The sequence below is a fragment of the Marinomonas algae genome (assembly GCF_047525555.1).
Classification (GTDB): domain Bacteria; phylum Pseudomonadota; class Gammaproteobacteria; order Pseudomonadales; family Marinomonadaceae; genus Marinomonas.
This window is the reverse complement of record NZ_JBLIXK010000004.1, coordinates 57,672-114,190: the sequence shown is the minus strand read 5'-3', so window position 1 is coordinate 114,190 and position 56,519 is coordinate 57,672. Positions and strand designations below refer to the sequence as shown.

56 protein-coding genes (1 of these 56 only partly in view) are annotated in these 56,519 nt (G+C 43.0%); 31 read left to right on the top strand and 25 right to left on the bottom strand.

Annotation, left to right across the window (positions count from 1 at the left end; genetic code table 11):
- The 4 genes from trkA to def all read right to left on the bottom strand — a co-directional run.
- On the bottom strand, nucleotides 1-61 hold the 5' portion of the coding sequence (trkA, locus tag ACMUMQ_RS08485; RefSeq protein ID WP_317005584.1) for a Trk system potassium transporter TrkA. It extends 1,313 nt beyond the left edge of the window; only the first 61 of its 1,374 coding nucleotides appear in the window; its start codon is at nucleotides 59-61; the stop codon falls past the left edge of the window.
- Nucleotides 62-449: 388 nt separating this feature from the next.
- Complete coding sequence (rsmB, locus tag ACMUMQ_RS08480; RefSeq protein WP_414681557.1) at nucleotides 450-1,799, bottom strand: 16S rRNA (cytosine(967)-C(5))-methyltransferase RsmB; 1,350 nt, start codon at nucleotides 1,797-1,799, stop codon at nucleotides 450-452.
- Nucleotides 1,799-2,794, bottom strand: coding sequence for a methionyl-tRNA formyltransferase (gene fmt / locus ACMUMQ_RS08475; protein ID WP_414681556.1), 996 nt, complete (start codon nucleotides 2,792-2,794; stop codon nucleotides 1,799-1,801). Before fmt ends, rsmB begins: the two co-directional genes overlap by 1 nt.
- 71 nt (nucleotides 2,795-2,865) lie before the next feature.
- Entirely contained in the window at nucleotides 2,866-3,384 is a 519-nt protein-coding gene (def, locus tag ACMUMQ_RS08470; RefSeq protein ID WP_317005587.1) for a peptide deformylase, read from the bottom strand.
- Between the two features lie 223 nt (nucleotides 3,385-3,607).
- Here def and dprA point away from each other — a divergent pair, with 223 nt between their 5' ends.
- Entirely contained in the window at nucleotides 3,608-4,879 is a 1,272-nt protein-coding gene (gene dprA / locus ACMUMQ_RS08465; protein WP_414681555.1) for a DNA-processing protein DprA, read from the top strand.
- A gap of 63 nt (nucleotides 4,880-4,942) precedes the next feature.
- Here the strand turns inward: dprA and hslR are convergent, their stop codons facing one another.
- A complete protein-coding gene (hslR, locus tag ACMUMQ_RS08460; RefSeq protein ID WP_414681553.1) occupies nucleotides 4,943-5,362 on the bottom strand; it encodes an Hsp15 family ribosome-associated heat shock protein in 420 nt (139 codons plus the stop codon).
- A 55-nt stretch (nucleotides 5,363-5,417) separates the two neighbouring features.
- Between hslR and cysQ the strand changes: the two genes are divergently transcribed.
- Entirely contained in the window at nucleotides 5,418-6,263 is an 846-nt protein-coding gene (gene cysQ, locus ACMUMQ_RS08455) for a 3'(2'),5'-bisphosphate nucleotidase CysQ (protein WP_414681552.1), read from the top strand.
- 130 nt (nucleotides 6,264-6,393) lie between these two features.
- On the opposite strand, the gene ACMUMQ_RS08450 is transcribed toward cysQ, so the two are convergent.
- Nucleotides 6,394-6,984, bottom strand: coding sequence for a TetR/AcrR family transcriptional regulator (locus ACMUMQ_RS08450; RefSeq protein WP_414681551.1), 591 nt, complete (start codon nucleotides 6,982-6,984; stop codon nucleotides 6,394-6,396).
- A 91-nt stretch (nucleotides 6,985-7,075) separates the two neighbouring features.
- On the opposite strand from ACMUMQ_RS08450, the gene fabF reads away from it, so the two are divergent.
- A complete protein-coding gene (gene fabF / locus ACMUMQ_RS08445) occupies nucleotides 7,076-8,353 on the top strand; it encodes a beta-ketoacyl-ACP synthase II (protein WP_414681550.1) in 1,278 nt (425 codons plus the stop codon).
- Between the two features lie 36 nt (nucleotides 8,354-8,389).
- Here the strand turns inward: fabF and ACMUMQ_RS08440 are convergent, their stop codons facing one another.
- Nucleotides 8,390-9,295 (bottom strand): LysR substrate-binding domain-containing protein, encoded by a 906-nt coding sequence (locus tag ACMUMQ_RS08440; RefSeq protein ID WP_414681549.1) that lies wholly within the window; start codon nucleotides 9,293-9,295, stop codon nucleotides 8,390-8,392.
- Between the two features lie 118 nt (nucleotides 9,296-9,413).
- Between ACMUMQ_RS08440 and ACMUMQ_RS08435 the strand changes: the two genes are divergently transcribed.
- Nucleotides 9,414-9,611, top strand: a complete 198-nt coding sequence (locus tag ACMUMQ_RS08435) for a hypothetical protein (RefSeq protein WP_414681548.1) — start codon at nucleotides 9,414-9,416, stop codon at nucleotides 9,609-9,611.
- Between the two features lie 178 nt (nucleotides 9,612-9,789).
- Here ACMUMQ_RS08435 and lpdA read toward each other — a convergent pair whose 3' ends face one another.
- A complete protein-coding gene (lpdA, locus tag ACMUMQ_RS08430; RefSeq protein ID WP_414681547.1) occupies nucleotides 9,790-11,196 on the bottom strand; it encodes a dihydrolipoyl dehydrogenase in 1,407 nt (468 codons plus the stop codon).
- Nucleotides 11,197-11,332: 136 nt separating this feature from the next.
- Here lpdA and ACMUMQ_RS08425 point away from each other — a divergent pair, with 136 nt between their 5' ends.
- From ACMUMQ_RS08425 to ACMUMQ_RS08405, 5 genes are all read left to right on the top strand, one after another.
- Entirely contained in the window at nucleotides 11,333-11,896 is a 564-nt protein-coding gene (locus ACMUMQ_RS08425; RefSeq protein WP_414681545.1) for a TetR/AcrR family transcriptional regulator, read from the top strand.
- A gap of 123 nt (nucleotides 11,897-12,019) precedes the next feature.
- On the top strand, nucleotides 12,020-12,979 hold the full coding sequence (gene lpxM, locus ACMUMQ_RS08420) for a lauroyl-Kdo(2)-lipid IV(A) myristoyltransferase (RefSeq protein WP_414681544.1): 960 nt from the start codon (nucleotides 12,020-12,022) through the stop codon (nucleotides 12,977-12,979).
- 31 nt (nucleotides 12,980-13,010) lie between these two features.
- Complete coding sequence (gene hemF / locus ACMUMQ_RS08415; RefSeq protein ID WP_414681543.1) at nucleotides 13,011-13,940, top strand: oxygen-dependent coproporphyrinogen oxidase; 930 nt, start codon at nucleotides 13,011-13,013, stop codon at nucleotides 13,938-13,940.
- A 51-nt stretch (nucleotides 13,941-13,991) separates the two neighbouring features.
- Entirely contained in the window at nucleotides 13,992-14,804 is an 813-nt protein-coding gene (aroE, locus tag ACMUMQ_RS08410; protein WP_414681542.1) for a shikimate dehydrogenase, read from the top strand.
- A 14-nt stretch (nucleotides 14,805-14,818) separates the two neighbouring features.
- A complete protein-coding gene (locus tag ACMUMQ_RS08405; protein ID WP_414681541.1) occupies nucleotides 14,819-15,979 on the top strand; it encodes a GNAT family N-acetyltransferase in 1,161 nt (386 codons plus the stop codon).
- Here the strand turns inward: ACMUMQ_RS08405 and hmpA are convergent.
- On the bottom strand, nucleotides 15,976-17,166 hold the full coding sequence (gene hmpA / locus ACMUMQ_RS08400) for an NO-inducible flavohemoprotein (RefSeq protein ID WP_414681540.1): 1,191 nt from the start codon (nucleotides 17,164-17,166) through the stop codon (nucleotides 15,976-15,978). The two genes, ACMUMQ_RS08405 and hmpA, sit on opposite strands and share 4 nt — an antisense overlap.
- A 218-nt stretch (nucleotides 17,167-17,384) precedes the next feature.
- Here hmpA and norR point away from each other — a divergent pair, with 218 nt between their 5' ends.
- A complete protein-coding gene (norR, locus tag ACMUMQ_RS08395; protein WP_414681539.1) occupies nucleotides 17,385-18,974 on the top strand; it encodes a nitric oxide reductase transcriptional regulator NorR in 1,590 nt (529 codons plus the stop codon).
- Here the strand turns inward: norR and ACMUMQ_RS08390 are convergent.
- Genes ACMUMQ_RS08390 through ACMUMQ_RS08380 form a run of 3 tightly spaced genes read right to left on the bottom strand, consistent with a single transcriptional unit; the run spans nucleotide 18,971 to nucleotide 20,564 of the window.
- Entirely contained in the window at nucleotides 18,971-19,858 is an 888-nt protein-coding gene (locus ACMUMQ_RS08390; RefSeq protein ID WP_414681538.1) for a DMT family transporter, read from the bottom strand. The genes norR and ACMUMQ_RS08390 overlap by 4 nt on opposite strands.
- A 45-nt stretch (nucleotides 19,859-19,903) precedes the next feature.
- A complete protein-coding gene (locus ACMUMQ_RS08385; protein ID WP_414681537.1) occupies nucleotides 19,904-20,347 on the bottom strand; it encodes a group II truncated hemoglobin in 444 nt (147 codons plus the stop codon).
- A 1-nt stretch (nucleotide 20,348) separates the two neighbouring features.
- Entirely contained in the window at nucleotides 20,349-20,564 is a 216-nt protein-coding gene (locus tag ACMUMQ_RS08380) for a hypothetical protein (RefSeq protein WP_347983704.1), read from the bottom strand.
- 404 nt (nucleotides 20,565-20,968) lie between these two features.
- Here ACMUMQ_RS08380 and ACMUMQ_RS08375 point away from each other — a divergent pair, with 404 nt between their 5' ends.
- Nucleotides 20,969-22,258, top strand: a complete 1,290-nt coding sequence (locus ACMUMQ_RS08375) for an MATE family efflux transporter (protein WP_414681622.1) — start codon at nucleotides 20,969-20,971, stop codon at nucleotides 22,256-22,258.
- A gap of 258 nt (nucleotides 22,259-22,516) precedes the next feature.
- Here ACMUMQ_RS08375 and ACMUMQ_RS08370 read toward each other — a convergent pair whose 3' ends face one another.
- Nucleotides 22,517-23,320, bottom strand: a complete 804-nt coding sequence (locus tag ACMUMQ_RS08370) for a TSUP family transporter (protein ID WP_414681536.1) — start codon at nucleotides 23,318-23,320, stop codon at nucleotides 22,517-22,519.
- Nucleotides 23,321-23,518: 198 nt separating this feature from the next.
- On the opposite strand from ACMUMQ_RS08370, the gene ACMUMQ_RS08365 reads away from it, so the two are divergent.
- Nucleotides 23,519-23,734 (top strand): DUF2798 domain-containing protein, encoded by a 216-nt coding sequence (locus tag ACMUMQ_RS08365; protein ID WP_414681535.1) that lies wholly within the window; start codon nucleotides 23,519-23,521, stop codon nucleotides 23,732-23,734.
- A gap of 120 nt (nucleotides 23,735-23,854) precedes the next feature.
- On the opposite strand, the gene ACMUMQ_RS08360 is transcribed toward ACMUMQ_RS08365, so the two are convergent.
- Together ACMUMQ_RS08360 and ACMUMQ_RS08355 are read right to left on the bottom strand one after the other, a co-directional pair.
- On the bottom strand, nucleotides 23,855-25,261 hold the full coding sequence (locus ACMUMQ_RS08360; protein ID WP_414681534.1) for an alanine/glycine:cation symporter family protein: 1,407 nt from the start codon (nucleotides 25,259-25,261) through the stop codon (nucleotides 23,855-23,857).
- A gap of 278 nt (nucleotides 25,262-25,539) precedes the next feature.
- Nucleotides 25,540-26,187: a pyridoxamine 5'-phosphate oxidase family protein gene (locus ACMUMQ_RS08355; protein WP_414681532.1), complete on the bottom strand. Its 648-nt coding sequence runs from the start codon at nucleotides 26,185-26,187 to the stop codon at nucleotides 25,540-25,542.
- A 104-nt stretch (nucleotides 26,188-26,291) separates the two neighbouring features.
- Here ACMUMQ_RS08355 and pdxR point away from each other — a divergent pair, with 104 nt between their 5' ends.
- The 9 genes from pdxR to ACMUMQ_RS08310 all read left to right on the top strand — a co-directional run bounded on the left by pdxR (nucleotide 26,292) and on the right by ACMUMQ_RS08310 (nucleotide 34,725).
- Nucleotides 26,292-27,779: a MocR-like pyridoxine biosynthesis transcription factor PdxR gene (gene pdxR, locus ACMUMQ_RS08350; protein WP_414681531.1), complete on the top strand. Its 1,488-nt coding sequence runs from the start codon at nucleotides 26,292-26,294 to the stop codon at nucleotides 27,777-27,779.
- 442 nt (nucleotides 27,780-28,221) lie between these two features.
- On the top strand, nucleotides 28,222-29,073 hold the full coding sequence (cyoA, locus tag ACMUMQ_RS08345) for a ubiquinol oxidase subunit II (RefSeq protein ID WP_414681530.1): 852 nt from the start codon (nucleotides 28,222-28,224) through the stop codon (nucleotides 29,071-29,073).
- Entirely contained in the window at nucleotides 29,060-31,156 is a 2,097-nt protein-coding gene (locus ACMUMQ_RS08340) for a cbb3-type cytochrome c oxidase subunit I (protein WP_414681529.1), read from the top strand. The genes cyoA and ACMUMQ_RS08340 overlap by 14 nt, the downstream gene beginning before the upstream one ends.
- Nucleotides 31,157-31,231: 75 nt before the next feature.
- Nucleotides 31,232-31,852 (top strand): cytochrome o ubiquinol oxidase subunit III, encoded by a 621-nt coding sequence (gene cyoC / locus ACMUMQ_RS08335; RefSeq protein ID WP_414681528.1) that lies wholly within the window; start codon nucleotides 31,232-31,234, stop codon nucleotides 31,850-31,852.
- The gene (gene cyoD / locus ACMUMQ_RS08330) at nucleotides 31,852-32,187 is read left to right on the top strand and encodes a cytochrome o ubiquinol oxidase subunit IV (protein WP_414681527.1); all 336 of its coding nucleotides are present in this window, start codon (nucleotides 31,852-31,854) and stop codon (nucleotides 32,185-32,187) included. The genes cyoC and cyoD overlap by 1 nt, the downstream gene beginning before the upstream one ends.
- A gap of 16 nt (nucleotides 32,188-32,203) precedes the next feature.
- Entirely contained in the window at nucleotides 32,204-33,112 is a 909-nt protein-coding gene (gene cyoE, locus ACMUMQ_RS08325) for a heme o synthase (RefSeq protein ID WP_414681526.1), read from the top strand.
- The gene (locus ACMUMQ_RS08320) at nucleotides 33,109-33,732 is read left to right on the top strand and encodes an SCO family protein (RefSeq protein WP_414681525.1); all 624 of its coding nucleotides are present in this window, start codon (nucleotides 33,109-33,111) and stop codon (nucleotides 33,730-33,732) included. Before cyoE ends, ACMUMQ_RS08320 begins: the two co-directional genes overlap by 4 nt.
- Nucleotides 33,733-33,771: 39 nt before the next feature.
- A complete protein-coding gene (locus ACMUMQ_RS08315; RefSeq protein ID WP_414681524.1) occupies nucleotides 33,772-34,281 on the top strand; it encodes a hypothetical protein in 510 nt (169 codons plus the stop codon).
- Nucleotides 34,282-34,293: 12 nt separating this feature from the next.
- Nucleotides 34,294-34,725 (top strand): copper chaperone PCu(A)C, encoded by a 432-nt coding sequence (locus ACMUMQ_RS08310; RefSeq protein WP_414681523.1) that lies wholly within the window; start codon nucleotides 34,294-34,296, stop codon nucleotides 34,723-34,725.
- 19 nt (nucleotides 34,726-34,744) lie between these two features.
- Here ACMUMQ_RS08310 and ACMUMQ_RS08305 read toward each other — a convergent pair whose 3' ends face one another.
- A complete protein-coding gene (locus ACMUMQ_RS08305) occupies nucleotides 34,745-35,227 on the bottom strand; it encodes a TlpA family protein disulfide reductase (RefSeq protein ID WP_414681522.1) in 483 nt (160 codons plus the stop codon).
- A gap of 255 nt (nucleotides 35,228-35,482) precedes the next feature.
- Here ACMUMQ_RS08305 and ACMUMQ_RS08300 point away from each other — a divergent pair, with 255 nt between their 5' ends.
- The 4 genes from ACMUMQ_RS08300 to ACMUMQ_RS08285 all read left to right on the top strand — a co-directional run bounded on the left by ACMUMQ_RS08300 (nucleotide 35,483) and on the right by ACMUMQ_RS08285 (nucleotide 39,564).
- Nucleotides 35,483-37,147, top strand: coding sequence for a tannase/feruloyl esterase family alpha/beta hydrolase (locus ACMUMQ_RS08300; protein WP_414681521.1), 1,665 nt, complete (start codon nucleotides 35,483-35,485; stop codon nucleotides 37,145-37,147).
- 110 nt (nucleotides 37,148-37,257) lie between these two features.
- The gene (locus ACMUMQ_RS08295) at nucleotides 37,258-37,866 is read left to right on the top strand and encodes a gamma-glutamylcyclotransferase family protein (protein ID WP_414681520.1); all 609 of its coding nucleotides are present in this window, start codon (nucleotides 37,258-37,260) and stop codon (nucleotides 37,864-37,866) included.
- The gene (locus tag ACMUMQ_RS08290; RefSeq protein WP_414681519.1) at nucleotides 37,856-38,917 is read left to right on the top strand and encodes a class I SAM-dependent methyltransferase; all 1,062 of its coding nucleotides are present in this window, start codon (nucleotides 37,856-37,858) and stop codon (nucleotides 38,915-38,917) included. The genes ACMUMQ_RS08295 and ACMUMQ_RS08290 overlap by 11 nt, the downstream gene beginning before the upstream one ends.
- A 188-nt stretch (nucleotides 38,918-39,105) precedes the next feature.
- Entirely contained in the window at nucleotides 39,106-39,564 is a 459-nt protein-coding gene (locus ACMUMQ_RS08285; protein WP_317005627.1) for a YehS family protein, read from the top strand.
- 68 nt (nucleotides 39,565-39,632) lie between these two features.
- On the opposite strand, the gene ACMUMQ_RS08280 is transcribed toward ACMUMQ_RS08285, so the two are convergent.
- The 4 genes from ACMUMQ_RS08280 to ACMUMQ_RS08265 form a co-directional block, all read right to left on the bottom strand.
- Entirely contained in the window at nucleotides 39,633-40,703 is a 1,071-nt protein-coding gene (locus ACMUMQ_RS08280) for a TRAP transporter substrate-binding protein (RefSeq protein ID WP_414681518.1), read from the bottom strand.
- Between the two features lie 39 nt (nucleotides 40,704-40,742).
- Nucleotides 40,743-42,035, bottom strand: a complete 1,293-nt coding sequence (locus ACMUMQ_RS08275; protein ID WP_414681517.1) for a TRAP transporter large permease — start codon at nucleotides 42,033-42,035, stop codon at nucleotides 40,743-40,745.
- A 75-nt stretch (nucleotides 42,036-42,110) separates the two neighbouring features.
- Nucleotides 42,111-42,665 (bottom strand): TRAP transporter small permease, encoded by a 555-nt coding sequence (locus ACMUMQ_RS08270; RefSeq protein ID WP_414681516.1) that lies wholly within the window; start codon nucleotides 42,663-42,665, stop codon nucleotides 42,111-42,113.
- 56 nt (nucleotides 42,666-42,721) lie between these two features.
- Nucleotides 42,722-43,624 (bottom strand): aldo/keto reductase, encoded by a 903-nt coding sequence (locus ACMUMQ_RS08265; protein ID WP_414681515.1) that lies wholly within the window; start codon nucleotides 43,622-43,624, stop codon nucleotides 42,722-42,724.
- A gap of 263 nt (nucleotides 43,625-43,887) precedes the next feature.
- On the opposite strand from ACMUMQ_RS08265, the gene ACMUMQ_RS08260 reads away from it, so the two are divergent.
- The 6 genes from ACMUMQ_RS08260 to ACMUMQ_RS08235 all read left to right on the top strand — a co-directional run bounded on the left by ACMUMQ_RS08260 (nucleotide 43,888) and on the right by ACMUMQ_RS08235 (nucleotide 50,355).
- Nucleotides 43,888-44,619, top strand: a complete 732-nt coding sequence (locus tag ACMUMQ_RS08260; protein WP_414681514.1) for a GntR family transcriptional regulator — start codon at nucleotides 43,888-43,890, stop codon at nucleotides 44,617-44,619.
- A gap of 52 nt (nucleotides 44,620-44,671) precedes the next feature.
- Nucleotides 44,672-45,799, top strand: a complete 1,128-nt coding sequence (locus tag ACMUMQ_RS08255; protein WP_414681513.1) for a Gfo/Idh/MocA family protein — start codon at nucleotides 44,672-44,674, stop codon at nucleotides 45,797-45,799.
- Nucleotides 45,800-45,991: 192 nt separating this feature from the next.
- Entirely contained in the window at nucleotides 45,992-46,975 is a 984-nt protein-coding gene (locus ACMUMQ_RS08250; RefSeq protein WP_414681512.1) for a TauD/TfdA family dioxygenase, read from the top strand.
- Nucleotides 46,976-47,413: 438 nt separating this feature from the next.
- Entirely contained in the window at nucleotides 47,414-48,343 is a 930-nt protein-coding gene (locus ACMUMQ_RS08245) for a tripartite tricarboxylate transporter substrate binding protein (protein ID WP_414681511.1), read from the top strand.
- 67 nt (nucleotides 48,344-48,410) lie between these two features.
- Complete coding sequence (locus ACMUMQ_RS08240) at nucleotides 48,411-48,872, top strand: tripartite tricarboxylate transporter TctB family protein (protein WP_414681510.1); 462 nt, start codon at nucleotides 48,411-48,413, stop codon at nucleotides 48,870-48,872.
- Nucleotides 48,865-50,355, top strand: coding sequence for a tripartite tricarboxylate transporter permease (locus tag ACMUMQ_RS08235; protein ID WP_414681509.1), 1,491 nt, complete (start codon nucleotides 48,865-48,867; stop codon nucleotides 50,353-50,355). The genes ACMUMQ_RS08240 and ACMUMQ_RS08235 overlap by 8 nt, the downstream gene beginning before the upstream one ends.
- A 159-nt stretch (nucleotides 50,356-50,514) precedes the next feature.
- Here ACMUMQ_RS08235 and ACMUMQ_RS08230 read toward each other — a convergent pair whose 3' ends face one another.
- The 5 genes from ACMUMQ_RS08230 to ACMUMQ_RS08210 all read right to left on the bottom strand — a co-directional run bounded on the left by ACMUMQ_RS08230 (nucleotide 50,515) and on the right by ACMUMQ_RS08210 (nucleotide 56,214).
- Complete coding sequence (locus ACMUMQ_RS08230) at nucleotides 50,515-51,543, bottom strand: peptide ABC transporter ATP-binding protein (protein ID WP_414681508.1); 1,029 nt, start codon at nucleotides 51,541-51,543, stop codon at nucleotides 50,515-50,517.
- Nucleotides 51,540-52,508 carry a dipeptide ABC transporter ATP-binding protein gene (gene dppD / locus ACMUMQ_RS08225; protein WP_414681507.1) on the bottom strand — a complete coding sequence of 323 codons (969 nt, stop codon included), beginning with the start codon at nucleotides 52,506-52,508 and terminating at the stop codon, nucleotides 51,540-51,542. The genes ACMUMQ_RS08230 and dppD overlap by 4 nt, the downstream gene beginning before the upstream one ends.
- Nucleotides 52,509-52,519: 11 nt before the next feature.
- On the bottom strand, nucleotides 52,520-53,434 hold the full coding sequence (gene dppC / locus ACMUMQ_RS08220; RefSeq protein WP_414681506.1) for a dipeptide ABC transporter permease DppC: 915 nt from the start codon (nucleotides 53,432-53,434) through the stop codon (nucleotides 52,520-52,522).
- Nucleotides 53,435-53,444: 10 nt separating this feature from the next.
- A complete protein-coding gene (locus ACMUMQ_RS08215) occupies nucleotides 53,445-54,455 on the bottom strand; it encodes an ABC transporter permease subunit (RefSeq protein ID WP_414681505.1) in 1,011 nt (336 codons plus the stop codon).
- Between the two features lie 166 nt (nucleotides 54,456-54,621).
- Complete coding sequence (locus ACMUMQ_RS08210) at nucleotides 54,622-56,214, bottom strand: ABC transporter substrate-binding protein (protein WP_414681504.1); 1,593 nt, start codon at nucleotides 56,212-56,214, stop codon at nucleotides 54,622-54,624.
- Nucleotides 56,215-56,519 lie beyond the last annotated feature (305 nt).

Below are 56,519 nucleotides of genomic sequence, written 5' to 3'. Positions count from 1 at the left end.
TTGCTAGGTTTTCTGCAAGCGTGGCACCAACCTGCCCCGCGCCTATAATAATGATTTTCATATTCTGCCTTAGAGCCGGATGTGTTTTGAGACTCTGCGTTTGGTGTTCTAGTTTGTTGTTTATCTAGGCTCTTGCGATCAATGGAATCACACCACAAGGCTTTTCATTAAGGTAGGTTAAGTTTAACCACTTAAGCAGAAATATTTAACTTGATCTTGGAAAATACTCGTAATTATTTTGGCTTATTCTCTATGGCCTTCGATTCTTAACATTTATTCTTGTTAAGCGTTTTTGGTCGGTATGGAAAGTGTTTGGTTTGAAGCTTTTTTAGCTGTTATAAGCAGATAAAAAAATACCCGGCCAACTGTGTTCCATGTGAAACAGTTAGCCGGGTTATGTTTTAAAAGAAACGATTTATCAATGATTTGTCTGTACCTACCGAGAGGTCTTACTTATCTATTTTTTGCAGTAAGCAATAATAGAAACCATCATGGCCTTCTAAACTTGGGAATAGTTGGCGACCGTGACTAACAGGAGTCCCCCATTCTAATTCAAAACCTTGATTAAGCGTATTGAGCGGAACCTCTTTAGCATCGTGATTTTCTTCTAGAAACTGATGTACTTGCTGTTCATTTTCTTCTGGCATCAGTGAGCAAGTTGCATAAAGCATAAAGCCATTCGGTTTAAGTGTTTTCCAGACTTGGCTTACTATCTCTTTTTGTATTTCAACAAGTTCAGTGATGTCTGCAGGCTTGCGATTAATTTTAATATCTGGGTTTCTACGAATCACTCCTGTAGCAGAACAAGGAACATCCAATAGAATTTTGTCGAATTGTTCTCCGTCCCACCAAGCATCTAGATCGCCAGCGTCTGCACAAATCAAATGAGCAGAATAGCCCAAACGCTCAAGGTTGGATTCTATTTTCTCCATTCGCCAAGGCTCTAGTTCAACAGCGGTTAATTCAATGCCCGTTGCTTTTTCTAAAAGGTGCCCTGTTTTTCCTCCAGGTGCCGCACAAGCATCAAGCACTTTTTCTCCAGATGTAGGAGAAAGAATATGTGCAGATAGTTGAGCCGCTTCATCTTGTACGCTAGAGAAACCTTCTTCAAAGTTTGGTAGCTCAGTCACTTTCACTGCCTTTTTTAGGTACAAAGCAGATGCAGAAAAGAGGCCTGTATCTGATTTTATGCCTAACTCTAGTAACTGTGCTTGGTATGTTTCACGTGAAACTGAACTTTCATTTACTCGAATACACATAGGTGGATGCGTATTACTCGCTTCTATTATTTGCTCAAGATAGTCTGGCCAATGCTTATTAAAACGTTTTACTAACCATTTTGGGTGGTTATATTCAACAGATGGCATAGATTCCAAGTTTGCTGTTATTTCATCCCCTTCCCTTTGGTAACGACGTAAAACAGCATTCATTAGTTTTGTCGCCCAGTCTTTCTTAAGTATCCGACAAGCTTCTACTGATTCATTCACTGCCGCGTGATCAGGAGTATTCATATAGCTAAGTTGGTATAGGCCCAAAAGCAAGGTCGCGTATAAATCTGTATCCTTTTCTTCAAAAGGATGTGAAAGCAAACTTAATGCAATGCTGTTCAGCTTTGGGTACTGACGACAAACACCAAAACAGAGTTCTTTCAATAAAGGGATATGTTCACTCGCCACGCTAGTTTGATGGCGAGCGAGTTGCGTACTTAAAGAGCCTTGTTGAAGAAGAATATTAGCAATGATCTCTATGGCAACTTGTCGAGCGCTGTGCTGAATTGATGTTGTATCAGATGCTTTCATTATAATGTTTGCTCACCTTTGTTCATGCCTAAGCATTGGCCGATTTCCAAAGCCGATTTATGTTTACCATTTAGTGCATCTTGAACCTTCATTCGCTTCCCGCCTGCAAACTGTATTTCAGTAATCAATAAACTTCCTTTACCGGTTACAACCGTAATTCCCTGTTTATTAGACTCTAGAATCTCACCTGGTTTTTTAGCATTTTGATTATTACTTTCTGCCATTTTAGCGCTGTGTATTTTCATCACGCCTTCACAGCTTGTTGTATAAGCAGAAGGCCAAGGCGATAGACCGCGAATTTGGCGCTCGATCAAGTCAGCAGACTCAGACCAAACAATATCCCCTTCTTGCTTTGTCAACTTCGATGCGTAACAGGTTTGGCTTTCATCCTGCTGTTCTGGAATGAGCTCGTCCTCTTTGAGCTTTTCTAAGGCGGAAATCAGAGCTTCTCCACCCAAAGGCGCAAGACGTTCATGAAGTGAAGCGTAAGTGTCTGTTGGGATAATGTCGCAATAGGCTTTGAGTAACATGTCACCTGTGTCTAATCCCACATCCATTTGCATTATGGTGATGCCTGTTTGCTTGTCATCTGCGATCAAGGCGCGATGGATAGGAGCCGCCCCACGCCAACGAGGCAAGATAGAAGCATGCACATTGATGCAACCTAGTTTAGGTGTGTCTAAAACCGCTTTAGGTAAGATGATGCCGTAAGCCGCTACAATCATGATGTCCGCGTTTAGGTTTGTTAGAACTTGTTTATCTTCATCCAGTTTAAAGTTAATAGGTTGCAAAACCTCAATGTTGTGTTCAACAGCCAATTGTTTTACTGGGCTTTGTACTAGCTTCTTACCACGACCTGCAGGACGATCTGGCTGAGTATAAACGCCGACTAATTCATAGTGATTAGCCTCTTGATGATCAAGCAATGCTTGTAAGCTTGCTGCTGCGAATTCAGGTGTTCCAGCAAAAACAATGCGAAGTTTTGTTTGTGACATAGATTGTTCCTTAATAAAAAAATCAGGCCAAGGCCTGATTTTTAAAACAGATAAGAGGAGTGGAAGTCTGTTTAGCCCCTACTTTTAAGAGCCTGCTTTTGAGCTTTTTCAAGTTTGCTCTTAATGCGATTTCTCTTCAGAGGTGATAAGTAATCCACCATAAGTTTTCCATCAAGGTGATCGACTTCATGCTGCACACACACCGCCATCAGTTCATCCACTTCCAATTCAAATGGTTTGCCATGACGATCCAATGCTTTCACCTTTACTTTGGCGGCACGATAGATATGTTCATAAAAACCAGGTACAGATAAACAGCCTTCTTGGAATTCATTTGCGGCTTCATCAAGAATTTCAAATTCTGGATTGATGAAGACAATCGGCTCATTACGTTCTTCTGAGAAATCCATCACAACCAAACGATAGTGGTAGTCGACTTGAGTTGCAGCTAAACCGAGTCCATTTTCGTCATACATGGTATCAAGCATGTCATCGATTTGAGTTTGTAGCTCATCAGTAAATTCAGTAATGGGTTGCGCGACTTTGCGCAAACGTTTGTCTGGGTATTCTAGTACGGGTAAAACGGCCATGATCTTTTTCCAACAATATCTTTGTTCGTGAGCGAAGACGATCTCTCCTGCTCTTTTAATGGGGCTATTGTAACGCAACTCTTTCCATTGATCAGTCTTCTCATGGCGGTTTTTTGGTCAATATGATTGAATGGGTTTATAGTCAAAGTTAATTTGCACTTAGTGAGATTATTTTAGGCAAGGAATGCCTATGTATTTTAGTGGATCGCAAGGAAGCCGTCTTATGGAAAATTCTCGTTTAACGGGTTTAACAAAAACCGATTGGCTGTGCTTCAGCTTCTTAGAAGGTATTGGCCCCGCACGTTTATCTCGTCTTTATACTTACCTGAATCAACTTCAAAAGCACTCTTCAGATCAAGAGCTCATGACTCAACTGTTATTTGAAGACGATCAAGAATCTGGAAGAGTTTTATCTTATGAATTATTAAGGGCTTTAAAGTGGCCCGAAATTACGGCTCGGCAAGCGATGGATTATCTTTCAAGTGGAATTCTCTCAAATGAGCAAAAGCAAAAACGCGACGATACGCTCGCTTGGCTCGAGGCAGAGAATCACCATTTGATTCTGCAAGAAGACAATGATTACCCTGAAGAGTTAAAAGAGATTAATGTTGCTCCTGCATTTTTTTATCTTGAAGGAAATAGAGAGGCTCTAACACATCCTAAAATTGGCATTGTTGGTGCTCGAAAATGTACTCGCTATGGTCGTGATGTGACTTTCCAGTTTGCAAAAAAGTTATCCGATTATGGGGTTTGCGTCGTAAGTGGAGGCGCTATGGGAATTGATACAGCTGCTCACCAAGGTGCATTAGAGAGTCAAAAAACACCTACTATTGTGGTTGCAGGGACAGGGTTGTTACATAGATATCCGAATCGTAACCTGCCTCTCTTTGAGCAAGTGTTAAAACAAGGCGGCGCAATAATAAGTGAATACCCACTAACAACTTCTCCTAGGCCTCACCTATTTCCGCCTCGTAATCGAATTATCAGTGGTTTGAGCATGGGGGTTCTTGTTGCGGAAGCTTCAATAAAAAGTGGCTCTTTGATTAGTGCCAGCTACGCAGTTCAGCAAAATCGTGAAGTGTTCGCTTTGCCCGGTCGTTTGCCTGATCCACAATCAGAAGGTTGCCACCAATTATTACGACAGGGAGCGACCTTAGTGCGTTCTGTAGAAGATATTTTAGATGAGTGCTCCCCTATTCGCCTTGTAACTTCTTCTACCAGCAGAAAGGAAAGTAACAAAGGTAGCGAAATACTTGAGACCAAAAAAGAGCATACACTCGCGTTGGTTATCCCCTCTTTAAAACCTTTATCGGATAAGGTGTCTGATGAAGCAAGGCTTGTGGCTGCGCTATTGGAAAAGGAAGCTGAGGCTATGGATTTTGATATGCTCATACGACAAACAAAGCTAAATGCTGGAGTCATGATGCAGGTGCTGATGGAGCTTGAACTGTTAGGCTGTATTGATAACCGTGAAGGTTTGTATAGCCGATGTTAGATTGATAATCCCTTTGCACGATTGAGAGGTCTTTTACATCGTGCAAGGGAATGACAAGATAGCTTAATCTCTGTCGCTGAAAATATCTTTCTTGAGCTGCTTGATATCACGACGTTCTTTTTTGTTTGGCTTATGGTCTGCCATGATACGACCACCATAAGATTTATTTTCCAAAGCGCGACGTTCTCGCTTCTCAATAGACTCTTTGGTTTCTTCATAAAGTAGTTGTGCTTCAGGTGCGCCACGTCGCTGTCCACTGATTGCTTTAATCTCAACGACCTTTTCATCCCAACCTACTCGAATACCGATTAAGGCGCCCACTTCAACATTGCGACTCGCTTTACCTTTGCTGCCATTGTAAGTCACCTTTCCTCCATCAATAGCATCCTTGCAAAGAGAGCGTGTTTTGTAAAATCGTGCGGCCCAAAGCCACTTATCTAAACGAACAGCTTGTGGTGTAGACTGCTTTTCTGCTTTACTCATAAGTCTGTTTTACTCATAAAATATGTTGACCGTATTTGTTGTCATAGAGGCTGTCATGAAGGACGTTAGTTCACACCCTATTTTTCAAGCTCTTCAAAAAATAATACACGATGCCGCTGATGTGATCATGGATATTTATCAACGTGCAGATTTAGGTGTAGAGCAAAAATCGGATGATAGTCCTGTGACAGCGGCTGACCTAGCTGCCCATAATGTCATATTAGCTGGATTGAAAACACTCACACCTGATATCCCTGTTTTATCCGAAGAAAGTAGGGGTGCTGCGGTGACGTTTGAAGAGCGATCTAAATGGTCGATATTGTGGGTTGTTGATCCATTAGACGGAACGAAAGAGTTTATAAAGCGAAACGGCGAATTTAGTATCAACATCGCGCTTGTTGAAAACGGCGAACCTATTGTTGGAATGGTGTATTTACCAACGACAACAGAAGGCTACTTTGGTGTTACTCGATCATGGAAAGATTTGCCAACAGGAGCGATAAAGTGGCAAGGAAACGAATACGAAAGTATTAATGTTCGTGAACCGCGAGAACCAATCATTGCCATGACCAGTCGCAGTCATGGCCCAGCTCTACCGAAAGACCTGAAAGAAACCTTAAAGCTAACTTACGAGCAAGTGAGAGAGCTACCCAAAGGAAGCTCGATAAAAGGCTGTCGTATTGCCGAAGGCATTGCGGATTTACATCTGCGCCGAGGCCCGACAAGTGAATGGGACACGGCCGCTCAACAAGCCATCATAGAAGCTGCAGGTGGTATGCTAGTGACGCCTACAGGAAAACCTTTTAGGTATAATCAACGTGAGACACTTCTTAATGGCCACTTCTTTGTTTCTGGCCCTGAAATAGCACCGAGCATCATTGATTGGTATAAGAAAGATTAAAAAGCCTTGGCCCTATCTGTAACCATTTCAAAAACCACAAAGCCTGCAAAATGTTTCACGTGAAATAAGTCGGTAGGAATTTATAAACAAAACAATCAAATAGTCTTTTTCACTGGTCAAAAAAGAAGGATTAACCTGTCACCTTAAGGCTATTGTTAAGACGATGAAATATGCGTGCTTGAGCTCTATTTAAAAAGTCTTTTTGTAATGACTGAGTGAAAGAGCGTGCAATGGCGACGGTTCCCACAAGAGAGACGACTGTTTCTTCAGCCAATTCTTCTGCTTCCTGACTTCCTTGCTTTTTTAAAATCCCTGCAAGTCGTTCAACTAGGTTATCAAAACAAACCTGATATGCCTGGCGAACTTTCTCATCTTTATGGGCGGCATCTGTTACTAAAAATTCTAAAGGTGAAGGATGTTCTTTATCCGTCCGACCCCAACTTAAATAGCGCGATACTAAAGCTTTTAAGTGGGTTTCTTTTTCTTCTGTATTTTTATGATCTCTTGCCCAAAAAGCATGAGAGCTAGCAAAAGCCATAGCGGCTTCATACAAACTGCTCTTACCTGAAAAGTGAGCATAAAAAGCGCCATGAGTCATGTTTGCTTTTTTCATGATTTGTGTGAGTGTGACACGATCAAAACCATGGGAGCAAAACAGCTTTGCAGCCGCTTGTAAAATGCGTTGACGAGTTTGTTCTTTGTGCTCTGGCGTGTACGGCATATTTAGTCTCCTAAATATTATCTTGATCATATAAAGACTCACTCTAGCATGGGGGTTTTCGTTATGTCGAATTCTAGTTTGGAGTGTTCTTATGTTATCGAAACAACGTATTGTTATTACAGGAATGGGATTGGTGTCTCCCTTAGGTTTGGGGGTTGAATCTGTTTGGCAGCGTTTAATTCGAGGCGAGTCTGGTATTAGCCAACTGCCTACTGATTTATCGGATGGATTAAATACGCTTATTGCTGGACAAGTGCCTAGTCACACAGAACAAGAAAATGGTTTGAATGAATCTGATTACCTGTCACCTAAAGAAAGAAAACGAGTAGATCTGTTTACTCTTTTTGCACTGGCTTCAGCAGACGAAGCCTTAACTCAGGCTAATTGGTTCCCTGAAGACAAAACAGACAAAGAGGCAACAGCGACCATTATCGCAACAGGTATTGGCGGCTTACCAACTATTACGCACGCACAGTCTGTTTTAACTGAGCAAGGCGCACGACGTTTATCACCTTTCACTGTTCCTGCTTTTTTAGCCAACCTTGCTGCAGGGAATGTCTCCATCAAATATGGATTCCAAGGACCAATTGGTACACCTGTTACGGCTTGTGCAGCTGGTGTGCAAGCCATTGGTGATGCCATGAGAATGTTGCGCACAGGTGAAGCAAAAGTTGCCTTAGCTGGTGGTACAGAGGCTTGTATTGATCCTCTTTCTCTCGCCGGTTTTGGTGCTTTAAAAGCATTATCAACAAACAATGCAGAGCCTGAAAAAGCGTCCAGACCTTTTGATAAAGACAGGGAAGGTTTTGTAATGGGAGAAGGTGCCGGTTTAGTTGTGTTGGAAACTCTTGAACATGCCTTGGCTCGAGGTGCGACGCCTTTAGTCGAAATTGCTGGGTATGGCACCAGTGGTGATGCTCATCATCTTACATCTGGGCCAGAAAGTGGCGAAGGGGCTGCTCGTGCTATGTCGGCGGCGCTGGCTATGGCCAATGTGCCTGCTGATAAAATTGGTTATGTGAATGCGCACGCGACTTCCACTCCTGTTGGTGATCGAGGAGAGATCAATGCGCTTCGTAGCCTTTTTGGAAGCACTATATCTAATGTTCCTATTTCTTCTACTAAGTCTGCAACAGGACATCTTCTTGGTGCTGCAGGTGGCGTAGAAACTATTTTCAGTGCTCAGTCATTAATCAGTGGTGTTCTACCGCCTACGCTGAATCTAGAGCAACCAGAAGAAACTATGGCGGATTTGGATTTGATTCCAAAAACGGCCCGAAATAAACAAGTGGATTATGTTCTATGTAACGGTTTCGGCTTTGGTGGTGTGAATGCTGCTATTATTTTGAAGCGCTACGTTAAAAGCTAAGATGAATTTCTGTGCGTGATTTGGAAAGGGCTAAGCCTAAGCTCTTTTCTGTCCGTTATGTTTTGCTTCATCCATTAGCCAATTCACAAAGGCTTCGATTCTTTCTTTTCTGGAAGAGTTCTTGGCGTAGTTTACGTAAAACTCTATGTGGTTCTTTAACCGATTTGGAAAGACTTGTAAGAGAGTGCCTTGCTCCAGTTCCTCTTGCACCATAAATCTAGGGCACAAGAAAACACCGTGCCCTGCTTTTACGGCATTGATTCCCATATACCAGGAGCTTACCTCAGCGCATAAAATGTCGTTATCTAAGGTGGGGATTTTTTGCTCTTCGAACCAAGTGTTCCAACGATAAATAGAAGTGTCCACTTGTATTAACCAACATTGAAATAAATCCGAAGGAAATTCAAGTCGCCTTCTGGCGGCCAATTCTGGTGAACAAACAGGAATCACTTCAGAAGATAAAAGTAAGCGTTGTACCGTATTGTCTTGCTGGTTTACTTTGTTGTCGATGGTTACATCGACTGAACCAGAGTGAATGTCTTCTCTTTCATCCGATGAAAAAAGCTTAATGCTTACCTCTTGGTGTAGATCGGAAAAACGCCACAGTTTCGGCATGAGCCAGAGTGACACAAAACTTTGCAGTCCAGAGACTTGGAGCGTTCCTCCAATTGGCTCAAGTTTGACGCTTTCCAACCCTCTTTCTATGTGATCAAACGCCAGTGATAAATGCTCGGATAGTGCTTGTCCTTGGCTTGTTAGTCGCATTTCTCTACCAGAACGATAAAAAAGCGCTACACCTAGATACTCTTCTAATAGGCGAATTTGCTGACTGACTGCGGCTTGTGAAACATGCAGTTGTTCTGCTGCTTTGGTATAGCTCAACGTTTTGCATGCGACAGAGAAATAATGAGTGGCTTTTAAGTGGGTGACGCGAGTACTCATAATGCTTTCCTAACAAATGACAATCCATAAGGTTTTCTAATTTTATCTGTTAGAAAACATCATTCGTTTTTACCCCTTTTGGACGACAAAATAAAGTTCTTATGAAGCGGAGGTGGTTATGTGGACTTTATTGGTTTGGGTGAATGACAAGGTTATTAGCGGCTATCAGTCTTTAGAAAAACGCTATTTAGAACATAAAAAGAAAAAGAAACACGGCCAACAAATGATGCGCTCTCGTCAGCTTCCTGAGTACTTACGCCGAGATATGGGGCTGCCTCCTTACAATACGCAATCGCAAGAAGAGAAGAATACCTAAGAGCTTAATAAGGGTTATCTGACAAATTACAGAAGGTATCCCGTTGGCAAGGCATATTCTTGCTCAATACCACTGTGAGAGCACAGTGGTATTTTCTTTAATGTAAAATATGCTATTAGATAATCTTAATTTATAAGTAAAAGTCTTGTGACCAATATTAGACTCAAAAGCCGTGATGTTATCGCTTCACGGCTTTTTTGTTTGGCAAATCGGTAATGGTTCCTGCACCCAGCTCTGCGGCCAGACCAACGCTTTCATGTAAGCTTGGGTGAGCGTGAATAGTTAGGGCGATGTCCTCGAGTGTTGAACCGAATTCAATGGCTAGAGTCAATTCTCCTAATAATTCGCCAGCGTGGGAACCTACAATACCGGCACCCAAGACTCGCTCTGTTGCCTCGTCATAAATAAGTTTGGTTTTGCCTTGTGTCACGCCAGAAGCAATCGCTCGACCGCTGGCGCTCCATGGAAAAACGGCGGTTTTAACAGGCAGTTTTTGTTTCTTCGCTTCGGTTTCTGTTAACCCAACCCACGCCACTTCTGGGAAGGTGTAAGCGATGGATGGAATCGCCAAAGGTTGGAAGGCGACATTATGTCCAGCAACGACTTCAGCGGCTATGTGACCTTCGTGAGCTGCTTTATGGGCAAGCATTGGACCATGAGTGACATCGCCAATGGCAAAGATATTAGGTACAGATGTTTTGCATTGATCATCTGTCAGTACAAAGCCTCTTTCATCTATCTCAACGCCTATTTCTGGAATACCGGCGTTGCGTCCATTTGGAGAGCGGCCAACCGCCACCAATACCGAGTCAACCGCAAGGTTTCGTTCACCGTCTTTGTCTTTCAGCGTGATGTTTAACGCTTCTGGTGTGGCTTGAATGTCTGTGACTTGGGTTTGTGTCAGAAACGTCATGCGATCTTTATTGGCTTGCTCGAAAACACGCACAAGGTCTTTATCGGCGCCTGTCATAATCTGGTCGCCCAATTCCGCCACGGTGATTTTTGCCCCTAGCGCTTGATACACAGTCGCCATTTCTAAGCCAATGATGCCGCCACCAAGGATCAATAAATGCTCAGGAATACGCTCAAGTTGCAATGCACTGGTAGCATCGAGAATGCGTGGGTCGTCGTAAGGAACGAAAGGTAATTTAATGGCACGAGAGCCAACGGCGATAATGGCTTGTTTAAACGAGAGTGTTTGAACGTCATTGCCTTTCGTGACGGTTAGAGAAGTCGTTGACTCAAAATGCCCTTCACCTTGTAACACATCTACTTTTCGACCTTTTGCCATGAGAGCAAGATTGCTGGTTAAGGTGTCGACAGTAGATTGACGGTGATGACGAATAGCGTCTAGGTCAATGGTTGGCTTGGCATATTGAACGCCGTGGGCGGCTTCGTCTGCCATGAGTATTTTACCTGCCACATGCAACAGCGCTTTAGAGGGTATGCAACCAACGTTTAAGCAAACACCACCAATGGTTGGATGGCGTTCTACCATAGCGACTTTTAAGCCTAAATCTGCTGCTCGAAAAGCGGCCGCATAACCACCTGGCCCACTACCCAATACCAAAAGATCGTATGTCATTTTCAAATTCTCCGATGACGTGTTTTAGAGTCTATCTATCACTTGATAGGTGAAATATAGCTTGTAGATAAAAGCGAAGTCAATAAAATATCTATCACTAGATAGATAGTCATATAGGTAGAGAGCTGATGACGTTATGAAAGACACAAAGGTAGATACTAAATCTAAAATCATGGATGTAGCCGAAGAGTTTATTTCTCAAGGAGGTTATGGTGCTTTTAGTTTCCGAGACATAGCAGAATCAGTAGGCATAAAGAGTGCAAGTGTTCACTATCACTTTCCAACTAAAGGTGACTTGGTCGCTGCTGTAATGGCTCGATACACCCATGCATTTTCCCAAATGTTACCAGACCCTTGTGATGCAGAGTTTAGTACTAAAGACCTGATACATGGATTCATTGATGGTTTCAAAGCCAAAGTGGTAGATCAAATGAACATGAGTTTATGTACCATGCTGACGTCTGATAAATCGTCTTTGCCGGACGCTGTATGTCAGGAGCTGGCTATTTTTTATAAGTTAAAACTAGATTGGCTGACGCAAGTCTTTATGCGTATAGAGCAAACTGATGAGGAAGAAGCCTTAACAAAAGCAAGTCAACTTCTCGCCTGTTTACACGGTGCTTCTATTTTAGTTCAAGGTGCAAATGATCCCTCCTTTTTTGATCGTGCTTTGTCTCATTGGCGAACGGCGTATAATTAACTTCCTGAATATTCAAAATCAGAAGCACTAACTCGCATTATTACTTCATTGAAGTTGCTTCATTAAGGTAAAGTTAGCACTCTTGATATTAGATTCACCTATTAAATAAACGAAATAACATCTATGACCTCAACAGATAAAAACTTACACAACCCTACTTTCAAGTGGTCTTTTTTAGCTCCACGCTTTTGGGGGTCTTGGTTGTTAATCCTTCTAGTGCTCGCTTTGGCTTATGTTCCTTTTCGTATACGAGATAATTTGGCGAAAAAACTTGTTCCTTTAATGATGAAGAAAAAAACGGGCGCACTAAAACGTGCACGTATTAACCTTCAATATTGTTTCCCTGAAAAGTCGTTTGAAGAGCGGGAAACCATGTTACGACACAGTTTGGAAACCGCTGCTCAATTCTGCTTGGCTTATGGAGAGTTGTTTGTCCGCAGTGAGAAATACAAAAAGAGCCGTAACGAAATCATAGGTGGAGAACACCTCTTTCCTCTTCTCGATAAAGGTGAAAATGTCATTACCCTTGTTCCGCACTGTTGGGCGATTGATTACACAGGCTCACTGATTGCTTCTTTAGGTTATACCCTGACAACCATAATGAACCCAAGCAAGAATCCTGTAATGGATTGGATAATGCATGTTCAGCGCAATCAGTATGGTAATGGCGTTGTGTATCCAAGAAGCGTTGGTGTGAAGCCGTTCTTACAATCTGTAAGAAAAGGCTGTGTTGGTTATTACCTACCAGATGAAGATTTGGGCCTGAAGCATTCAGAGTTCGTCCCTTTTTTCGGCACTGAAAAAGCGACTATTAAAGGGTTGGGGAAATTAGCGAAACTGTCAAAAGCGCACATCGTTCCTATGTTCCAAGCGTACAACGCGAATTCAGGAAAGTATGAATTACATATATTTCCTGCATTAGAAAACTTCCCTACTGGCAATGATAGAGAAGATGCGATCATCATGAACAAAGCATTGGAAGCGATGATTGAACCGAATACGGAACAATATATGTGGATATTGAGCTTGTTACGTAGTCGACGACCTGATGGTAGTAAAGCGTATCAAGGTAAAGTAAGTTAATTCCACTAGCTATTTATAAGGCTTTTTAATTATGTCTAACACTTCCGCATTGCCAGACATTCAAGCTGTTAAAGCGTATTTATTGTCACTGCAAGATCATATTTGCACATCATTGGAAACCTTGGAGCCAACGACTCGTTTCACAGAAAACGCGTGGGATAGACCTAATGGTGGCGGTGGCCGAACTCGTGTTATCGCAGGTGGTGAGGTGATAGAAAAAGGTGGTGTGAACTTTTCACACGTAATGGGCGATAGTCTTCCTCCTTCTGCTACGGTAGATCGTCCAGAATTAGCCGGTGGCCGTTTTGAAGCCATGGGCGTTTCTTTGGTGATTCACCCTAATAATCCGATTGCTCCAACGTCCCATGCTAACGTGCGTTTGTTTGTTGTTTATAAAGACGGCATGGAACCTGTTTGGTGGTTTGGGGGCGGTTTTGATCTGACGCCTTATTATGGCTTTGAAGAAGACTGTATCCATTGGCATGAAACGGCTCGTGACGCAGTGGCACCTTTTGGAGACGACTATTACAGCCGCTTTAAGAAATGGTGCGATGAATACTTCTACCTGAAGCATCGAGGTGAGCCTCGTGGAATCGGTGGCTTATTTTATGATGACTTCAATGAAGGGTCATTTGAGCATTGTTTTGGCATGATGCAATCCGTAGGTGATGCGTTTACCAAAGCTTATATACCAATTTTAGAGCGTCGAAAAGATTCGCCTTTCACTGAAAAGCAACGTGATTTTCAATTGCATCGTCGTGGTCGTTATGTGGAATTCAATTTGGTTTTCGATCGAGGCACACACTTTGGCTTACAAAGTGGCTTAGGCCGCACAGAATCGATTTTGATGTCATTACCACCCGAAGTTCGTTGGACCTATGAATACCAAATAGAGCCAAACAGTGAAGAAGCGAAATTGACAGATTACTACCTCACATCAAAAGATTGGTTAACGGTTTAACTGTCTTGTTTTTGGTGCAAAGAATAACGAATTAAGAAGAGAGAAAACGTCTTGGATAAGTACGCTGTATTTGGAAACCCTATTGCTCACAGTAAATCGCCTGACATTCACATGCATTTTGCCGACCAAACGCAACAAGATATCAGCTATACGCGTATTTTAGGCGACGATGTTGAATTTGAGAATCAGGTTAAAGACTTTTTCAAACAAGGTGGACACGGCTTAAACGTCACCTCTCCTTTTAAGGATCGTGCTTACGCCATGTGTGATGTATTGAGTCAGCGTGCGCAAAAAGCCGGTGCTGTGAATACCTTGATGATGGGCAAGAACGGCGAATTGTTTGGCGATACAACCGATGGCGTTGGCATGGTTCGGGACATTGTTGAGTGTCATGGCAAAGCGATCAAAGGCAAACGCGTTCTGATTATTGGCGCGGGTGGCGCGGTGCAAGGCATTCTTGATAACGTACTCGCCGAGCAACCAGAATCTGTGACCATTGCCAATCGTACGGTAGAGAAAGCACAAGCACTTGCTGAGAAGTTTGGTTGTCTTGCTTCGTCTTTTGAGGCACTAGAAGGCACATTCGATATTATCATTAATGGTACTTCTGCCAGTCGTAGTAGCAGTTTGCCTCCACTTAAAGATGAGTTAGTTAATACTCACTCTTGGTGTTACGACATGACTTACGGCAAAGGCACAACGGTGTTTTTACAATGGGCGATCGATCATGGCGCAAGCGGTGTCGATGGCTTAGGCATGTTAATTGGTCAGGCAGCAGAGTCTTTTTATATCTGGCGACAAGTTCGACCAGATATGGCGAGTTTAGTCACTTCGATGCGCCAAGAAATGGAAGCGGCTAATTAAACGAGGACGGCGAAATGAAGGCGCAATGGTTTAATTCGGTGGATCAAATAGGCGAAGCCAAGTGGCAAGCGGCGATTGGTGACACTCAATACCCTTTTGCGCAATACGCTTTCCATAAAGCATTAGAGCAAAGTAACAGCGTTGGCGATAGCACAGGCTGGTATCCTGAATACCTGTTCGTCATGGACGATGATGACGAACCATTGGCGATCGCCCCAACCTATTTGAAAACCCATTCCCAAGGGGAATTTGTGTTTGATTGGTCTTGGGCCGATGCTTACCACCGACATGGTATGGAATATTACCCAAAGCGTATTTGGGCCATTCCTTTTTCTCCTGTCACTGGGCCGCGAATCTTCTCTCACCTTGATCCAAAAGGCGACGACGCAGGCTTTGCTCATTTGTATCCAGCGTTAGCGGAACTCATGACACAAGCAAACCAAGAGCGGCACTTTTCCAGTTGGCATTTGTTGTTTACCAAAGCTGAGCACGGTGAGCTTTTTCTTCAGAACAAAGACTTATTGCATCGTATTTCTTGTCAGTTTCATTGGTTCAATCGTGGCTATAAAAGCATGGATGATTACCTTTCCTACTTTTCCAGCCGTAAGCGTAAAGTCGCCAGAAAAGAGCGAGAGAAAGTGGCTAAACAAGGCGTGACTTTAACTCGAAAACTCGGCAATGAATTAAGCGCAGAAGAGATCGATTTCTTCTATTTATGTTATCAATCCACTTACGCAAAACGTGGTCAGCAAGGTTATTTAACAAGAGAGTTTTTTGGTTTATTAGCAGAAACCATGGGCGAGCAAATTCTTTTAGTACAAGCTTATAAAGATGGCGAACCGATTGCGGCTTCGTGGTGTTTCTTCGACGATCATTCACTTTATGGTCGTTATTGGGGTTGTATGGAAGAAATTGACAGCCTGCACTTTGAAGCCTGCTATTACCAAGGAATCGAATTTTGCTTGGAAAAAGGCTTACAGCATTTTGATCCTGGTACTCAAGGGGAACATAAAATCGCCCGAGGGTTTGAGCCCGTGTTTAGTCACAGTATCCATCACATCGAACATGAAGGCTTTCGCGAAGCGATTGGTAACTTCTGTCAGGAAGAAGCGCAAGCCGTGCGCGAATATCATCAAGACACCCACGCACTTTTGCCGTTTAAAAAAGACGATTAAATGTCCTGGTGCGGGCCAAATAATTCATAATGAATGCGGTCAGACGACACGCCTAGAGTGACCAGTTGTTGTTTTGCAAACATCATAAAATTTACCGGCCCACATAAGTAGAAGTCACCATCCGTAATAGGTAGGCTGTCTTTGATTGACTCTAATGCCATTTTGCCTTCATAAATGCCTTCTTCAGTTTCGTCTACCTTTTCATACCAAGTATGTACATTCAAGGGTAAAGCCCCTTTCAGGCTATTCACATGGTCTTTAAAGGAATGTTGGTGTGAACCGGCACAAGCATGCAAATAGCTAATCGGCTGTGAGTAACCCTGCTGGTTTAAGGTGTCCAACATCGACTGCATAGGCGTTAAGCCAACACCACCAGAAATGAGAGTCACTGGTTTTTGTTTGTCTTGGAAGGTGAAGTCGCCCGCTGGTGGCATTAATTCCACTTCATCATCTACGTTAAGGTGGTCGTGTAGATAGTGAGACATAACACCAGCAAGATCACCCTCGCCATCACGTTTCACACTGATGCGGTAGGTTTTACCATTTGGTGCGGTAGACAAAGAATATTGGCGGATTTCATCGTATTCATTGCCTTTAGGGTGAACTTTAACACCTAGATATTGACCTGGAAGATAGTCAATGACATTGCCGCCATCGACAGGGGCAAAAACAAAGCTAGTGACCAACTCTGACTCTGGTGTTTTAGAAATGACTTTGAAGCGACGGAAGTCTTTCCAGCCACCTGCTTGTGCAGCTCGTTCTTCGTAAAGATTGCTTTCTACCTTAATGAAAATATCAGCCAGTTGCTTATAAGCCGCTCCCCAAGCTTCTTCTACTTCTGGTGTAAAAGCGTCTGGTGCGAGTTCTCGAAGTGTTTCGATCAAATGGTGACCGACCACATCGTATTGAGCTGGATTGATGTTAAAGCTGGTGTGCTTGTGAGCAATGCGCATAACCGCACTGGTGAGTACTTCTAAGTTATCAATATGCGTTGCGTAGGCTGCAATGGCATTAAACAAAGCGGCTGGCTGGCGTCCTGTGTTTTGGTGTGTCATGTTGAACACATCTTGTAGCTCAGGATGATGGGTAAACAAACGATTGTAGAAATGCTCTGTAATCGCTGTTCCAGCGGATGCCAATAATGGAATGGTCGCTTTTACCGTATCTATATGTTGTTGAGATAGCATGCTTTCCCCTTAATAAATAAGCCCTTAATGAATAAACCCTTAATGAGTTTGCTATCTTTGTTATTGCTAAGTTTGTGCCAAATAAAAATAACCAATAAAAACATATGTTTATGATTTTTAATTTATTTTCAGAGTCAATAAGACCTATATAAATAAAGTCGATATGGTATTTTTGTGTCATTATGACTCTAGATAAATAAACGTGATGGATCTCTTCTATGAATAAGGTTTCAAGTAACGCCCTACTTAGCTTTGCACTTGATCTTGCGGGCTCTGTTACTCATCCCAGTCGTTTTGAAGAATTGGTGTATGCAATACGCTCCATCATTGATTGCGATGCAGTTGTATTACTGGTGAATCATAATGACGTGCTGACACCGATTGCTCAGCGGGGCTTATCTGATGATCTGATGGGAAGACGCTTTAGCATTGAAGAGCACCCTAGACTGAAAGTGATTTGCGAGAGCAATTACCCTGTCCGTTTCCCTGCGGATTCCACATTACCAGACCCATACGATGGCATGGTTATTGGCCATGATGACCATCTAAGAGTGCATTCCTGCATGGGCGTGCCCTTGTATTTAGAAGGCAAGCTGATTGGCGCGGTAACCTTAGACAGTATTACTCCAGGTGTATTTGATGACATTAATGCAAGAGCGTTAGAGATCATTGGCGCCATGTCCGCTATGACCTTGAATACAGCTATGTTGATGGAGCAATTGGAAGACAAAACATGGCAAGCTCAACAGGAACTGCAAGCCATCAATGAACAAGCCCAAGTGAAAGATGGCGGTGAGATGATCGGCCAGAGTGATCTGATGAAAGCGCTAGAGCAAGCCATTAAGCTGGTGGCACCTTCTGACTTTGCGATCTTGATTGAAGGGGAAACAGGCGTTGGTAAGGAGCTTGTTGCCCGTATGCTTCATCAAACATCCCTACGTTCTGCCTCTCCTATGGTGTATGTGAATTGCGCGGCCATTCCTCATCATTTAATTGAAAGTGAACTATTTGGGCATGTGAAAGGAGCGTTTACCGGTGCAGACCGTGATCGCCAAGGTAAGTTCTTGCTTGCAGATGGAGGTACCTTGTTCCTTGATGAAATCGGTGAGTTACCGCTGGAAGTGCAAGGCACCTTACTAAGAGCCATTCAAAACCAAGAGGTCCAAGCGGTTGGTAAGGATCAAGTTCGTAAAATTGACGTGAGAATCATCGCCGCCACCAATCGTCATTTAGAAACCGAAGTGTCAGAACAACGCTTTCGTGCTGACCTTTTCCATCGTCTTAGTGTGTTTCCTATTCAAGTCCCTGCCTTGCGTCATCGACAAGGGGATATTCCTCTATTGGCCGGTTTCTTTGCTGAACGATTCCGCCGTAAATTAGGCTTACAACAACTTACTTTATCCAGCTCTGCCATAGGGTTATTAGAAACGTATCATTGGCCAGGAAATGTACGCGAGCTGGAACATGTTATCTCTCGTGCGGCTTTGTTTGCTAAGGCGGATATTCCATCTGGGATTACTGTCATCTCTAAAAATCATCTAAAAGGGTTACAGATAGATAGAGGTGAAAAAGAAGGGATGCAAAACACAGTAATGGCTGAACGTCACAGCATAGCCAAAGAACCCATTAATTTTCGTTTAGAAACAGAGGCTTATCAACGAAACTTAATTTGTAGCACATTGGACGAGATGAATGGTAATTGGACAGAGGCTGCTAAGTTTCTGTCTATGGACAGAGCGAATCTAGCGCGCTTAGCTAAGCGACTTGGTATTAAGGTGGTGAGAGAAGTTAAGTCCAAAAAGACTTAACTTCTAGGCTTTACAACGGTCTTTAAGGTGAATCCTGTTACCTTCATAGTGCCTATAATGACTAAAACAGTACCGATTAGCGTATGCCAGCCGACAGTTTCATCTAAGAAAATGACGCCCCAGAAGACACCAAAAATAGGGATTAAGAAGGTGACGGTTAATGTGGACGGCATGCCGATATCGTCCACCAGTTTGTAGAAAATCAAAAAGGCGACACCAGTGCAAATAACGCCTAGAGCGATAACCGAAGCGACCACAATCCAATTAATGTCTTCCGCCGAATTCGGTGGAATAAAGAATAACAATGGCGCAATGAACAAGGTTGCCATCAACATGGAGCCATAAGAGTTGGTAATAGGGTCTACTTTTTTCGCTTTTTGCGTGTAAACACTGACAATGCCGTAGCAAATTGGAGCACACATCACCACAAAGACAGCCAAGAGATTGTTCTCTTTGACGATATCTGGATCGAATCCGACAATGACTGCAACGCCAATTAATCCAAGTAACAAGCCAAATACTTTGTTTGCCTCCAGCGCTTTACGAAAATAAAGAGCACTGATCGCCGTACCAAAAATCGGCGTTAATGCATTCACTACAGACATTAATGAAGCGGATAAATACTGGGCGGCATAGCCATAACAAAGAAACGGCAGTGCAGCGCTTAATAGGCCAATAATGGCGTAATGCTTTCCGTTTTTTCTAAAATGAGTGCGTTTTTTTAAGAACGCCATGACTAAGAAAAGAAAGACGGCACCAAACCCCACACGGCCTTCAATAAGCCATGCGCCACCTAATGAAGGTGCGCCAATGCGCATAAATAAAAACGAGGCTCCCCAAATCGCGGCTAAAGAAACAAGGTAATACGCGCTTTTTAAACCCATTTCGGAGTCCTTCCAGGAGTGACCATCTTTTGCAGATGACGGTGATTAAAGGTTGTGCTTTGCTGCACTGACTTGACGAATACGTTCAGCGGGAAATTCTAGCTGAGGTAATAAATACCCTTTTAGTTCTTCTGAATACTTGAGTTCATCTAATGCAGCGGCCATGCAATTGAGCCACATGGCTTTTTCTTTTTCAGTGACGATTAAATGCGCATGGGCTTGGGGAAGGTGAAGGCTACCGTATTTCTTGGAATATAAGCGCTCTCCGCCCATCCAACCAGACAAGAAGGAGGTTAACTTATCAATCGTTGTTTCTAGGTCGCCAGGGTGCATATCAAACAAAGGTCGAAACTCTGGCGTGTTTTCCATGATTCGATAAAAGGTTTCGACTAAGCGTCGTAAGCCAGTTAATCCGCCAACGGCCTGCAATGTGCTGTCACCTTCACCGTATTTGATTAAGGGAGGCTGTGACGAATTAGACTTGGTCATATTATTCGGAATCTCTCGGGCCATTTTGAGCTTTTTTCGCGGCTTTCTCATTATCCATTTTAATGGAATTTCGGTAGCCACCTAAAGCTGCCAATGCACCAATAATAAAACTCATATAAAGCGGAATTTCAAACAGCATCGTAATACTAATGAAGACACAACCTACTGCTAAACCTTCAATAAAAGGCTTCGCTTTTTGACTGATAAACTTAGGCATACTGTTTCTCCGATAGATAAAAATAAGCGCGAGTTTAGCAAATTTACTGAACGATGTGCGCTAAATTGTGGAAAAAACCACCACTTATCCAATATTTTTGGTCTCATAAAAAATTGCTTTAGAAAGGGCTAATATGTGCACAACTTCCTCAAAAGTGAAAGAAATGGTCAACCAGATCCCATCTTGGTATGAAATTCGCACATAAACATGAAAAACTGCCGTTAAATGTGAATAACTGCTATTATTTTCCACAAAGATAAACAAACCGAACAAATCGGCTTGGTTGATTTTTATCCACAGCGAACAACATACCCACAAGAGAGACAGCCTTGTCTAAATTCTCCATAGATTCCCTTTCCAGTGCCTATCGAGCAAACATCACGCTGAACACTAAAATCTGGCGTATGGCTTGGCCACCAATGGTATCGAACATCACTACGCCACTATTAGGTTTAGTGGACACTGCCGTTGTTGGACATCTAGGAACCGCCACACATTTAGGTGCCGTCGCAATCGGTGCGAGCATCTTCAGCTTTCTGTTTTGGGCGTTTGGCTTCTTGCGTATGGGATCAACTGGATTAACCGCACAAGCTTTAGGGCAAGACGACGACAGACGAGTGCGAGAGCTTTTATTGCAGTCCATTTTAATGGGCGTTCTTATTGGTTTAATACTGATTCTATTTCGGGCGCCGTTAATTGATCTCGCCATACATTTAATGCAGCCCAGCGCGGATGTAGAGCCTTGGGCGAGAGTCTATTGCGAAGCTCGGATTTTCAGTGCTCCCGCAGTATTGGCGGGTTACGCCTTAATGGGATGGTTCTTCGGTGTGCAATATTCTAAGGGCGCTTTATGGATGCTCTTGGTGATTAATATTGCCAACATGGTGTTGGATTATTTCGCGGTGTATGGCCTTGGAATGGCTAGTGATGGTGTCGCTTGGGCGACGGTTTTCGCCCATTACATCGGTGTTTCTGTAGCGGGTTTATTGGCATGGAAAAAGCTAAAAGGCTTTTCTGGGCATGTACCTATGAAGGCACTGGCGAAGTGGCGGGAATATGTGGCTTTGGTACAGGTCAATCGCTATCTGTTTGTACGCACGATTTTACTGCTATTGGTCATGTTATTTTTCACAGCTCAAGGCGCGCGCCAAGGTGACTCCATTCTTGCTGCAAACGCCGTATTACTGACATTCTTGATGATTATTTCCAATGCTTTAGACGGTTTTGCCTTTTCTGTGGAAGCCTTATGTGGCGAATACTACGGACGTAAAGACAAACAGAACTTCCGTAAAGTGGTTCGTCTCTCAACTTATTGGGCGCTGATTGCTGCGTTTGTTTTGATGCTGATTTTTTGGCTTTTTGGTAATCAAATCATCAGCTTATTAACCAATGTCGAAAGCGTTCAAGAAGAAGCAAAACTGTACCTACCTTGGCTAATTTTCTTTCCTCTGTTGGGTATTTGGTCTTTCATGTTGGATGGCGTTTTCATCGGCACAACCAGCGTAAAGCAAATGCAAAACACCATGATCATCTGTGTGTTAGGTGTTTTCTTTCCGGTTTGGTTTATGACTCAAGGCTTAGGGAATCATGGTTTATGGCTCAGCCAAGCCGTGCTATTCCTTGCCCGAGGTGCCACTCTGTATTGGTGTTATCTGAGAAACCTTAAACAAGGCGTTTGGTTTAAGAATACTTAGTCAGTTGCTTTAAGTGTGCTAAGTAAAAATATTGATGGTGAGTTATAAAACAAAGACCAATGCCTCTTACCTTAAATTAACAGCGGCGCTAAAGCGATAACGTCCATTATCTGTTTTCCTGTGCTCCCGTTTGCATAACAAGGTCAATACCAAGCGTATGTTTGCGCTTTAGCGCCGAAGCGAGGTATTGATCTTGTTATGTCTACAATCACCTGTATCCTAAAATTTTTAAAAATAAAAAACTGAGTCTTTTTTAGTCTATAGAGCCAAGCTTGTGTAAATCCCAAATACACAGACGATGAGTAATGCAGCGCCGATGAATCGGAAGAAGATGGCGGTTTCTGCTTGTTGGATGCGGTTGTAGAATTTTTGTCCGCAAATATGTCCAATGAAGGCACAAGGCAGTAACCACAGCTGATGAATGAGTTGTAGATCCACGCCAGCGATAAGAAACGAAGACATCTTGATTAAGACGAGGATAAACCACAAAACAAATAAGGTGTCGCGGAGTTGGTAACGAGACACTTTTGTCGCAAAGACCGAGACAATCAGCGGTGCGCCAATTAATGAGGTTCCGCTAACGTAGCCGCCTAGCATCAGAAAAATGGTATCGAGTATTTTATTGTTGCTGTAAAACGGCTTGTTCAATATGTAAGAAACGGCGAAAACGGCGACGATTATGAAAATGACGCCTGTGACTATGTCACTTGGTAAGGTTAATAAACCAAATACGCCGATGAGCTTAGGAACAATCATGATGCCGAGTGCTTTTTTGAGATAGCGCCAATCAATGTTGCTCGGTGTTTCCGTTGTTTCGCCCTGCTCTGCTGCTAATTTCGCTTTTGCCTTTGCGTCTCTTGAGCCTTGCCATGCAATCCAGCTAGAAAACACTAATAAATGAACGGAAATAATAGGTAAGAAAATCAGTGGAGAGTTTTCAACCAATAATAGAAAAGGCAGTGAGAGAACGGCTCCACCGAACCCCAACCCGCTACGAACAAAACCACTCCAAATAAAAATGACGCCGATTAAGGCAAACTGCCACCATAGTAAATGTTCCATGTTTATCCCTTTGGTTGAAAGTTCGAGAGTGAAGTACGAGTGAGTGGCGCTTAGTGTAACCAAGTTTTGATCATGAAACTAAACTGAAAGCAGAGAATTTGCTTTGTTGGTAGTCTTTCTCAGAGTGATGAAATATCGCTATGTTTTATGAGGCGGTTTTTGCTAATATTAATAAAATCTAATATATGGAGAGATTCAGTGAAACATAGAATTGTTTTTGCCGTACTTATGTCGTTTACCCTGTCATTTTTTATGTCTGCGTGGATCACTTACATGAATATCGGGCTGCCTTCGGATTTTGTTTCATTCTGGATGCATGCCTGGATTTTGGCTTGGCCAGCGGCGGGTGTTATTTCGTTTATTGCAGGACCTTTTATCAATAAATTGTCACACACGATCGCGAATAAACTTTGAGAGCTCAGGAAGAGTTTTGAATAGAGAAAATTAGAATGCGGCCTAAGAAACACTAAGTTGTGTTCTTAGGCCGCAATTTGATGTTGTAAATGACGCTTTACCCATCAAAGGATTGGCGATTTACTGCTTCGGTTTTTCATCCCAAACACTCAAATCAATGTCTTCTCGTACTTCTGGGTATTCATCAGAATTGAAAACTGGCGTATGCGTTTTTAATTGAGCGAAATAGTCTTTCGTTAATTTCACAACCAAACCTGACATCATAGTAATGGCGATTAAGTTGATTGTTGCCATTAAGCCCATTGCTGCATCCGCAACGTTGAAGACCATTGCAACACTCTCGTAAGCTCCCCAAGGAATCATAGCAAGCGCTAGAATGCGAAGAACGAAAATGCCCGGCTTATTCGCCCATTTTAGGTAAGTCAGCGCATTTTCTGCATAGCTGTAGTTACCAATGATGGAAGTGAATGCGAAGAAGAAAATAGCAATCGCAACAAAGTACTGACCAGCGCTACCAACATGTGTTGTCAGTGCCGTTTGTGTTAGTGCAATACCTGTTTGACCATTTCCTAATGCGCCGGAAAGAAGAATCATCAAGGCTGTTGCGGTACAAATCAGAATAGTGTCGATGAAAACACCTAATGATTGAACCATGCCTTGTGACGCTGGGTGATGTGGGTTTGGTGTTGCTACCGCGGCAATGTTTGGAGCGGATCCCATACCGGCTTCGTTAGAGAATAAGCCACGTTTCACACCGTTTAACATCGCACCTAAAACACCACCTGCCGCTTGCTCAACACCAAATGCGCTTTTGAAAATCAATGCGAATGCTGCTGGAACATCGCTGATGTTGATGCTGATCACATACAAAGCCAACAAGAGGTAAAGAACCGCCATAAATGGCACCACGACTTCTGCAAAGCGTGCGATCTTTTTGATGCCACCAAAAATTACCACTGCTGCTAACAGCATAATAGCTAAGCCAGTTATGCTCGTATCAACGCCAAATGCACCTTCCATTGCGCCAGCGATTGAGTTCGCTTGAACGGCATTGAACACAAGACCAAATGCCAAGATAAGCGCCAGCGAGAAAACCGCTCCAGCCCAAGGTGCTTTAAGACCTTTGCTGATGTAGAACGCAGGGCCACCGCGCAATTGACCATTTTGGTCGCGCATTTTATAAAGCTGAGCAAGTGTGCTTTCAGCATAAGCCGTTGCCATACCAATGATTGCGACAACCCACATCCAAAAAATGGCACCTGGGCCACCTAGATACAGAGCAACCGCTACACCCGTCATGTTACCTGTGCCTACTCGAGAGGCGAGACTTGTACAAAGGGCTTGGAAAGGAGAGATGCCGCCACGGTCAGATTGTGGGGCTTTAAGAACGGTGCGGATGAATTCTGGGAAGCGGCGGATTTGAATAAAGCCTAGGCGTAACGTGAAATATACGCCAACAGCTAACAAGCCATATATGAGGATATAACCCCAGAAAACGGTATTTAAGAAGTTTACAATAGCTTCCATTTAAAGTTCTCCAATTATTCGATAGTGTCGATTATTTTATTATTTCGTAGGTTGAATGTTAGGCGTGCGATTTGATAAAAAGCACACCTAAAGAACGCGTAGAAGCGTAAAAACGGTGCAAGATTAGCGAGATTCTTGAAAACCGCAAGGAAAAGAGGGGCAAAAGGTGCATTAAATGTGCATAAAAAGTGGGTTTACTTATTTTCTGTGCTTAGCGTTTTTAATCAAGGAAAGCGAAACGCCAAAAGGTCGTAAAAAACGACCTTTCTAAAAAATGCTTAAAAAGCATTTGGCGGTGTGGCTGGAAGATATTCTTCCTGCTGAATTGGATCTGTTTGCGGGCTTCCCCAAGAGCGCTCCAAAGGAATAACGCCAGCCCAAACTGGCCAGTTATTGTCATCTGGATCGTCAATGGGTGGTTCATCTCGAAATTTCACTGAAGCTTCCTCGATTTTGATTCTAACCAGTCCTGTTGCTTTGATTTCATTGTCATTGATAGGTCTTAGTTGCTCCCAACGGCCTGGGCTGACTTTGTCTAAGAAAATCTTAAACTGACGGACTTTTTCGTCTTTGTCTTCAATTAATTCCGGCACGCCAAAGAGGGTTACGGAACGATAGTTCACCGAATGATGCATGGCAGAGCGCGCCATTACTAAGCCGTCTAACAGGCTGATGTTAATGCAAACCTTTTGTGGCTCATCGATTGGCCCTTTTACATTGCGAGCTTTGGAATGCGCGTGCCAATAAAAGTAGTCCCCTTCTCGCCAATGACAGGTTGGTGTGACGAAAGCTTGGCCATCTTTTACCTGTGCTATATGACACATGAGAGACGCATCAATAATGTCGAGCGCTTTTGCTTTGTCGTAGTTTGCTCTGTTTGGTCCTCTTTTTACTTTGCTGAGTGGTGTTTCAAGTGACTCGCTCATGGGTTATTCCTTGTCTTTGAGTTTGGCTGGCGATATAACAAGAGATTAGAAGAATCTGGCATTCTTAAAAATATCCAGAATGCATATAAAAAAGCAGGCCAGTTATGAAATATGCCATGGGCAGTTTGCGTTTCTCTTTAGACGAAGATGGCGAGCCTTATTACCAGCAGTTGATCACCCAAATTCAGCAAGGCATTGTCTCGGGTGAATTATCGGTTGGGGATAAATTACCTTCGACACGTTTTCTGGCGGAGTCTTTAGGTGTTTCAAGAAGCACAACTTCACGCGCGTACGATCAGCTTCTTGCGGAAGGCGTTTTAATAAGCAAGGAAAAGCGAGGCGTGTTTGTTTCTTCTTTGCCTATGGTTGGCCGCCGGAAACCTTCTTTGGATGACAAAAGGACAAGCCAATTTAAAAGTCAGCGCCAACAAGCGAAGAAATTAAGCTTTGATGCTGGCGTTGATGTTTCTGTCTTTCCGACGAAAGAATGGGCAACGAGTATGCGCCGCAGTTGGTTGAATCCAGACTTGGACTTGCTGCAAGGTGGTTATCCAACGGGTTATCCGGACTTAAAAGAAGCAATTGTCGATTATTTGTATCGTGTGCGTGGTTTGGAATGTACGGTAGAGCAAATTATCGTCACCGCGGGTAATCGAGATTCATTGATTCTATTGCAACACGCGATAACGTCTTTGCTTGAGCCTCAACTATCAGAAACAGCTAAAAAGAGAGCGGTCACTTGGTGGCTTGAATCCCCTACTTACCCTCCAATGCGTGAAGTTCTCTCGCAAAATAATATCCATAATATTGTTATTGATGAAGATGGCCCTTGTTTACCAGAAGATGCCGCTATAAATGTGGGCATAATCACCCCTAATCGTCAGTATCCTTTAGGAACCAATATCAGCTCGAAACGTCGGCAAGAATGGCTGCAAAAGCTTCAACAATCGTCTTCTGAATGGTGGCTGGTGGAAGATGACTACGATAATGAGTTTGTGTACCAAGGTCGCAGTGATGTGCCCTTTATGCAAACAGCGAGTATTCATGAGACAGCACGAGATCGTATGTTTTTCGTCGGGAGTTTTTCAAAAGTATTGTTTCGCGGCTTGCGGTTGGGTTTTATTGTTGCGCCTTTAAAGCACCTTGATTTGGTTCGACAAAGCCAAGCGACTCTTGGCTCTTCCTCTTCTTTGCCGATACAGCCAGCGGTCGCGGACTTTATGCTGCAAGGCAGTTTTGATCGTCATATCAATCGAATGCGCCGACATTATCGAATCAAACGGGACTTCCTTCTGGCTTTATTAGACGACAAATTAAGCGAGTGGTTTGATTGGAAAAAGCCTCGCGGCGGTATGCATATCCTCATTGAATTCAAAGCGGATGTGCTGAGAGCTTTTCCTAAAACCTGCCTTGATGCACGTATCGCCTCGGAGTTACAGCTAAGAAATGTATGCTTCTTTACACTATCTTCCCACTATGTTGATCAGCCTTCTCCACAACAAGGTTTCTTGCTTGGCTTTAGTGGGCCAAGCGAATTGACTATGTCAAAAATGGTCGATGAGTTAGAAAATTGGTTACGGAATAGCCTTTAGTAGGGTTTTAACTTTTAGGTTAAATAAATGACTTAGATCAAGTTTTTCAGGAAATGGGCAGGAATGGCGCTTCAATGGACAGGGCTTTCAATAGTTTTTTAAGGTCGCGTAGTGTAGTATTCCCCCGAAAAATATTGATCTAAATTATTAAGCTGAGCGTAATAACCAACTAGCGAATTGTGCAAACAATCGGCTAGGGGGTATTTATACGCCCTGACTATTGTAAAAGCCCTAGTGCAAAAATATAATTGTCAGGCTTAACCTAATTCCGCAAATTGTCTGTGGTTATTGGGTGGTATCTACAAGATGCTCATGATTTAACTTTATTAAGCATTTAATCGGGTTTTCTTAACCGCTGATTCAATGTTTATGAATTCTATGAGTTTACATTAAGCGCCTAGTCCACTCGCAACACTTGCTCTAGGACATTCTGAGGTTACAGATGAAGAAAAGACTGTTCCAATCAACCATGCTATTTTCACTTGCGCTGCTTTTAAGTGGCTGTGACTTAGCTTTGTTCGATTCTAGTGGTGTCACAGGTAAAGAAATTGGTGACACTATTCTACTTACTATGGGATTGATGCTTATTGTAGTTATTCCAACTATTTTAATGTCTATTTGGATTCCCTATAAATACCATGCAAGTAAAGCTGATGAGTCTTACGACCCGGAGTGGGAACACTCTAGTAAGATCGAATTTTTTGCTTGGGGTGTACCAGTTGTAATCATTGTTATCCTAGCAACGATTACCTACTTTACATCTTACTCCCTTGATCCGAGAAAAGAGCTTGCTTCTGACAAAGAGCCTTTGACTGTTCAAGTGGTTGCAATGGATTGGAAGTGGCTTTTCTTATACCCAGAAGAAAAAATAGCGGTAGTCAACGAAGTGGCCTTCCCTGTTGACCGACCTGTTGAATTCTTGGTGACCTCTCAATCGACTATGAACTCCTTCTTCATTCCTAAGCTTGGTGGGCAAATTTACGCTATGGCCGGTATGGAAAACCGTATGAACCTAATGGGTACGGAAATAGGCGAATACCGAGGTATTTCTGCAAACTACAGTGGTTTTGGCTTTGCTGGGATGCGCTTTAAAGCGAAAGTTACGTCAGAAGAAGATTTTGGAAAATGGGTAGAAAGCGTTAAAGCTTCTGGCCAAGTACTAACTGATGCTGAATATGATCGCTTAATTGAAAAGACACGTGATCATAAAGTGGAGTATTTCTCATCAATAGATCCTCTACAGTTTAAGAATATTATTGAGTCTTTCATTGGAGCCCAAAATGGTTCAAACTGATCTAATCAAAGACCCTCATGTGCTGACTGGTAAGTTGCACTGGGGCGTAATCCCTTTCCATGATCCTGTCGTTGCGCCAGTGATGTTTGCCGCTATTTTAGGTGGCTTGCTATTGGTTGCTTTTGTTACCTACAAGAAATTGTGGGGATACCTATGGAACGAATGGTTTACTTCTGTAGACCATAAGAAAATCGGTATCATGTACTGTATTGTTGCTCTGGTCATGTTGGTACGGGGCTTCTCCGATGCAATTCTAATGCGAACCCACCAAGCGTTATCGACGTCCGATACCTTTGGTGAAGGTTATCTACCACCAGAACACTACGACCAAATCTTTACCGCTCATGGCGTTATCATGATTTTCTTCGTAGCAACGCCTCTGATGATAGGTATTATGAACGTCATCATGCCGTTGCAGATCGGTGCTCGTGACGTAGCTTATCCTTTCTTGAACTCGTTAAGTTTCTACTTGTTCTTAGTTGGTGCTCTACTTGTAAACATCTCTCTATTTGTTGGCGAATTCGCTGCAGTAGGTTGGTTGGCTTACACACCTCTTTCTGGTATCGAATACAGTCCCGGGGTCGGGGTCGATTATTGGATCTGGGCATTGCAGATCTCTGGTATCGGTACGACTTTAACCGCGGTTAACTTTGTGGCGACGATTCTGAAAATGCGTGCTCCTGGCATGACAATGATGAAAATGCCTGTGTTCACTTGGACTACATTCTGTGCCAACGTAATTGCGCTTGTTATCTTCCCTATTCTAACTGTTGCGATTGCTCAGTTGACGCTTGACCGCTATTTAGACTTCAACTTCTTTACGAATGATGATGGCGGCAACCAAATGATGTGGGTTAACTTGATTTGGGCCTGGGGTCACCCTGAGGTGTACTTCTTGGTATTGCCAGCATTCGGTATGATTTCCGAAGTGACGGCGACCTTCTCAAGAAAACGTCTATTCGGCTATGTTTCCCTTGTCTGGGCGACAATTGCCATCATGTTATTGTCATTCCTAGTATGGCTGCACCATTTCTTCACTATGGGATCTGGCGCAAGTGTCAATGCCTTCTTCGGTATCATGACAATGATCATCGGTATCCCAACAGGTGTGAAACTCTACAACTGGATCTTTACTATGTATAAAGGTCGCGTAGAACTTACCGCTTCTATGTGGTGGGTAATCGCCATGCTGATCACCTTTACGGTGGGTGGTATGACAGGTGTAATGCTTTCTATTCCTGCGAACGATTTCGTACTGCACAACAGTATGTTTGTACCTGCTCACTTCCATAACGTAATCATTGGTGGTGCGGTATACGGTTACTTCGCTGGTTTCACTTACTGGTTCCCTAAAGCAACTGGTGTGAAATTGAACGAAACACTAGGCAAGTGGTCTGTAGGACTTTGGTTCTTCGGTTACTTCTTCGCTTGGGTTCCTCTGTACTACACTGGTTTCGACGGTATGACTCGTCGTCTACAGTACATTGATAACCCAGAGTGGCAATTGCCTATGTACATTGCGCTTATCGGTGTTGCTCTGATTGCTGCAGGTATCGGTACTCAAGTTGTCAATATCGCGTGGAGCCTATACAAGCGTAACGATCCTCAATACAAAGATGTTACGGGCGATCCATGGGATGGTCACACTCTAGAGTGGTACACAACATCTCCACCACAGTTCTACAACTTTGGCGATGTTCCACACATCAATGATCGTGATCCGTTGCTTGATATGAAACAAAAAGGCATCGCTTACAAGCGTCCTGAGAAGTACAGCCGCATCCATATGCCGAAAAATACGTGGGCTGGTCCAGTGTTAGGTTTACTAACATTACCTATGGGATTTGGTTTTGTATGGCATATCTGGTGGATGGTTATTGCATCTGTAGCCGCTATCTTCGCTTGCTGGGTCAAACTCAACTTCGAACGTGATAAAGATTACTACGTTGAAGTTCCTGAAGTTGAAGAGATCGAAGGTGAATTCTTGAAGAGTAATGAAGGTCGTAACTATTACTTTGAGAAGAATGCTAAGTACTACAAAAAGTGGACACCATCAGATCAAAATGACAGCACGGTTGTTTAAGTAACCAATAAACCGTAGTTACAGCGTTATCCAAAGATGGCGCTGTAACTAGAATTTAAATTTTGGAAGATATTTATGACTGCATTAACTAACGATCATGATCTTCATGACCATGACGATCATCACCATCATGAGGCGGAAGCCGCTGATCGCTACGTGTTCGGGTTTTGGCTATACATAATCAGTGACTGTTTGTTGTTTAGTACTTTGTTTGCAACTTACGCTGTAATGGGTCAAAACTTTGCAAACGGCATTACTCCTGATGAGTTGTTCGATTTAAGCTTTGTTGCCGTTGAGACAGCTCTACTGTTGTTGAGTAGTTTTACCTTCGGTATGGCAATGTTAGGCGCTAATGTTGAAAACATGGCTAAAACTAAGTTCTGGCTAATTATTACAGCCATCTTAGGTCTTGGCTTCCTTGGCATGGAAATCTACGAATTCGTACATTTCAGCCATGAAGGTGCGACACCACAAACGAGTGGCTACTGGACATCTTTCTACAGCTTGGTAGCGACTCACGGTTTGCACGTAACAGCTGGTTTGATTTGGATGTTCTTCTTGTTCATTCACTTTAACCGCGATGGCTTTAGTAACGAAAACAAAATTCGTTTGGCTTGCTTAAGTTTGTTCTGGCATTTCCTAGACATTATCTGGATTTGTGTATTTAGCTTTGTTTATTTAAGAGGAGCTATGTAATGTCATCAACAAAAACTGGTCCTGGCGGACAAGCCCACGGTAGCGTTAAAGAATACGTTACGGGTCTGATTCTATCTATTGTACTAACGGTTATCCCTTTTTACTTAGTGATGACGGATACTGGCAGCGATACCTTTGTCGTAGTAACGATTGTTGCAGCGGCGATTGCTCAGGTTCTTGTTCAAATGGTTTTCTTCCTACATATGAACGGTTCTTCTAAGCAAACTTGGTTAACTGTATCGGCTGTCTACGCACTATTTATTCTACTTTTCGTCATTGTTGGTTCTATGTGGATATTCGAACACTTGAATCATAATATGCTGATGGGTCACTAACCTAGTCGAGAAAATTATGTTTAAAGACTATGTTTCGCTGACCAAGCCAGGCATTATCTTCGGAAATCTTATAGCCGCTGCAAGCGGCTTTTTCCTTGCTGCTAAAGGCAATATCGATTGGTTTTTGTTCTTAATAGTCATGGTGGGCACAACATGTATTGTTGCTTGCGGATGTATTATTAATAACTATGTTGATCGTGATATTGATCTAAAAATGAGCCGCACGAAAAATCGCGCTTTGGCTCAAGGGCGTATTAGTGTGAGTTCTGCACTCATTATGTCGGTAGTGCTTGGTGCTATTGGCTTTGCCCTGCTATACATTTTCACTACAGTGCATGCTGTGCTATTCGGTGTTATCGGAATTCTAGTTTACGTTGGTTTGTATACTCTTAAGTATAAACGTAACTCTGTATACGGAACGCTTGTTGGTAGCTTATCGGGTGCTTGTCCTCCGGTGATGGGTTACGTCAGTATCAGTAACGGTTTTGATATCGGTGCTGCTATCTTGTTGTTGACCTTTTGCTTTTGGCAAATTCCTCATTCTTATGCCATCGCTATTTGTCGTTTTGAAGACTATAAAGCGGCGAATATTCCTGTCTTACCTGTGAAATACAGCGTACAAACAGCCAGATATCATATGTATGTTTACATCGTAGGCTTCGCTGTGGCGGCTTTGATGCTGTTTGAAAGAGGCTTTGTAGGAGTGGTCTACGCATTGGTTGTCAGCCTAATGAGTCTGTATTGGATTTACCTCGTTAAGGTTGGCTATAACGTGGAAAATGAACAAGCTTGGGGAAGAAAGTTATTCGTCTTTTCTATTCTTATCATCACGGTATTTAGCGTTCTGATCTCGGTTGATTATGTGAATCATGGACAAGTAGAGGTTGCTTCATTGCAACCTTCTCAACTGGCAGTGCAATCATGAATGAATCCAAAATCGTAAAAATCTCAGTCTTCGCGGCTCTTTTTCTCTCTATCTCTATCATTGTTTTCTATGTGGCAACAACGACTCGTCCGATTGGAGAGAAATACAAACCACTGAGTGAATTAGGCGGACCTTTTACTTTGGAAACAAAGCAAGGCCCCTTTTCACTGTCTGATATCGAAGGCAAAGTGGGCGTTGTGTATTTTGGATTCTTAAGTTGCACTGAAGCATGTCCTGCTTCTATTGGCGTTGTTCAAGCCGCCTACAAACAACTGACTGATGAAGAACGAGACAATGTTCAGTTCTTATTTATTAGTGTTGACCCAGAGAGAGACTCTTTAGAGGATCTCTATGACTTTGGTGACTATTACGACAATGATCTTTTGGCGCTGACTGGAACAAAAGAAGAAATCGATAAAGTTACCTCTGATTACGGTGTGTTTTTCGAATTAACAGACCTTGAAGGCTCTGCACTTGGCTACACTGTAGATCACTCATCTCGCTTTTATATGATCGATAAGCAAGGCAAATTGTTTACAACAATGAGCCATAGTACGACTCCGAGTGAGCTGGCTGCTCGAATCAAGCAGCTTCAAAATATGGAAAGCACTTCTTCCTAACTTTCTATCCATTGTCACACCTAAATGAAAGGATGTGTTATGTATATTACCCGTCATTTGTTTTTGATCTTTAGTACTATTTCTTTGTTCACTGTATCCCTAAATGCACATGCAGAAACCTCTATGTCTGTTATAGCGGAGGAGCATGAAATCGAACAATGCAAACAGCCTTTAATCGCTATCGCCGATGAGCTGATTGGCAAAAATGAACACAGACTTTATGTGGATCAGCCTAAGCATCATGCGAATAAATATCCATTCACTGTCATTGGTGTTATTTCCTATAACGACCAAGATGCTCAGGTGCAGTTTAATGCGGCACCTATGGTAAATGGCGAATGTGAAGTGTCTTACCAAGAAGTGTTTGCACTACCTGAAACTTGTTTAGCCGTTCGTGAACAAGTTTTTAAGAAGTGGGAATACGTTGGTCGATTAAGCAAAGACAGTTTCTTCTTACGTCATAAAGAGCGTCTTACAAGAAATGCGACATTAACAAGCATCAAGTCTGGTTCAGAATGCTTAGTGACTCGACGCCACAGTGGCATTTAAAAGGAAAGCATTATGAAAAAAACAATCGCAGCCATTTTGATGGCAGTTACCCCATTCGCTTTTTCTGCCCAATTAGAAATCAGCAGAACAAACCTAAAAGCCAATATTCCTGGTAGCGACAACACCGCTGCTTACATGCTTGTTGAAAACTTAACAAAAGATGATGTTCGCATTGTTGGTGTTGAGACAGATGTAGCGGAATTTGCGGAATTGCATAGTCATAGAATGGACGGTGATCGAATGATTATGCGCCATGAAAAGTACATTGATGTCGATGCAGGAGAGTCTGTTCGTTTTGCGCCAAACGGCTATCACATCATGCTAATTGGCCTTAAGCAGCGTGTTAAGCATGGTGAGCAAGCTAAGATCGTATTGAAATACGATGATGGCACTTCACAAGCGTTTAAATTCGATATTATCGATCCGCGAAAAGCGGCTAAGTAATTGAGAAGCATGAGAAAGCTTATTCAGCTTTCTCATGCTTAGCGATCAAATTTTTAATCCCTTCTATTGTGACTTTTCCGTGTAGGACATCAACAATCTCTCCATTTGGGGAAAGAATATAAGTTGTTGGTAGCACCGCAGGAATTGAGACTGGCAAAGACTCCAGAGAGGAAGTCTTTAATACAGGAAACTGGATGTTATAACGATTAATCAATCCTTTAATTTCTTGGTCAGACAAGCTGTCGTAACTGATTCCAAAAACGCGTAACTCGCCTTCCAATGCTAGCTCATTCAGTTCAGGAAGTTCTTCCAAGCAAGGGCTACACCATTCTGCAAAGTAATTAATCAGAGTCCATTTATCACTTTTCCAATCGTATGATTCCCCCGAAACAGCATCAAAAGAAGGGGCTTTTTGTAGCCCTAAAATAATGATCAAGGTAAATACCGGAAGTAATGCGCAGGCTAAAAGTTTGATGAAGAGTGACTTATTTTTTATAAGCATAAAGAAGCTCGAATGAATTAATTTAAACGGCATTATCGCAAAACGGGCTTATTAATAAAATGTCATCCATGCTTTGAGCTAAGGTATTCTTTTTTATTTCGTTTTCCGCTTTAACGAAACTTTCTATTTATCTCATTATTCGTTATTTTGATTGTCTGCTTGTTGAATCTTACGTGGAAGTATTTACTGGAAACTTTTGCGATTATTTCAAAAAATGAGTTGGATTCGACACTCAAACCAAAAAGGACGATGTAAATGAAAACGCTTTTAAGCTCGGCAATCATGGCCAGCGTAGCTTTTATTTTTGGAGCCAGCCCCGTTTATGCTGATGAACTCCGTTGCCAAGCATTATTAACTCATGGGCTTGAAGGCGTTGAGATTAAAAGTGCCATGCATCGCTCTGATAAAGAAGTCCGCAGCCCTTATTGTTTGGCTTCGGGCGTGATGTCTCAGTATTTAGGAAAAGATGGCAGGTTCTATTCAATCAAGTTTGAGTTGCGACTCCCTGATTTTTGGCAAGGACGTTTTGCTTACCAATTTAATAGTGGCTATGGTGGTGAAGTAAAACCTGCATTGGGGGTAATCACTGGGCTTTTACCTTCTGAATATGCAATCAACCAAGGCTTTGCTGTTGTTTCTAGTGATGGCGGCCATGATGCCAGCGCGTATCCTGAAGCGGGCCTTGCTTCAACAGTGGCCTTTGCTCACAACCCTCAAGCACGTCGTAACTATGCATACGAAGCGGTGGAACAATTAAACCCCGTCGCCCGTTTTTTAGTTGAGCTTTATTATGAGAAGCCTATTCGATATTCATATGGCATCGGGCAGTCGAACGGTGGGCGCTTAGCCATGATCGCGGCAACTCGTTTTCCCAATATGTTTAATGGCTTGTTAGTTGGCTCTCCCGGTTTTAATGCCCCACGAGCGGCATTACAGCACGCGTGGGATGTTCAAGCTCTGCATCGAGTTAACGACGACATCAGCCAATCTTTAACACAGCGTGACCTCGACTTCTTCGCTCAACATATTTTGAACGCGTGTGATGGTTTGGACGGCATAAACGACGACATGATTTTTGCCTCTGAAGCTTGTCAGCAAGTGTTTAAACCAACCGCTTTAGTGTGCAAAAGCAATTTTGACCGAGACTGCTTGTCTTTAGCAAAAGTCTCTGCGCTTATGAAAATGCATCAAGGGCCACACAATTCAAAGAACCAAGCTTTATACACTAGCTGGGTTTATGACTCCGGTATCCGTTCGGATAATTGGCGTGCATGGAAAGTAAAAAGTGATGTTTCAGCTTGGAACTATCAATCTGCAGGTTTGGTAAAAGGCGGTGCATCATTAGCGCATTTATACACTACGCCTTATGCTGAAATTAAAGGCGATGTATTTTCCCTAAAAGAATATTTATTGGCGTTCGACTTTGATCGAGACGCCCCTAAAATATATGCCACGAATAGTGAGTTTACAGATTCTGCCATGACATTAATGACGCCTCCGGATGCAGCAAAGCCTAAATTAACAGGCTTTAAGCAGAATGGCGGCAAAATGATGGTATTTCATGGCAACAGTGATCCTGTTTTTTCAGTTAAGGATACAGTTAGATGGTATGACTTCTTAGATTTTGGCTTGAGTGGCCAAGCAGATGAATTCGTGAAGTTTTATCGCATTCCTGGTATGCCTCATGGCCAAGGTGGTGCCTCGACAGATCAGTTTAATATGCTGCGACCTTTGATGGATTGGGTGGAAAGACAAAAGGCACCACAAGACGTTATTGCCGCAACTCGGTTGGACAATCCAGAAATTACATCTCGTATGGCAGGGTTAACTCGTCCCTTGTGTCCTTATCCGTCTTACGCCAAATATCAGAGCGGTAACTACCGTGATGCCAAATCCTTTGTTTGTGCTACTAATCAATAGAATCTGCTCGTGCTGTAAAAGAGAAACTGAGCTGGCACTGCCTAAGGGCAAAGGCTATCATGCGTGTCATTCTAATTGTTCCATGAATGACAGCTTGCTTGGAGGCTAATATGAGCTCATCAGATCGACATTTTATTTTAGGCTACGGCAGTCTGATTAGTAGCGAAAGTCGTGCGAAAACCGGTGAAACAGGTCAGGTTTGGCCAGTTAAATTGCATGGCTTTGAGCGTCATTGGTCGGTCATGAGTGATGAGTTTGGTATGAGCTCGGTCGCTGTCATTAAAGCGTCAGATAAAGCCTGTAACGGTGTGCTGGTTGAAGTGCCTTTTGATCAGTTTCCTTTGTTTGATGAGCGTGAACGAGGTTATCACCGAGCAATGATCCAAACGGATCAGTTAAGCGCTTATCAAACCACGCCTTTACCGGAAGGAACCTACTGGATTTATTATACGGACGATATTGTTGAACCAACTCAAGGTTGCCCTATAACGCTGAGTTACCTTGATGTTATTTTGTCTGGTTGCCTAGAGTATGGTGATGCTTTCACTCAAGATTTTTTGATGTTGACGAAGGGTTGGACATCACCTTTATTGAATGACAGAAAAGCGCCACGTTATCCGAGAGTACAACCTGATATTGAGACAGAGCGTTTAAATACTTTATTAGCGCCTGTAACCACCCTTTCTATAAAAGAGCTATCTGTAACTTATGAATCTTAACTCAACGAGCCAATTGCTGGCACGTAATGAAAATGAACTCTCAGGCAAGGTTTTGTTTGCCAACCCAGAAGACACTTATCCTTTGGATATCAGTCGGCAGGCCGATGTGTATGCTTGGTGCCAATCTAAAACTTCTTACGATGCACTAGATCGTGTTGGTTTTGCGGAAGAAAAACTGCTGTTGTCTGAGCAATGGACTACTGAAAATGGCACAGACTTCGACTACATCATTGTTTATCAGCCTAAAGCCAAAGATTTGTTGGATTATTTATTGGCTGCAGTTTTGCCGCTTCTAAAGGACGGCGGGCAAATTTGGTTAGTGGGTGACAATAAAAGTGGCGTCAAATCCTCCGCCAAGCGTTTAGAAGCAGGTTTAGATGAGGTTGGTAAGCTAGACAGTGCGAAACATTGTTTGCTTTATGCGGGCTACAAACGTCGCCCAGCAAAGCCTTTTGTATTTGAAGATTGGATTGTCTCTTGGCAACAAGAAGTAGCAGGACAGACTCTTACTTTATGCAGTTTACCTGGTGTATTTGGTCACGGGAAACTGGATAAAGGAACAGAGCTATTATTGAAGCAGTTAAACGAACATCGTTTTATGAGCGATGCCGCCAATGCTCGAATTCTCGACTTTGGCTGTGGCGATGGCATTATCGCGCTTTGGTTATACAACAAAACTGGCGCGCGCATCACGGCGTTGGATGACAGTGCATTGGCTCTCAAAGCAACCGAGCTAACTTTCGCAGCCAACCAAGCCAGCGATGCTCTGACAACGTTGGCTTCAAACGGGCTAGATGAAGTGAAAGGTCGATTTAATTACGTTGTAACAAATCCGCCTTTCCATACTGGAATCAATACGGATTACAGTATTGCAGAAAGCTTTTTCATGACGGTTAAGCAGCATTTAACCTTGAACGGTGAACTGTTTGTTGTGGCGAATGACTTTTTGCGATATCCGCCGATTTTGGATGCGGCGCTGGGTTCACATACTCGTCTTTTCCGAGATAAAGGCTTCGCTATTTATCATGGACGCCAGCCGAAAAAACGCTAACGACATGAGCTGATATTAAAAACGCGCAGACTTCTTCAGAAGATGCGCGTTTTTTTATGTTTAGGTCTCCATTATTCTCGCGATGGTTTTAATCACAGTAATCAAATGTCTCATCTGTTAAACTGGCGCCTTATGAATCTTTAAGCCCATTATATTGATGGCGCTAACCCTAACACTAGGAATCCATTTTGAATAACAACGATGTTCTACGACGCCTTCGCTACACCTTTGACTTAAAAGAATTAGCGATCGTGGAGATATTTTCTGCGGCAGATTCTTCTGTATCTCAAACTCAGGTTTCGGCTTGGTTAAAGAAAGAAGAGGATGCTGGCTATGTTGAGATGATCGATGTCGAAATGGCGAGCTTTCTTAACGGTTTCATTAATACCAAACGTGGTAAGCGAGAAGGCCCTCAACCTATTCCGGAAACGCGTTTAACAAATAACGCTATTTTTATGAAATTGCGTATTGCTTTGAATCTTCAAGCTGAAGCGATTCTAGATATCATGTCATTGGCTGAATTTAACCTGAGTAAACATGAGCTTAGCTCCTTTTTTCGTAAGCCAGATAATCGCCACTATTGTGAATGCAAAGATCAAATCTTGCGTAATTTTCTGATGGGGCTGCAAAAGCATTATCGTCCTTGATATTGGAAAACAGACATAAAAAAAGAGACGGCAAGCCGTCTCTTTTTTGTTTGTGCTGAACAATCTAATTAATGTAAATCAGACTCGTATTCAGCTTCTACTTTTTGTTCTGCTTGTTTCGCTGCATCACTCAACAAGTTAAACCACTTGTCACCGTCTTCAATGCTTTCTTTAAACCAGCTGTATACAGGTTCAGCCGCTTTAGCGAACTGTGCCTTTTCTTCTGGCGTTGGAACGTATAAATCACCGCCAGCTTTGTTAAAAGCTTCATACGCCGCAATTGATTTACGTTTTGGAGAAGCAAAGGTTGCTTGCTGTAGCGCAGAGAACCCATCGACAACAACACGGCGAAGTTCTTCAGGCATATCTAAGAAAGTATCGTTATTCATGTACCACAAAGCAGACATGTAAGCATGGCCATCAAGTGTCACATATTTTAGGCCAGCGTCTGTGAACTTCATGCCCATAATATCCGTGATACCGTTTTTAGAACCTTCAACGACACCTGTTTGGAAAGAGGTGAAAAGATCTCCCCATGGAATTGGCGTTGGACTAGCACCCAAAGAGCGAACCAATTCTTGAGGTAAGTCTGAAACCACGGTACGGATTTTCAAACCTTCCAAATCTTCAGGAGATTTAACGGTACGCTTGGTGTTGGCAAAGTTACGCCAGCCGCCTGTGTTACCTATAGCCATTAGGCGAACAACATTGTCTGAGTCTTCTAGGATTTGCTTGCGCAACTCGCGAGTAAAGTCGCCAGTGAACACTTCTTCTGCAATGCGGTCATCACGCAGAACATAAGGCAGATCCAAAACTTGTACGTAAGGATACATAGCGGAAGCGCCACCTGACGTAGAAATGTAGATATCAATGGCACCGTCTTCTAGGGCTTCAAGACACTCTACACCGTTGCCGCAAAGCTGAGTGCCCATAAAGATGTCGACAGCGATTTCGCCATTAGAATGAGCTTCTACGAAGTCTTTAAAGACGACCAAGCCATCATAGTCTTCATCGTTTTCATTTGAGTTTGCAACCGCACGAATATTAAACTCAGCTGCCTGAGCGACATTGCCAAGCATGATGCTTGCGCCAATAAAACCTGCTGCAATCACACTATTTATTTTTGTTTTTGTGAACATGAAAAAATCCTCTTTTATGGTTTTTCTTTGCATTTCAAACTATCCAGATACCAGACCGAGCAGTCTCGGTAACGTCATGGATAGAGATGGGAAAAAGGTAATCAAAAAGATCACTGCCACTTCCACTGCCAAGAATGGCAATATCGCTTTAGAGATGCTTTCGATACGTTCGCCAGAGACACTGGAGGCGACAAAGAGCACCAGCCCCATGGGCGGTGTTGCTAGGCCGACCGTCAAGTTAACACTCATAATGATGGCAAAATGAATTGGGTCAACGCCAATGTTGATAAAGATAGGCCCTAAGATAGGCCCCAAAATAATGATGGCTGGGCCCGCATCCAAGAACATACCAACTACGAACAATAGAATGTTGATCAAGAACAACAACATCAATGGGTTTTCACTGATCGTCAGTACCCAGTTCGCTAGAATTTCTGCACTATGCGACAAACTAACAACCGTCTTAAATGCAATCGCCGAACCTACTAACAGAAGCACCACAGCGGATGCTTGCGCGCCTTTGATGAAAATATGCGGCAAGTCTCTTAGCTTAACTGTCTTCATTACCCAGACACTGATAATCAGCGCATAAGCGGTAGCGACAGCAGAAGCTTCAGTCGGTGTGAAGATACCGCCAATGATGCCACCTAAAATGATAACCGGGGCAAACAAAGGGAAGATGGCATTTTTAGTTGCTTGGCCGCGCTCTGTCCAAGTGGATTTAGGGCCAGCAACAGGGAAGTCGTACTTCTTCGCCATTAAGGCAACCATGGCCATTAAGCCAACACCGATTAATATACCTGGCACAATGCCGGCTGCAAATAAGGCGGCGACAGACACTTCCATTGTGTAGGCATAAATAATCATAATGCCAGACGGTGGAATGATTGGGCCAATGACCGATGACGCTGCCGTAATTGCCGCGGCGAATTTTCGGCTATAACCATTCTTTTCCATCGCAGGAATCATCATAGAACCGATTGCAGACGTATCCGCAACGGCAGAGCCAGATAAACCCGCAAACAACATGCTCGACATAATATTTACGTGAGCCAAACCACCGCGAACGTGACCGATAAATGATTGGGAAAATTGGACCAGATTCATGGTGATGCCACCACGGTTCATCAGCTCACCTGCGAGCATGAAAAAAGGGATCGCCATCAATGGAAAGGAGTCAATTCCGTTATAAATATTACGAAACAACAAGCCGACATCACGTTCCATTCCGGTGGCATAAAGCATCAAACCCGGCGCCATAAGCATGGCAAAGAATACGGGCATACCAACCAGTAACAGAACGAGGAATAAAGGTAAAAATAGAGCTAGCATATTTTCGTCTCTCTTTTTTATTATTATTTTCTGCCTTGCTGTTTAAGATGCGAGGCAATTCGCAAACCTCAGAGGTTAGTCTGGATTCGCATCGGCACGAACTTCCATAGCAATCTGAAACTCTTTTTTATGTCCCAAGAAGCAACCCAACTCGCGTAAGCAGAGTTCAATATTGACCAGTAACATAGTGAAAAAGCACACAGGCATCGCCAGATAAATCCAAGCACGAGAAATATGAATAGAAGCAGCGCGGCTACGAAAGCCACGTTCAAAGAAGTCTATTCCCATTGATGTCAGCTTCACTAATGCGATGCCAGCCATCAACAATAAAACCAACTTCAATAAGCTAGAAGCCTTTTCAGGCAAGGCCTGTAAAAACATATCGATAGCAACGAAAGAACCGCGGCGATAGGCTTCACCAGAAACCATCGCCATCATCCAAATCATCAGCGCTCTTGCGGCTTCTTCTGGCCAAGGCAGTGCGTCGCCAATAACGTAGCGGCAAAACACCTGCAGCAAGATCACAGAAATCATTGCCGCTACTAACACCCAAGCAACACTTCGGCCGATACGGCTTAACAAAAAGTTGATGGTCGCTATGCCAGTAACCAATGTTCTAAGAATGACCATTTTCTACTCCCTCAATAAACATTGTTATTATTTTTTCTCGTTTAAAGGGTAACGAATTAAGGCACTTCTTGGCCTGCAGCGGCAGTCCAAAGTTCGAACCAAGTTTCACGGTCTATCGAGATGTCTAAGATTTTAGACAAGTCTTTAATGCGCTGCGTATTGTTTGTTCCGACAACAGGCAGAATATTTGCAGGGTGCGCCAATAACCAAGCAAGTGCAACATGATCAGATGATGCGCCTTGTTCTTTGGCTAGGCGTTCAAATAATGGCGCTAAGCGACGAGTTTCTGGTGTGTCGGCAAACAATGCGCCGCCAGCAAGTGGTGACCACGCCATTGGTGTGAGTGAATCCAGTTGCATTGCACTTAAATTTCCATTGGTGAACGCATTTCTTTCTAACAGGCTCATTTCCACCTGATTGACGACCAAAGGATGCTTCATGTTGTTTTGCAGTAAGCGCCAATCCCAAACTTCGAAGTTAGATACACCAACCGCGCGAACTTTACCGCTGTCGATCAAAGCATCAAGCGCTGCGCCTGTTTCGGCTGCGTTCATGAGTGGGTCTGGACGGTGAATGAGGAGCAGATCTAGGTAATCTGTAGAAAGGTTTTGTAAGCTCTTTTCAACGCTCGCATTAATGTATGCAGCACTTGTATCGTAAAGCTTCACACGACGAGCTGGGAATTTATCTGAGATAAGCCCGATGTCGCATTTGGAAATAAGTTGCATTTTAGAGCGTAAAGAAGGGTCTTGAGCAAGCGCTTGACCAAATAGTTGCTCACATTCGTAATCACCGTAAATATCGGCGTGGTCAAAAGACGTGATGCCTTGATCTAGGCACAAATCAATTTTTTCTCGAACGTGCTGTGTTGAAACATCTGCTGCATCCGCAAGACGCCACACTCCATAAACTAAACGGCTTAGTTGTACGTCTGATTTTCCGAGTTGAATCATTTGCATTGTATTTTCCCTAAGACTGTAACCTTCATTTTTTGATGGAGGTTGTCTGTATCTTATTATTGTTTTGATTTACTGGCTCAACTGAGAGATGTCGTTGTTAATACCAGTAGTTGTATATTCACATTATCAGTGTATTCTAATGATGTAAATCAATGGTGAATGAATTTTTGTGAAAAGTATCGCTAAATGAAAAAATAAGCCTAACAATAGAAAAATCAGGTGTTTCAAATGCGAATGATTAGCAAGAAAGCTCAGGAGACAGAGTGGAAAAACAACACTTGGAAAAAAAGAAGCAAGCGAAGCAATTGCCTTTGTTTATTCAGATCAGTGAACTGTTGAACAGAGAAATTGCGGCAGGGCAATGGCTTCCTGGTGATCGCTTGCCTATTGAAGCTGAGTTAGCCACGACGCTTGGAGTCGCCATTGGGACATTGCGGAAAGCTTTAAAAAAGCTTGAAGAGGATGGTTTATTAGAGCGTAGACAAGGCTCGGGAAACTATGTGAAACGAGCGCCAAGTGGACGTGCTGTTTATCAGTTCTTTCACTTAGAAACTCTCACAGGCGGCGGAATTCCTACAGCGGATATTTTGTCTGTTACGGTCGATGATGACGCCTTTGTTAAACAGCAGTTAAAAGTTGAAAGTGATGGAAAGCTCTGGTGTGTTAAGCGGGCAAGATATTTGAACCGAGAACTGGTTGCGATGGAGCAGATTTGGTTCCGTCATGATCATGACCCAAAGCTCAAACCAAAAGATCTACATGAATCCCTTTACCTTCATTACCGAGAGCAATTTTCTTTTTGGATTAGCCGAGTAGAAGACGAAGTGGATTGTGGCGAGGCGCCTGAATGGGTTTCTGAGGCGTTGGGCTTAGAAAATAAAGCCATCATGCCGAAGGTGCATCGTCGTAGTTGGTCGAACGAAGGCAAGGTCGAGGAATTTTCATTTACTTGGTATGACCCAAGCAAATGTCGATATGTTGCACGTTGGCATTAAAAAAACAATTTAAAAAAACAAAACTAACATAAATAAAAACAAGAGGTTAGATATGGAAAAGCGTGTTCGCTATGGCATTCTTGGCTGTGGAATGATGGGACAAGAGCATTTGAGAAACCTTGCGCTTATTGACGGCGCTGAGGTGGTTGCAATCACAGAGCCAAATAAAGAAATGCAAAAACGTTGTGCGGAATTGGTCCCTGATGCGCATTTCTTCAATCATCTGGATGACATGCTGAATGCTAGCCTTGAGCTTGAAGCCCTTGTTATCACAACACCAAACTACCAACATGCCGATCAGCTATTACAGTTGTTTGAGCAAACCACACTGCCAATTCTTGTTGAAAAGCCAGTCGTTACCAGCCTAGAGCAAGTTGCCAACATTCGAGCTGCTGCCGCGAAGCACCCAGCACCAATTTGGGTTGCGATGGAATATCGTTACATGCCGCCTGTTGCTCAATTTAGAAAGCAAATTGTAAATGGCGATATTGGCAAATTCACCATGCTGAATATTCGAGAGCATCGTTTTCCATTCTTAGAAAAAGTGGATGATTGGAATCGTTTTAACAGTAAAACGGGCGGTACTCTAGTTGAAAAATGCTGTCACTTCTTTGATCTAATGCGTTTGCTAACAAAGAGCGAAGTGAAGCGTGTTTATGCATCCACTGGACAAGACTGTAATCACCTTGATGAAAGTTATGACGGACAAACGCCTGATATCATTGATAATGCGTTTGTGATCGCGGACTTTGAAAATGGCCAGCGTGCTTGTTTGGATCTCAATATGTTCGCAGAAGGTTCGCGCTACCAAGAAGAAATTTGTGCCATTGGCTCAGATGCGAAACTCGAGTGCTTTGTGCCAGGCCCTGGCCGTTTTTGGCCAACAGAAACTTTAGGTCCTGCACCTATTCCTAAAGTCGTATTAAGCCCACGTGCTCCTAAAGGGCCGATTGAGGCAGACATTCCTGTAGACGATAAGTTGTTGGATGCTGGTGATCATAATGGCTCCACTTTTTATCAACATCTTGGTTTCTTCAAAGCCATCACAGAAGGTGCGCCCGTGGATGTTTCTCTTGAAGACGGTTTGAAAGCGGTTGTGATTGGTTTAGCTGCTCAACATTCCTCAAAAATGGGGCAGGCTATTTCTTTGACAGATGAAGGTTTTAGCTTTTCTGAATAAATTTTTTTAAAAAATATAAGCAAAGTAAATCAATGGCTTAAATGATTTTGTGGGATCTTTCAATTCAAATTCATTCACTATTGATTTACTTGTTGGTTGAATCAGATTAGAGTGACTTAAGAATTCATCTACTATTGATTCACTTGATGGTAGAGATTTATTAAACACTATTACTTTCATTAGGAGTAAATAATGAGTGTCGTAATTTCCAAACTAGAAGAACAAAAACAAGTAAATGGGTTGGATTTTCCTTTGCTAGTAACGCCTCACAATGACGAAGTGAAAAAGGATGCGTCTACCTTCTTTCATTGGGTCGAAGAGAACAAAGCGGAATTGCATGAAAAACTGATTAAGCATGGCGCGGTTTTGTTCCGAGATTTTCCAATTGCTAATTCTGACGACTTTGAGCAAATGCTTAACGAGACGAATTACAAAAACATGCCTTATGTTGGTGGCGCGGCACCGCGTTCACAGGTGACAGAATCTCGTATTGTGACGGCGAATGAGTCTCCTGCTTCAGAAAAAATTCCTTTTCACCACGAGATGGCACAAGTACCAACGCCTCCTGGTTATATCTTTTTCTATTGTGAGACAGCGGCAGAGAAAGGCGGCGCAACGTCTATTTTGCATTCGGGAGAGATCTGCAAGACCTTCTTCGACATTGCTCCTGAATTTGCGAAAAAAATTGAAGACCAAGGCGTGCGCTATATTCGCGTGATGCCTGAAGTCACAGACACAACGTCTGCGATTGGTCGTTCTTGGAAAGATACTTTCTTAGTGCAAACTCGTGAAGAAGCAGAAGAAAAAATGCGTGAAGCGGGAATGACTTGGGAATGGTTAGATAACGGTAATGTTCGCACGGAAACTCGCGTGCTTCCTGCCATTCGTTATGATGAGGAAACTCAACAGAAGGTTTTCTTTAATTCCATTGTGGCTGTGTTTACCGGTTGGAATGACAGCCGTAATGAAGGTAAAAAAGCGGTTGCTACAGCGAATGGCGAATTCATGGATGAAGAACTGCTTAATAAGCTGGTGTCTGCTATGGATGAGCAATGTGTGAATTTTAAATGGAAAGATGGCGATGTATTGTGGATCAACAATCACACAGTACTTCATGCTCGTCAGCCGTTTGAAGGCGATCGCCGTATTCTTGCTTCTATTTCATTCAAAGAGTAAATAGCTTTAGTTAATAGAGCTTGGTAGGCCGTTGTTGATCAAAAAACACCATCTAGCACCTTTAGATGGTGTTTTTTTATATAGAAACAGGTACTTTTTTATATATGGTGCAGAAGGTTACTAAATTATGAATTTTGTAAGCATGACTTGCATTATGAATTTTATATATTATTGTATTACGAATATTGGTTTGCTGAGTTTGATAAATAGCCTCCGGAGAGGTTCTAAATCATTACTCATAACTTGAAGTGATAAGCTTGTTTTTAAGTTTAGCTCGTCTATTCTTAAGCGCGGTATTTATTGAGGTTGGGAAGGAATCACCTAATAAATAGTAGGCTTTATCTATTAGTCTGAAAGTTATTAGTATAAATATCATGCACTTAGAGGCTGATTGAGTAAAAAACCGAAATCAAAATTAAAATAATAGGTGTCATCAATATGAAAAAAATTATAAAAAATACCCTAATGGTTGCTGCCGTTGCATTTGCTGCAAGTGTTTCTGCTGCTGACTACCCTTCTAAGACAATCCGACTTGTTGTTCCATTTAGCCCAGGCGGTGGTACCGATTCCGTAGGTCGCGCAATCGCGAACTCTACTAAAGACATTCTAGGTGAGAATATCATTGTAATGAACAGAACTGGTGGTTCTGGTGCTGTTGGTATGAGCTTCGGTGCTCAGCAACGTCCAGACGGTTACACAGTTACTGTTGTTACGCGTGAGATTGCTTCTCTACCTCAAATGGGTCTAATGCAAAATGACGCAGACGATTTCAAACTGATTCGTATGGTTAACTTAGATCCAGCTGTTGTTCTTGTTAGTAAAGACAGCCCATTCAACAACATCAATGACTTGATCGCTGAAGCGAAAAAACAAAACGGTAGCTTAAAGTTTGCTTCTACAGCGAAGCCAAACTTCTACTTGATGGCGCTAGAAAACAGCCAAAATATCAAGCTGAATGCGATTCCTTACAACGGTTCATCTGAAGCGATTCCAGCCGTTCTTGGTGGTCACACAGCTGTAACTATGGTGACGCCTGGTGAAGCTCTTTCTCAAATTCAAGCGGGTCAATTGAAAGCGCTTGGTATCATGTCAGAAGAGCGTATTGCTTTCCTTCCAAACGTACCAACGTTGAAAGAGCAAGGTGTTGACGTATCTACAGGTACTTGGCGTGGACTTGGTGTTCCTAAAAAGACACCAGATGAAATCGTTGAAATTCTAGGTGCTGCGTTTGATAAAGCAATGGCATCTCCTGAGTTTGTCGAGTTCATGAAAAAGGGCGCTATGACTATTCATAACTTGAACGCAAAAGAGTTCACTGAATTTGTTGCTCAAGATACTAAGAACCTTGGCGTTCTAATTAATCAGTAAGTTGCAATGAACGATAAAGTGCCCCTAAATTATTTAGGGGCACTTTTTTACTAATTAGGTTATTGATATGAATGGTAAAAACCTTGTTTTTCCGATAGTAATTATTATTGTGAGCGCTGTCTTTTTGTTTTTTGCCAGCCAGTTTCCATCCCCTAGCTTCCAAGACTCCAGTGTTAGTTCCAAATTTTTCCCAAGTGCCATTGCGGTTATACAAATAATTATTTGTTTGTGTCTGATTGCTGGCGAGCTTCTTAAACGAAATAAAGCATCTGAAAATACGGCCGTTTTTAGTAAGTACTCAATATTTGGTGCCATTTTCATTATCGGCTACGCCGTTTTGATTTACCTGCTCGGTTATCTTCCTTCTACTTTGATTGCTTTTCTCGCTTATCTAGTTTTCTTTAGAAGTAAAAATGTTTGGTACTACGTCACGGGCTTTGTGTTCACCTGTGTCATTTATTATGTTTTTGCGAACGTGTTTTATGTTGCTCTCCCTGAAGGGCTTATTACAGGGCTAATTTATGATTGAACATTTACTCAATGGGCTTTTAACAGCTTTAAGCTTTGATGTTTTACCTATTCTAATATTTGGTGTTGTAGGGGGAATCATCCTCGGCGCTATGCCTGGTTTAACAGCCACAATGGGAGTAGCGATATTGCTTCCATTTACATTTGGCATGGACTCTACACCAGCGCTTGTTATGCTGATCGGTGTTTATATTGGTGGGATTTACGGCGGATCTATCGCGGCGATACTTCTTAATACACCAGGTACGCCAGCTTCCGCTGCCAGTGTATTAGACGGCTACACCTTGACCAAGAATGGTCAAGCGGCCAGAGCCTTAAGTATTTCAGCTGTTTCTTCTTTTGCTGGTGGTTTAATCAGTACTATCATTCTGATTGCCTTTGCGCCTATCTTGGCGGGCTTCGCATTGAAGTTTAATGCGCCTGAATATTTTGCTCTCGCTCTCTTTGGTTTGACGATCATTTCCAGTATTTCGGGTAACAACCTATTGAAAGGTTTGTTAGCCGGTACGATTGGTTTGCTAATTTCTACCATTGGTCTTGATCCAATTAACAGTGTGCCACGTTTCACGTTTGACGTTTTGGACTTGTACAGCGGCATTAACATCATTCCTGTGCTGATTGGTTTATTTGCCTTGTCAGAAGCCTTGTCACAGCTCGAGACTATTGTTAACGATAAGAAGCATGTGCTGCGCAGTTTCAGCTTGAAAATGCTGAGCAGAAAGGACTTAAAAGAAATCACGCCAACGGCGGTGAAGAGTGGTGTTATCGGTACAATGATTGGCAGTATTCCTGGTGCCGGTGCGGATATTTCCTCTTTCGTTTGTTACAACGAAGCGAAGCGTTCTTCTAAGAATCCTGAAGAGTTTGGTAAAGGCTCTATTAAAGGCTTAAGTGCTGCTGAAGCGGGTAACAACGGTGTAACGGGCGGTGCATTGGTTCCTTTGCTTACTTTAGGGGTTCCTGGTGATGCGGTAACAGCAGTATTACTTGGTGCGCTTGTTATTCAAGGTTTGAGCCCAGGTCCTTTGCTGTTCACTTACAGCCCAGACCTTGTATACGGAATCTTTAGCTCCATGCTTGTGGCTAACGTCGTGATGCTACTGGTTGGCTTAATCGGTATTCGCTTCTTCTGCAAAATCATTGAAATCCCAAGAATGTTGATGATTCCTATCATCATGTTCTTGTCGATCATCGGTGCATACGCAATCAACAACTCTATGTTTGATATTGGTGTTGCGGTGTTCTTCGGATTATTAGGCTTTACACTGATTAAATTTAGCGTGCCACTGTCACCTATTTTGATTGGTATGATTCTTGGACCGATGGCAGAAACGAACTTAAGAAAATCACTGCTTTTGTATGAAGGTTCATGGTCATTCTTATACGAAAGACCGATTGCTCTGTTCTTTTTAGTGCTAACTGCTTTCTCTGTATACACGGCGCTTAGATTTAATAAGAAGAAAGAAGCTTCTGTTGAAAGCTAATTGATCTCCAAAAAAGATCAATGAAAAAAGGTGAGGTAAGATAGACCATTTGAAATGGCTTTCTTTCTCACCTTTTTTGTTTGTGATGAGAGAGGGTTAAATTGAGGCGAAAAAAAGCGCCCTTGCGGACGCTAAAAAGCTCTCTGTGAGCAATTCTGTCTAAGCAACACTCTGCGTGTAGTTCTCTATACGATTTTCTTCTACTGCATGACATGCAATTAGGTGGCCTTGTTCTTGGCTGTCACTATTGTCTAATCTCAATGCTGGTGTTTCGCTCTTACAGCGATCATTGGCATAACTGCAACGACCGTGAAAAGCACATCCAGATGGTGGGTTCAGTGGTGACGGTAGTTCACCCTCTAACTTAATTCGTGTCCGACGTTTCTCTGGCGAGAGTTGAGGTGTACTAGACAGCAAAGCTAAGGTGTAAGGGTGCTGAGGATTATTAAACAATTGTTCTCGAGTGCCTTGTTCCACTACTTTACCGAGGTACATCACCATAACATCGTCGGCGATGTGCTCAACTACGGACAGGTCATGGGAAATGAACACATAACTCAGACCAAATTCTTCTTGCAAGTCCATCATCAAGTTTAAAACCTGCGCCTGAACGGATACGTCGAGCGCTGAGACTGGCTCATCCGCGACGATGACATTTGGATCCAGCATCAAGCCGCGAGCGATGGCAATCCGCTGACGTTGGCCACCAGAGAACATGTGTGGATAGCGATCATAATGTTCTGCCTTCAAGCCAACCTTCTCCATAATAGAGACGGCTTTTTCTTTACGCTCTGCTTTTGACAAATTGGTGTTAATAACCAAAGGTTCTTCCAAAATTGCGCCAATTTTCTTACGTGGATTCAAAGAACCATAAGGATTCTGAAAGATGATCTGGATCTTCTGGCGAAGTTTCTTTTGAGCATCTTTCGTTAAGGTTAGTAAGTCTTCACCTAGATGTGCCAAGCTACCACTGGTTGGTGTTTCAATCATAGTTAACATACGACCTAGAGTTGATTTACCACAACCAGATTCACCAACAACCGCCAGCGTTTTGCCTTTTTCAAGCTGAAAGCTTATGCCATCAACGGCTTTTACTACAGCGTTTGGTTTCAGTAAGCCTTGCTTCACCTGATAGTGCTGTTTTAAATCATCCGCTTTTAGAATGAGTTCGATGTCTTTTTGATTCATGCGGCTGGTCTCCCTTCGCTGTTCAATGGCGTGTGGCATTTTACTTGGCGGTTAAGATCACCTTGGTTTTCTGGTTCCACTTTACGGCAATGATCTGTGGCATAAGGGCAGCGAGGGCTTAATAAGCAACCAAGAGGCCGGTCATATTGACCTGGCACCACGCCAGGAAGCGCTTCAAGTCGTGTCTTGCCAGCAGATGACTCAGGCAAAGAGGCAAGCAAAGCTTGAGTATACGGGTGTCTTGGTGTGCTAAAGACTTCTGATGCAGGGCCGGACTCAACAATTTGTCCTGCGTACATCACAATAACGCGATGAGCCACTTCCGCCACAAGTGCCAAATCGTGAGTAATCAGGACTAACCCCATTTGTTTTTTGCGTTGTAGGTCAATTAGTAGATCAATGATTTGAGCTTGTATTGTGACATCTAAAGCCGTTGTTGGCTCATCAGCGATCAAAAGTCGTGGATTGCACGCGATAGAAATTGCGATCATCACACGTTGGCTCATACCACCAGAAAGCTGATGAGGGTAATTATCCAAACGAGATTCTGGTGCTGGAATACCAACTTGGGTAAGCAGCTCAATGGCACGAGCTTTTAACTCTTTCTTGCTGCCGCCTTGGTGCGTTTTTAGCGCTTCAATAATTTGATAACCCACGGTAAAGCATGGATTCAAACTCGTCATTGGATCTTGGAAGATCATTGCAATGTCTGAGCCTGTTAGCTTACGACGTTGCTTTTCTGGCATGGCTTGTAGGTCTTGGTTATCAAAAGTAAGTTGGTCTGCACTCACTTTGCCGGGGAAATCAATTAACCCCATGATAGACAAAGAGCTGACACTTTTGCCTGAGCCTGATTCCCCAACGATGCCAAGGACTTCCCCTTCCTCGACCTTATAACTGATGTTATCTACGGCGCGAAAATTGCCGAAGGTAACGCTTAAATTTTCCAACTGTAACAGTGACATCTGAACCTCTCTTACTGTTTTAACTTGGGATCGAGGGCATCGCGTAAGCCATCGCCCATGAGGTTAAACGCCAATACGGTGATCAAAATCATCAAACCTGGGAAGGTTACAACCCACCATGCGCGTTGTACGAACTGCAGAGCATTAGCCAGCATTGATCCCCATTCAGGGGTTGGTGGTTGTGCGCCAAGACCAAGAAAGCCCAGCGCTGCCATATCAAGAATTGCCGTTGAGAACCCTAATGTGGCTTGCACGATTAAAGGTGCTAAACAGTTTGGTAAAATACACACAAACATCAGGCGCAATGGGCTGGCACCAATAACCCGCGAAGAGGTTACATAGTCACGAGACATCTCAGCCATGGTCGCTGCGCGAGTTAAGCGCACGTAATGAGGCAATGAGACGATGGAAATCGCCAACGCCGCATTAACAATGCTTGGCCCCAAAATCGCCACAATCGCAATGGCTAAAAGCAAGCTCGGCATAGCCAGCATGATGTCGACGATTCGCATGATTGCCGTGTCTATCATGCCTTTGAAATAGCCAGCCACAAGGCCAAGTAAAATCCCCATCACCAAAGAAGCCGTTACCGCCACAATACCGACAGCAATCGACAAACGAGAACCGTGGATTAAGCGCGACAAGATATCGCGGCCAACGTCATCCGTTCCTAATACAAAAGACCAGTTTCCGCCCTCCAACCAAGCTGGTGGTAGCAACAAAGCATCACGGTATTGATCAGACGGAGAATGTGGTGCAACAAAATTCGCAAAGACAGCCATGAAGAAAATTAAGGTAATCACCACAAGGCCACCTAAAGCACCTTTGTTGCTGCTGAAATAATGCCAAAACTCTTGCAGCGGTGTCATAGGAACTGGTGCGGTAAGTTCGTTATTTTCTGTGGACGTTTCGATAGATGTAGTCATAAACGCCTCCTTATCGGCTATGTCGAATACGTGGATTTACAATGCCGTATGTAATATCAACAAGAAGATTCACGACAATAATAATGCAAGCGACAATTAAGATACCGCCTTGTACAACTGGATAATCACGGCGCCCGATGGATTCGATCAGCCATTTGCCAATGCCAGGCCAAGCAAATACGGTTTCGGTCAGAATAGCCCCAGATAACAAAATACCAACCTGTAGACCAATGACGGTAATCACGGGAATCAGCGCGTTACGCAAAGCATGAATAACAATGACTCGCCAAGGCGCGATGCCTTTAGCTCGGGCGGTACGTATGTAATCTTCGCTTAGTACTTCCAACATGGAAGAACGCGTCATACGAGCAATGACAGCCATTGGTATGGTGCCAAGAACGATGCTTGGCAAAATAAGGTGAGAAACAGCGGAGGAAAATGCGCCTTCTTCATCAGATAAGAAAGTGTCAATTAACATAAAGCCAGTGACATCATCTATCCAATAAGTGACGTCGATTCGCCCAGAAACGGGTGTCCAACCAAGGTTGACAGAAAAGACCAACATCAGCAGTAAAGCCCACCAGAAGATGGGCATTGAATAGCCTGTCAGAGAAAAGGTCATGACAGAATGATCAACAATTGTGCCGCGTTTTACCGCTGCAAAAATACCTGCAGGTAAGCCAACGAGTATGGCAAAAATCGCCGCGCAGGTTGCTAATTCTATTGTGGCAGGGAATAGGGTTAGGAATTCGCTCATGACAGGTTCTTTCGTAACCAGAGAGTTACCTAAGTCACCTTGTAGAACGCCTGCCACATAACGAAAGTATTGAATATATAATGGCTTATCAAAACCTAGTTGAGCGCTTAATTCAGCGTGACGTTCTGCACTGACACCACGTTCACCGGCCATAACATCAATAGGGTCACCCGGTATTAGGCGAATAAGGGTAAAGGTCAATAAGGTTATTCCGAGAAACGTCGGGATAACGAGACTTAAACGACGAAAAATAAATTGAAACATAAAGGACTGATTCTCTTACCGTGTTATAGGAGCACATCACTGGGATTCGAACAGTGGTTTGATTAAAAATAGGTTTAATCCGGTTTGCTCTATGAACAAAATGCCTACTCACGTCCCAGCGAGTAGGCATTTTATAAATGTCCAATCAAGGACGGCTTTCTAAACGTTATTTACTAACGTTGTAGAAGAAGTGACCACCAAGAGGGTCTACTTTGTAGCCTTTTACTTCTTTACGAATTGGCTCGTAAACAACAGAGTGAGCAACGGTGATCCAAGGCGCTTCACGCTTGAAAACAACCTGAGACTCTTCATACAACTTAGTACGTTCTGCTTTATCTGCTGTGCGTTTTGCGCTTAGCAATAAGTTGTTGAACTCTTCATTACACCATTGTGCGCGGTTAGAACCACCAACGCCTTCACAGCCAAGTAACACATACAGGAAGTTATCTGGATCACCATTATCACCAGTCCAACCTAGTAGAACTGTGTCGTGTTCACCTTTCTTAGAACGATCTAGGTATTCACCCCATTCGTAAGAAACGATTTCTGCTTTTACGCCAATTTTTGACCAATCTTCCTGCATCACTTCCGCCATACGGCGAGCATTTGGATTATATGGACGCTGAACTGGCATCGCCCAAATATTGGTAGTGAAACCATCTGGATAACCGGCTTCCGCTAACAGTTGTTTCGCTTTTACAGGATCGTATGGGTAATCCACAACGTCTTCATTGTAAGACCACATTGTTGGTGGAATCGGGTTTTTAGCCGCTTTACCAGCACCTTGGAAAACCGTATCAATGATGGCGCTTTTATCTGTCGCTAGGTTTAATGCTTGGCGAACTCGAACATCATCAAATGGTTTTTTCTGAGTGTTAAATGCTAGGTAACCAACGTTTAAGCCTTCTTGGCTTAGTAGGTTGATGTTTGGATCCGCTTCCATTTGCTGAAGGTCTGCTGGATTCGGGTAAGGCATCACATCACATTCGCCTGCTTTTAGTTTTGCATAGCGAACAGAAGCATCTGGCGTGATAGAGAAAACAAGGCGATCAACTTTTGCTTTGCCTTTCCAGTAGTCTTCAAACGCTGTGTAGCGGATCAAAGAGTCTTTACGGTACTGAACTTTTTGGAAAGGACCTGTGCCAACTGGGTCGCTGTCTAGTTTTTCAGGCGTGCCAGCAGCCATTAATTTATCTGCTTGTTCTTTAGAGAAGATAGATGCGAAGTCCATTGCCATGTTAGCAACAAAAGGCGCTTCTGGTTGGTTAAGAACAAATTTCACCGTGTAGTCATCGACCTTAACGATTTCTTTGATCAGGGTGTCCATGCCCATTGCTGTGTAATATTCGTAAGAGCCGCCAGAAACCATGTGGTAAGGGTGACTCTTATCGCCTTGACGATTGAAAGAGAAAATTACATCGTCCGCATTAAAATCGCGTGTTGGCTTAAAATCTTTTGTTGAATGGAATTTAACACCTTTACGTAGGTGGAATGTGTATTCAAGACCGTCACTTGATACATCGTAGCTTTCAGCAAGACCAGGCTCTGTTTCTGTGGTGCCGAGTTTGAATTCTAGCAAACGGTTAAACATGTTTTTTGATGAAGCATCAAAAGTGGTGCCAGAAGTATAAAGTGAAGCGTTAAAGCCTTCAGGGCTACCTTCTGAACAGTAAACTAATGTGGTTGCTGCATGAGCAGATGTACTGATTGCTCCAGCGGCCATAAGTGCAAGCGTCAGTTTTCCTAACCCTTTTTTCATTGTAACTCTCCAATTAACATAATTATTTATCGTGCGAACACGTGGGAAGTCGAATCAAGGTATTCGTTACTTTTGTGATTTTTAATAGTGGGGAAAGTGTCTATGGTGTACTTATTAGAAATACAACCTAGCTTAAATACTTGTTTAAACTAGGTTGTTCTATCTCATCCTTGAGCCCCCTTTAGCCACTTAAACGCCCTTGAATAATCAAGGTCGTCCGAAAGTTGCCTCCTTGAAGATTACTGAAGCGTTATTAAATGACCAATCGAAATAACGATATGCGCTATGCATCTAATGAATAAAGA

What these genes read in the sequence shown, in the direction of transcription:
- ACMUMQ_RS08240 (WP_414681510.1), top strand. Translation starts at nt 48,411, where the DNA reads ATGAATGGTAAAAACCTTGTTTTTCCGATAGTAATTATTATTGTGAGC.
- ACMUMQ_RS08405 (WP_414681541.1), top strand. Translation starts at nt 14,819, where the DNA reads ATGAAGGCGCAATGGTTTAATTCGGTGGATCAAATAGGCGAAGCCAAG.
- cyoE (WP_414681526.1), top strand. Translation starts at nt 32,204, where the DNA reads ATGTTTAAAGACTATGTTTCGCTGACCAAGCCAGGCATTATCTTCGGA.
- cyoC (WP_414681528.1), top strand. Translation starts at nt 31,232, where the DNA reads ATGACTGCATTAACTAACGATCATGATCTTCATGACCATGACGATCAT.
- ACMUMQ_RS08360 (WP_414681534.1), bottom strand. Translation starts at nt 25,261, where the DNA reads ATGGAAGCTATTGTAAACTTCTTAAATACCGTTTTCTGGGGTTATATC.
- ACMUMQ_RS08300 (WP_414681521.1), top strand. Translation starts at nt 35,483, where the DNA reads ATGAAAACGCTTTTAAGCTCGGCAATCATGGCCAGCGTAGCTTTTATT.
- ACMUMQ_RS08320 (WP_414681525.1), top strand. Translation starts at nt 33,109, where the DNA reads ATGAATGAATCCAAAATCGTAAAAATCTCAGTCTTCGCGGCTCTTTTT.
- ACMUMQ_RS08230 (WP_414681508.1), bottom strand. Translation starts at nt 51,543, where the DNA reads ATGAATCAAAAAGACATCGAACTCATTCTAAAAGCGGATGATTTAAAA.
- ACMUMQ_RS08425 (WP_414681545.1), top strand. Translation starts at nt 11,333, where the DNA reads ATGAAAGACACAAAGGTAGATACTAAATCTAAAATCATGGATGTAGCC.
- pdxR (WP_414681531.1), top strand. Translation starts at nt 26,292, where the DNA reads ATGAAATATGCCATGGGCAGTTTGCGTTTCTCTTTAGACGAAGATGGC.
- ACMUMQ_RS08280 (WP_414681518.1), bottom strand. Translation starts at nt 40,703, where the DNA reads ATGTTCACAAAAACAAAAATAAATAGTGTGATTGCAGCAGGTTTTATT.
- hemF (WP_414681543.1), top strand. Translation starts at nt 13,011, where the DNA reads ATGTCTAACACTTCCGCATTGCCAGACATTCAAGCTGTTAAAGCGTAT.
- ACMUMQ_RS08375 (WP_414681622.1), top strand. Translation starts at nt 20,969, where the DNA reads ATGGCTTGGCCACCAATGGTATCGAACATCACTACGCCACTATTAGGT.
- ACMUMQ_RS08270 (WP_414681516.1), bottom strand. Translation starts at nt 42,665, where the DNA reads ATGGTCATTCTTAGAACATTGGTTACTGGCATAGCGACCATCAACTTT.
- lpdA (WP_414681547.1), bottom strand. Translation starts at nt 11,196, where the DNA reads ATGACATACGATCTTTTGGTATTGGGTAGTGGGCCAGGTGGTTATGCG.
- norR (WP_414681539.1), top strand. Translation starts at nt 17,385, where the DNA reads ATGAATAAGGTTTCAAGTAACGCCCTACTTAGCTTTGCACTTGATCTT.
- dppD (WP_414681507.1), bottom strand. Translation starts at nt 52,508, where the DNA reads ATGTCACTGTTACAGTTGGAAAATTTAAGCGTTACCTTCGGCAATTTT.
- ACMUMQ_RS08255 (WP_414681513.1), top strand. Translation starts at nt 44,672, where the DNA reads ATGGAAAAGCGTGTTCGCTATGGCATTCTTGGCTGTGGAATGATGGGA.
- cyoA (WP_414681530.1), top strand. Translation starts at nt 28,222, where the DNA reads ATGAAGAAAAGACTGTTCCAATCAACCATGCTATTTTCACTTGCGCTG.
- ACMUMQ_RS08380 (WP_347983704.1), bottom strand. Translation starts at nt 20,564, where the DNA reads ATGCCTAAGTTTATCAGTCAAAAAGCGAAGCCTTTTATTGAAGGTTTA.
- dppC (WP_414681506.1), bottom strand. Translation starts at nt 53,434, where the DNA reads ATGACTACATCTATCGAAACGTCCACAGAAAATAACGAACTTACCGCA.
- rsmB (WP_414681557.1), bottom strand. Translation starts at nt 1,799, where the DNA reads ATGAAAGCATCTGATACAACATCAATTCAGCACAGCGCTCGACAAGTT.
- ACMUMQ_RS08275 (WP_414681517.1), bottom strand. Translation starts at nt 42,035, where the DNA reads ATGCTAGCTCTATTTTTACCTTTATTCCTCGTTCTGTTACTGGTTGGT.
- hslR (WP_414681553.1), bottom strand. Translation starts at nt 5,362, where the DNA reads ATGAGTAAAGCAGAAAAGCAGTCTACACCACAAGCTGTTCGTTTAGAT.
- ACMUMQ_RS08250 (WP_414681512.1), top strand. Translation starts at nt 45,992, where the DNA reads ATGAGTGTCGTAATTTCCAAACTAGAAGAACAAAAACAAGTAAATGGG.
- ACMUMQ_RS08370 (WP_414681536.1), bottom strand. Translation starts at nt 23,320, where the DNA reads ATGGAACATTTACTATGGTGGCAGTTTGCCTTAATCGGCGTCATTTTT.
- fmt (WP_414681556.1), bottom strand. Translation starts at nt 2,794, where the DNA reads ATGTCACAAACAAAACTTCGCATTGTTTTTGCTGGAACACCTGAATTC.
- ACMUMQ_RS08315 (WP_414681524.1), top strand. Translation starts at nt 33,772, where the DNA reads ATGTATATTACCCGTCATTTGTTTTTGATCTTTAGTACTATTTCTTTG.
- ACMUMQ_RS08235 (WP_414681509.1), top strand. Translation starts at nt 48,865, where the DNA reads ATGATTGAACATTTACTCAATGGGCTTTTAACAGCTTTAAGCTTTGAT.
- ACMUMQ_RS08385 (WP_414681537.1), bottom strand. Translation starts at nt 20,347, where the DNA reads ATGACCAAGTCTAATTCGTCACAGCCTCCCTTAATCAAATACGGTGAA.
- ACMUMQ_RS08210 (WP_414681504.1), bottom strand. Translation starts at nt 56,214, where the DNA reads ATGAAAAAAGGGTTAGGAAAACTGACGCTTGCACTTATGGCCGCTGGA.
- ACMUMQ_RS08290 (WP_414681519.1), top strand. Translation starts at nt 37,856, where the DNA reads ATGAATCTTAACTCAACGAGCCAATTGCTGGCACGTAATGAAAATGAA.
- ACMUMQ_RS08310 (WP_414681523.1), top strand. Translation starts at nt 34,294, where the DNA reads ATGAAAAAAACAATCGCAGCCATTTTGATGGCAGTTACCCCATTCGCT.
- ACMUMQ_RS08390 (WP_414681538.1), bottom strand. Translation starts at nt 19,858, where the DNA reads ATGGGTTTAAAAAGCGCGTATTACCTTGTTTCTTTAGCCGCGATTTGG.
- ACMUMQ_RS08245 (WP_414681511.1), top strand. Translation starts at nt 47,414, where the DNA reads ATGAAAAAAATTATAAAAAATACCCTAATGGTTGCTGCCGTTGCATTT.
- ACMUMQ_RS08450 (WP_414681551.1), bottom strand. Translation starts at nt 6,984, where the DNA reads ATGCCGTACACGCCAGAGCACAAAGAACAAACTCGTCAACGCATTTTA.
- ACMUMQ_RS08265 (WP_414681515.1), bottom strand. Translation starts at nt 43,624, where the DNA reads ATGCAAATGATTCAACTCGGAAAATCAGACGTACAACTAAGCCGTTTA.
- ACMUMQ_RS08305 (WP_414681522.1), bottom strand. Translation starts at nt 35,227, where the DNA reads ATGCTTATAAAAAATAAGTCACTCTTCATCAAACTTTTAGCCTGCGCA.
- ACMUMQ_RS08440 (WP_414681549.1), bottom strand. Translation starts at nt 9,295, where the DNA reads ATGAGTACTCGCGTCACCCACTTAAAAGCCACTCATTATTTCTCTGTC.
- ACMUMQ_RS08340 (WP_414681529.1), top strand. Translation starts at nt 29,060, where the DNA reads ATGGTTCAAACTGATCTAATCAAAGACCCTCATGTGCTGACTGGTAAG.
- cysQ (WP_414681552.1), top strand. Translation starts at nt 5,418, where the DNA reads ATGAAGGACGTTAGTTCACACCCTATTTTTCAAGCTCTTCAAAAAATA.
- fabF (WP_414681550.1), top strand. Translation starts at nt 7,076, where the DNA reads ATGTTATCGAAACAACGTATTGTTATTACAGGAATGGGATTGGTGTCT.
- cyoD (WP_414681527.1), top strand. Translation starts at nt 31,852, where the DNA reads ATGTCATCAACAAAAACTGGTCCTGGCGGACAAGCCCACGGTAGCGTT.
- ACMUMQ_RS08355 (WP_414681532.1), bottom strand. Translation starts at nt 26,187, where the DNA reads ATGAGCGAGTCACTTGAAACACCACTCAGCAAAGTAAAAAGAGGACCA.
- hmpA (WP_414681540.1), bottom strand. Translation starts at nt 17,166, where the DNA reads ATGCTATCTCAACAACATATAGATACGGTAAAAGCGACCATTCCATTA.
- lpxM (WP_414681544.1), top strand. Translation starts at nt 12,020, where the DNA reads ATGACCTCAACAGATAAAAACTTACACAACCCTACTTTCAAGTGGTCT.
- dprA (WP_414681555.1), top strand. Translation starts at nt 3,608, where the DNA reads ATGGAAAATTCTCGTTTAACGGGTTTAACAAAAACCGATTGGCTGTGC.
- ACMUMQ_RS08435 (WP_414681548.1), top strand. Translation starts at nt 9,414, where the DNA reads ATGTGGACTTTATTGGTTTGGGTGAATGACAAGGTTATTAGCGGCTAT.
- ACMUMQ_RS08215 (WP_414681505.1), bottom strand. Translation starts at nt 54,455, where the DNA reads ATGTTTCAATTTATTTTTCGTCGTTTAAGTCTCGTTATCCCGACGTTT.
- def (WP_317005587.1), bottom strand. Translation starts at nt 3,384, where the DNA reads ATGGCCGTTTTACCCGTACTAGAATACCCAGACAAACGTTTGCGCAAA.
- ACMUMQ_RS08295 (WP_414681520.1), top strand. Translation starts at nt 37,258, where the DNA reads ATGAGCTCATCAGATCGACATTTTATTTTAGGCTACGGCAGTCTGATT.